The following is a 57671-nucleotide window of genomic DNA, read 5'->3' as shown; positions in this document are numbered from 1 at the left end:
ATAAATATAATTACATTGTTTTCTCTCGCCAAACACATAGCGCTTCGGGTTTTTATTTGAGAGTAAGCGAAGGAGTTGTTTCGGTTTAGAGTCTATTTTGTGTTCAACATAATTGCCCATACCATCTTCAATCATTGAGTACGATGCCGATAGTAGTCTAAATAATCTAGACATTTTGTTATTGTCATTATATAGAAATAGGGTGTTGATTGTGCTATCAACATTCAAATTACCATCGTATTTTTTAAATAACATTATGAGGTAAGATTTTAAATTATCAGGTATGGACCAACCACGTAATGCACAGAATAAGAGGTATTTTCCTTTAAAACCACTTTCCTTCATATACATTACTAGCTGCTTTCTACTAACCAGGACTAGCTCAATATTATCTGGCAATTGTTCGCAACTTAAGCTTTTAGGGTCAACGTGTTGATAATCATAGAAAAAAATTATCATTGAAGATGTGGCACTACCTTGTGATTTATACAGACTAAAAAGTAGATGTCTTACGGTAGAGCAAATATATAGGTCCTTATTTTTCATCTTCCTCCCCTAACTTTACTAGACATAGCTGAACTCAAAATAATACTAGTCCAGACTAGATAAAAAATTGTTCCGGAATTGTGATTGAAAAAAGCTTGCGTGAGGCAATAACCAACCATAAGTATAACGCTTACTATTCCAAGTAGACTAAAGTTCTTAGCATTTTCACAAGACGATGAGCTGTTCAATATCTTAAAGAAAAGGAACAAGGGTACTAAAAATATAGCTATTAAAGCACTTAGTCCTATTATCCCTGTAACCGAAGCTGCCTCTAGAAATTGATTATGCTCATGGTAAGTCATTCGAGATACTTGCTTATCTATAATGCCAGCATCACCTAATGATTTTCTTTTTTCGAGTCTTCCATCAGTGCCAGCACCCACTAATGGGTTTTCTAAAAAAGTGATTGATGCACTTTTCCATAAGTTGAGTCGAATCCCCACTGAGGTAAAGGCATTGGTGCTTGAGTTGTACTGGCTGTAATCACTGATAGCTTCATTGACTCGAGAGGTAACAGTATCATTAGTACTAAGAGTAGCAACTGCAAGTGATATTGAAAAAAGAGTTAATAGGATAACTTTGATACGGAACAAGTTGAACTTGTAGTGGATAATTACAAGCGTAGCAACAGGAACGAGTAACCAAGAGCCTCTACTTTCAGATTGCAAACTGGCCCAAGATGCCAAGGCGAATGCAATCAAAGACATGATGGAGAATAGATAGTTCTTCTTTTTGATTTCCAATAACGCTATAGCTAGACTAGACATAGCAAATGTGGTGACCATGCCACCCGTCTGAATCTGCATGTAACCTTCAAACCAAAGGTTAGGAATACGCCCATCAAATGCTCTTAGTTCGGGATAATTTTGTAAAAAGTATAGGGCAACTACCGCTGAACAAATTGAGGCTATATTTATCCCGACAGCGAGGCTCCTCCATGATGGTGGGTAGCGCAGTAGTGCAATAAAAATAGGAATAGTGAGCAGCGCTCTACTCGGCTTGTCTATAAAGCTCCACTTCTCACCATGGATAAGCTTTAATACGACAAAAGAGATGAAATAATAGCAAAGTGTATATAAAAAAAGCTTTTCCTCAGAGCTTAATTGAGGTTTATTCTTATTAATAAATAAGCTAGCAATACAAGCGAGCAGTAAGAGAATACTTGAGTAGTTGTATCCCGAGCCATAAGCAATGCATATAACAGGAAAGCAAGCAGCAAAAAAGGGTACTGTTTTTGTCTTAGAAAAATGAGTAGAGGACATTGAATTGTGGTTAATTACTATAAGGGTTTACATTACTTTCAGGACGAGTCTTAAGCAGCCTTAAGATCCACATATATTGCTCTGGGTTTTTGCTCACGTAATTTTCAATACATTGGTTCATCATACGTGCGTCCTCTTCTTCGCTTCCTGTTGGGAAGGGTAGAGCAGGGTAGAAGTCCAGGGCGTATTGGCCTGTACTGCTATCGTATTGAGCAAACAAGGGCACAATTTTAGCTTTACTTAGTTTTGATAGGCGACCAAGGCCTGAAATAGTTGCTTTTTGAGTCGCGAAAAAGTCAACGAAGACACTGTGCTCACGGCCAAGATCTTCATCAGGGAGGTAGTAACCCAGGTACCCATCACGTACCGACTTGATGAAAGGTTTGATACCACCGCTGCGATCATAAACACGACCGCCGTATTGCACGCGCTGTCGGTGCATTAGCCAGTCACTGAGTTTGTTTTTTTGTGCTTTCGCCATCGCAGATACAGGTAAATTGCGTGAAGCTAATAATACCGCTGGGATATCGATAGCCCATGTGTGTGGCACCAGCAAGATCACATTCTCGCCACTGTCTGTAATATCGGTTAGGTTGCTCAGGCCGTTTATCGCAGTGTTATTCTCTAGCCAAGTTTTACTCTTGAGTGTCAGTGAAGCAAATCCCATCAAAAATGAGATGGAAGTAACGTATGACTGATAGAGAGTTTCTTCGCGCTCTTCGATAGATTGCTCAGGGAAACACATCTCAAGGTTAACTCGAGCCCGGCGGTTAGCCTTATTCTTAATTTTTACAGCTTGCTTAGCCATAAACTTAGCTAATGCTAAACGAATGCTGTTAGGTAAGAAGCAGACTAAAGACGATAACAAAACAGCAATCCAAGTTCCCCAGTATTTAGGTGCTAGAAAACCCCATTCAAACTCAGGGTTGTAAGCTTTTGGATCAAAATCATTGCGTTGTGTGGTCATTCATTCACTACATTATTTAAATCAGAGAGTTAACTTAATATCGGTCACTCTGGGAATGATTATATTCGTTAGACATTCCCAATAATACACGCTAAAAGTAGGGTGTATTATTGGTCCTAATCTGAAATATACCGTTAAGCGTTTACGATCTTCATGTACTCAGCAACGCCATCGGCTACTGCTTTAAACTCGATATCGCAACCTGTACCGCGAAGCTTCGTTAGGTCTGCTTGAGTGAATTCCTGGTAAGCGCCTTTTAAATGCTCAGGGAAAGGAATCGTTTCGATTTCGCCTTTACCATGGTGCTTGATAACTGCCTTGGCGACTTCTTCAAACGACTCAGCATTGCCAGTACCTAGATTAAAGAGGCCAGATACCCCATTCTCTAAGAACCACAAGTTTACAGCCGCGACATCACCCACATACACAAAATCACGCTTAAAGGTTTCGCTACCTGCGAACAATTTCGGGTTTTCACCGGCATTCATTTGGTTGTTTAGGTGGAAAGCGACAGAGGCCATGCTGCCTTTGTGTTGCTCGCGTGGACCATAAACATTGAAGTAACGGAACCCTACGATTTGCGAAAGCGTTTCGTTGTGTGCTGCTGCATCCGCGGTTAAGCGACGAACGTAGTTATCAAATTGTTGTTTTGAATAGCCGTAGACATTCAATGCACCTTCGTACTCTCGTTCTTCAATGAAAGTGTCGGTCTCACCGTAAGTTGCAGCTGAAGAGGCATACAAGAAAGGAATTTCACGTTCAACACAGTAATGAAGTAGCTCTTTTGAGTATTCATAGTTGTTGAGCATCATGTATTTGCCATCCCACTCAGTGGTAGCAGAGCATGCTCCTTCATGGAAAACAGCTTCAATATGACCAAAATCATCACCGGCCATGACTTGAGTTAGGAAGTCATCACGATCCATGTAATCCGTGATGTCTAGGTCTACAAGGTTCTTAAATTTCTTACCATCTTTTAAGTTGTCGACGACTAGAATATCGTTGTGGCCCGCTTCATTAAGCGCCTTAACAATATTGCTGCCAATCATGCCAGCACCACCCGTTACGATAATCATAATTTTCTAACTCTTTTGAATACAAAACTGTCACGAGTATAGCAAGGAATGGATAAAGCGGGCTAGTGGAATAATTCCCCAACCAGAGTATGATACGGCAAGCTAAGTTATAAATTATGTTGAGTTAATTACTCAAAACTATAGGTATTATCATGAAGATTGCAGTAGCCGGTACAGGGTATGTGGGTCTGTCAAACGCTATGCTTTTGGCACAACATCATGAAGTCATTGCGGTAGATATCATCGATGAAAAAGTGGCAATGCTAAACAATAAGCAGTCACCGATTGTAGACAATGAGATTGAGCACTTTCTATCAAATAAGACGCTGAACTTCATGGCAACAACGGATAAAGCCGCTTACAAAAATGCTGAATTTGTCATCATTGCTACACCTACCGATTATGACCCTAAAAACAATTATTTTGATACCAGCTCTGTAGAATCTGTCATCAAAGACGTCATGGAGATCAATCCTGATGCGGTGATGGTTATTAAATCAACGGTGCCGGTTGGCTATACCGAGCGTATTAAGCAAGAGCTGAACTGCGAAAACGTCATGTTCTCACCGGAGTTTTTGCGTGAAGGCAAGGCCCTGTACGATAATCTACACCCATCACGTATTATCGTTGGTGAATGTTCTGAACGCGCTAAAGTGTTTGCGAATCTTCTTGTGGAAGGTGCGGAAAAAGAAAACATCGACGTACTGTTTACTCACTCAACGGAAGCAGAAGCAGTAAAGTTATTCTCAAATACTTATCTAGCGATGCGAGTTTCTTATTTCAATGAGCTTGATTCTTACGCGGAAGCGCATGGCTTGGATTCTCGTCAGATCATAGAAGGTGTTGGCTTAGACCCTCGTATCGGCAATCATTACAACAACCCTTCATTTGGTTACGGTGGTTACTGCTTACCAAAAGACACCAAGCAACTATTAGCAAACTATCAAGATGTACCAAACAACATTGTGGGTGCGATTGTTGATGCAAACCGTACCCGAAAAGACTTCATTGCGGATTCAATTATTAAGCGCTCGCCTAAAATTGTCGGTATTTATCGTTTGATCATGAAGGCGGGCTCTGACAATTTCCGTGCTTCTTCCATCCAAGGGATCATGAAGCGTTTAAAAGCCAAAGGCATCGAAGTCGTCGTGTTTGAACCGGTATTGAAAGAAGAGCACTTCTTTAACTCGAAAGTCTATTCTGATCTTGCTGAGTTCAAAGCGGTGTCCGATGTGATTGTTTCTAATCGAATGGTAGAAGAGATCGCAGACGTTGCAGATAAAGTGTACACACGAGATCTGTTTGGCAGTGATTGATTCGGCTCTATTTTAGCTAATGCTAATTAGACCAGATGTTAACAGCTCGATCTATCCGTTTAGTGGCGATATACTGAACCCCTAAACGGATAGGGATACTAATAACTAATGAAAACACGTGACAAGATTGTTTACGCTGCTCTAGAGCTTTTTAATGAGCACGGTGAGCGTAGTATTACGACCAATCATATTGCTGAGCATATCGAGATTAGCCCTGGTAACCTCTACTACCATTTCCGCAACAAGCAAGAAATTGTCCGTGACATCTTTACTCTCTATTCGACAGAGTTACTTGAAAGGTTCACACCGATTCAAGGCCAACAAGAAAGCCTGACGTTACTAAAGACTTACTTAGATTCTATCTTCACACTGATGTGGAAGTACCGATTCTTCTATGCGAATCTGCCTGAAATATTGTCACGTGATGAAAAACTCCACCTTGATTACATGGCCGTACAAGAAAAGCTGCAAACGAATCTTGTCGATATCATGCGAGCCTTCGTTGAGTTGAACCTGCTCAAAGCAACGGATACGGAAATGAAATCGATGGTCACTTCTCTTCACTTGATCGCATCGGGTTGGTTGGCGTATCAGTCTGCGATGTCTCCAAAAGCCCAAATTACAGAGCAAGTGGTACATCAAGGGATGCTACAGATGATAGCGACTGTGAAGCCTATTGCGACTGCCCAAGGTTTTGAGCAGCTGACACTGTTGGAAGATGGTGTAAGGGCGTTGAACTCTAAGTAGAAAGATACAAGTAAGCGGTATACGGGATTCGAAGAAAGATACTCGCATCCCGTATCTGCTCTTTATCGAACTAACCAACTCTTCGGGTTTTGGGCTTGGCTGTTTCTGCGAATCTCAAAGTACAGTGAAGGGCGCGTTTGGCCGCCAGTGTCACCAGCAAGCGCAATCGCTTCGCCAGCTTTAACCTTGTCACCTTCTTTCTTTAAAAGTGCTTGGTTAAAGCCGTAGAGCGTCATATCACCTTTACCGTGGTCAAGTAGCACCACTAATCCATAGCCACGCAGATACTCTGCAAATACCACCGTGCCAGAGTAAACCGATTTTACCTGCTGACCGTACTTGGCGTTTATCACCATGCCTTTCCAGTTAATTTGCCCCGTTTGGCGTGAGCCGTAGTTATGCAGAACTTTGTTTTTGATTGGCCAAGGCAGTTTGCCTTTACGTTTGGCTAACCCATCCATAGGGATTGCATTACGTCTCTCGCGAGCAGCTTTTTCCGCTTTCGCTATTTCAGCTTTTAGGCGAGTTTCATTTCGCTGAAGCTCTGCCAAGTAATTTTTATCACCCGAGATGTTTTTCTTGATGCTGCCAACGGTTTTCTTACGCTGAGTTTGAGTCTTAGATAGCTTGTCGCGCTTGGTGGTTTGCTGTTTTAGCAGTGTTGCTATCTGTTCTTGCTCAAGTTGACGCTGTTTGTGGCTTTCTTCTAATTCAAGTTGCGTCTGTTCAATCGTTTTGATTGTTGCGGAGCGCGCTTTGGCAAGGTGTTGGTAATAGTGACTGATGCGATCTTCTTCCACGCCAGTGTTGAGGATGTGAGAAGACGCTTTAGCTCGACTTGTCATGTAGTAAGTCTGAATCAGTTGTTCTAACTTGTCGGTATGGATTTTTTTCTGAGCCGTAAGCGCTTTAATCTTGGTGTCTAAGTTGGCAAGATTTGCATTGGCCGTATTGAGTTGCTTTTTACTGTCTAGAATCGCCTTTTCAAGCGACACAATCGACAGCTCTTGTTTCTTGAGGTTTGCCTGTAGGCTATCGAGTTTTTTTTGCTGTGAGGAAAGGTTTTTTTGTTGGCGAGATATTTCGCTCGATACGCCTTTCAGTTCCCCCTGAGAGGCGGCAAATGACGATGTAGATAACAGAGCAACACAAAGGCTGGTAGATATCAGAAGAGTCCGGCTAATGGCTCGAATTTGTTTCATCATTATCGTCATTTAATTGTATTCATCTGCTCTTGATTTTTCGAATTTCGCTGAATCGAATCCCGAATCTGCTCTTAAATCCCATCACCATGGATGAAGTTCTGAGAACGCCCGTTGAACCCTTGATCCATATCTAAAGAGGGTTTGTCTGTTTTCGGTTTACCGACAATTTTTGCAGGAACCCCAGCGACTGTCGTATGAGGTGGAACTGCCTGAAGAACCACAGAGCAAGAACCAATTTTCGCGCCTTCACCCACTTCAATGTTGCCGAGTATTTTAGCGCCGGCACCAATCATTACGCCTTCGCGGATTTTAGGGTGACGATCGCCACCTTCTTTACCTGTACCACCAAGGGTCACGTCTTGAAGAATCGATACATCATTTTCAACGACGGCTGTTTCACCAATTACAATGCCTGTCGCGTGGTCGAGCATGATCGCTTTACCGATACGAGCTGCAGGGTGAATATCCACTTGGCAAGCAACAGAGATTTGGTTTTGTAGGTAAGTGGCAAGTGCGATACGGCCTTGTTTCCACAGCCAGTTAGCTACTCGGTAACCTTGCAGAGCGTGGTAGCCTTTCAGATAAAGCAGAGGCATCGAGTACATCTCGACCGCAGGATCTCGATTTACCGTTGCGCAGATATCACAAGCGGCAGCATCAATAATCGATTGATCTTGCTTGAATGCTTGTTCAACCACTTCACGTACTGCCATTGCTGGCATTGAAGCCGTCTTTAGCTTGTTTGCTAGGATGTAGCTAAGGGCTGCACCTAAACTTTCATGGTTGATGATCGTGGCATGATAAAAACTCGCAAGCATAGGTTCTTGCTCCGACTGCTGTCGAGCTTCCTTCACAATGCATTGCCAAACTTTTTGTTGTTCACAGTGTTTCATTTTACCATCCATTCCTTTAAACCAGATACGTGTAGCGAGATGAGAGATGCGAAGAGCGACAAGAACAGATTAGAGTAGCGAGGTGCGAGTAACGAAAAGCAGCCTTTTTTAAGCGCTCAATCTGCTTTTACTCTTTTCGCATCTCGTTTACTCGAATCTCGTATCTGCTCTTCTATCTTTCTGACTTCTTGTCTCGTGCAAGTAGATCTTGTGCTGCCAAGTGTGCATCTTTCCCTTGATACAACACTTGATAAATTTGTTCAACAATTGGCATCTCAACGCCCATGCGTTCTGATAATAACCAAACTTCTTTGGTGTTGCGGTAACCTTCAACGACTTGGCCAATTTCTTCTTGTGCAGTATCCACATCTTTGCCTGCGCCAAGTGCCAAACCAAAGCGACGGTTGCGTGATTGGTTATCAGTACAGGTGAGTACTAGGTCGCCTAATCCAGCCATGCCCATGAAGGTTTCTGGTTGCGCACCAAGAGCTGCACCTAAGCGGCTCATCTCAGCTAAACCGCGAGTGATAAGTGCGGTACGTGCATTAGCACCAAAGCCAATACCATCCGACATGCCTGCGCCAATTGCGATAACATTCTTCACTGCGCCGCCAAGTTGCATACCAATGAAATCTGAGTTTGCGTATACGCGGAATGTTTTGCCGCAATGAATCTTCTCTTGTAGTTCTTCTAGGAAAACTTCATCAGGTGAAGCGACAGAGATAGCCGTTGGCATACCCATCGCTAACTCTTTGGCGAAGGTTGGTCCTGATAGAACGGCCAGTGAATAACCATCACCAAGCACATCGTGCGCGACATCTTTAAGCAGGCGGCCTGTTTCTGGCTCTAAGCCTTTGGTTGCCCAACAGATGCGAGAGTTCTCTGTTAAGTGAGGCTTAAGGCTATTTAAAACGATACCAAACACGTGGCTTGGAACGACAACCAAAAGATCTCGGCTTGAAGTCACGGCTTTTTCTATATCTGACTCAATAATTAAGCTGTCTGGGAAAGCGATATTGGGTAGAAACTCATTGTTCGCACGCTCTGATTCAAGGCGATTCATATGAACAGGATCATGTCCCCAAAGAACAACATTGGCACCGTTACGCGCTAGAGAGATCGCTAAAGATGTCCCATAAGAACCTGCGCCTATCACTGTCATCGCAATGTCTTTACCGTAAGCGCTATCTTTACCGTAAGCGGCTTTCGCGTGAGTCGGGCGAGTTGTTTCTGTCATGCTTCCACCTAAAAATAATGAGGGAAATCGAAGAGTTCTTGAGATGTTTTCTAAATTATGAAGAAAAAGCTCTCTATCAAAATACAGTGTAAATAAAAAATGCACATCGCAGAAGCTGCGATGTGCATTTAAAAGCTAAGCTTCTTATAACATAAGCTATTTAAGCGTTCGTTAGAGTTAAGTTCTACTGTGAGACTTAAGCCTGTTCGCCTTCAGCTTGTTGCGCTTGGCTTTGTAGGTAGTTCATGAACAAAGCATCAAAGTTTACTGGTGCAAGGTTCAGTTGTGGGAACGTACCTTTAACGACTAGGCTAGAAATCGTTTCACGAGCGTATGGGAATAGGATGTTCGGGCAGAATGCACCTAGGCAATGAGCCAGTTGGCCAGCTTCCATTTCGCTTGCTGAGAAGATGCCACCTTGTTGAACTTCACAAAGGAATGCAGTGTCTTCAGCGTTCTTAACCGTAACCGTTAGACGTAGGATGACTTCGTACACGCCTTCGCCAAGCTCACGGCTTTGAGTGTCTAGGTCCAGTTTTACATCTGGGTTCCACTCTTTTTGAAACATGTCTGGAGAGTTTGGCGCTTCGAAAGATACGTCTTTTAGGAAGATACGTTGGATTGCGAAGTTTTGTTGTGCGTCTTGTTGTGCTGCTTCAGCCATTTTCTTGTCCTTAAAAATTTTAAATTAGACTCTGTTCATTATATTTATCGAACAAAGCCTTAAAGTCATATTCGTGTAATCAGGTCAGCTTACTGCTTGTCGTTAACGGCTGTTGTCTTTAAAGGCTTTTCACCTTTAACGACTTCTTGCCTTTAACCTATTTCTTACCTTTAACCAAAGGTAAGTTAGCTTCGCTCCAAGCCACTAAGCCGCTTTTCAGTACGCTTACGTTTTCGAAACCTGCTTTAACCAGTAGGTTAGCGCTTTCTTGAGCAGTTTGACCTGTCTTGCATACTACGATGATTGGGTCTGCTTTGTGGCTTTCAAGGCTACCAAAGCTATTTGCTTTGATGTCTGACGGCAAAATGTGAACTGCGTCCGTAATATGGCCCTTTTTGAACTCATCTTTAGTACGAATATCAACCACAACACCGTTTTCACGGTTAATCATGTGTGTGGTTTGCGCTGCCGTAATCTCTTTGTAGGCTGCGTTTGATGTTTTGATAACGTTCGCAATGATGGCAACAACCAAGCCGATCCATACGATGGCTAAAATCATATTCTCTTGAACAAATGGAACTAACTCTTGCATATCTTGAACTCTTATTCGTTATTGGGCGAAAAACTATAGGGTAGGAGTATAGCGAGATTTAGGGTTCGGTGTATAGGGCGATTGACAAGACTTACAAGCTGAAATTAATTCACATTGGTTGCTTATTGAGATCAATGTCAGAGGGGGAAGAAGCAGCAAAAAATTTTGCTTCCTAAAGTTACATTAGGGATAATGTTTGGAATTATAAGCCTTCATTTTTATGCGTAGTGTGATTTCGCCCCAACATCAAAGGGCGGTAGCATGCTTTTTTCTGAGATGGCTATCAGTTTAAAGTGTTTGGAGTTAATTAAATGTTTGATGCTGCTAAAGAAAAATGTTTTTTTGAAATGGATAATACCATTCAAAATTTTGCTTGGGGTAGTAAGTCTTCGTTCAATCAGTTATTTGATATCGATAATTTTAATAATGAGCCGCAAGCAGAAATGTGGATGGGCGCTCACCCAAATGGATGCTCGAAAGTTAAAAGTGGCGATTCTACAGTATTATTGTCTCGCTTGATTGAATCTCATAAAGAGGAATTCTTATCTGCGCAGATAAGCGAGAGATTTGGAGAGTTGCCATATTTATTTAAAATTCTTGCGGCTGAAAATGCCCTGTCTGTTCAAGTTCATCCAAGCAAAGAGGAAGCTGAGCTTGGTTTCCAGAAAGAAGAGCAAGCTGAGGTTCCTCTTTCTGCTCCTTACCGAAATTATAGAGATTCAAATCATAAGCCTGAACTTGTATATGCGCTAACTCCTTATTTGGCTATGAATGGTTTTCGAGCAGTTCCTGAGATCATTTCACTATTTTCAAATGTTGGAATCCCACAGTTAAGTGAGATGCTTGAACTCCTAAATGCTAATCCTTCTTCTGAGGGGCTTCGTGAATTTTTTGTAGGTATCCTCTCGTTGGAAGGAGAAAACAAAGTTGAAGCAGTCGACTCGTTAATCTCTAAAGTTAAAGATAATGTAACCCAAGAACTGTCTTCACTAATTTTAACCCTGTCAGAACAGTATCCCGGTGATATTGGGTTGTTTACCCCATTAATGCTTAATGTCATTACTTTAGAGCCTGGAGAGGCAATGTATTTAGATGCCAGAACGCCTCATGCTTATCTAAAGGGAACTGCATTAGAAGTTATGGCCAATTCTGATAATGTACTTAGAGCAGGTTTAACACCTAAACATATTGATGTTCAAGAGCTTGCTAGTTGTACTCTTTTTGAAGAGAAGCCATTTGATACGCTAAAGTTAGCACCTTCAGTTAATAACGGTGTTTTAACTTACCCAATTCCAGTTCCTGATTTCAGGTTCTCGGTTTATAAAAAACCAAATAATGAGCGTATTAAACCTGAAAGTGCCGAAATTTTGCTGCCGTTGGACGCTGAATTGACGTTAACTCATGACTCTGGTGAGGTTGTGACGTTGAAAAAAGGAAAGTCAGTTTTCATACCAGCTTATGTCGATGAGTATCGTATATCTTCGAAAGGAAATGTAGCTAAAGCTCACTGTTAACCCTGCGTATAACAACCAAATGTTAAGTGGTTTGGCGCTGGTTTGAAACTATTTATTCTTGTCCCCTTGCTTTACTACAAAATAGGGGGGACCAAAGTATTGATTATAAATTAAAGAAGAAAAATTATGTTTATACCTGTCATTATGGCTGGGGGTTCTGGCTCTCGTTTATGGCCCCTGTCGCGTTCAGCGTTCCCAAAGCAATTTTTAGCGCTAGATAATCACAATTCATTAACGATGTTGCAGTCCACCTTAGATCGAATTAGTGGTATGTCGGCTTCTGAAGCAATCATTATTTCTAATGAAGACCATCGTTTTGTGGTTGCTGAGCAGCTTCGTACTTTTGGTCAGGAAGCTCGTATTATATTGGAACCTGCAGGGCGAAATACTGCTCCGGCTATTGCATTGGCTGCAATGCAAGCGATAGCGCATGGCGATGATCCTGTGATGCTAGTTTTAGCCGCTGACCATATAGTGCAAGATACGGAAGCGTTCCAAGACTCAATTCGTAAAGCTCAAGTTGTCGCTGATGCTGGTAAGTTAGCAACCTTCGGTATAGTACCAACTGCACCAGAAACGGGTTATGGCTATATTAAGCGAGGCTCTCAAGAAGGCGATTCGGCTTACGTTGTAGAGCAATTTGTTGAAAAGCCTCAATTGGAAGTCGCGGAGCAATATGTAGCAAGTGGAGAGTACTACTGGAATAGCGGATGCTTTATGTTCAAAGCGAGTGTCTTTCTAGAAGAGCTTAAGAAATACTCACCAGAAATTCATGAGTGTTGTTCAAAAGCAACGAATGGCACAACAGAAGATATGGACTTCATTCGCGTCGATAAGAGCGAGTTCTTAAAGTGCCCAGATGATTCTGTTGATTATGCTGTAATGGAACGCACCGATAAGACTGTAGTTGTTCCTATGGATGCAGGCTGGAGTGACGTTGGCTCATGGTCAGCGTTATGGGAAGTTTCAGAGAAGGATAGCTCTGGAAACGTGATTCATGGAGATGCGATAACAGAGGACACTGAAGGGTGTTATATTTACGCTCCGAATAAGCTGGTAGCTTCGGTTGGAGTAAAAGACATCGTTGTCGTTGAAACTAAAGATGCAGTCTTGGTCGCACACAAAGATAATGTTCAACAAGTGAAGAAAATTGTTGAGCATTTAAAGGCTGAAAATCGGGCTGAATTCAGAGAGCATAGAGAGGTTTATCGTCCTTGGGGTAAATCTGATGCAATTGATGGCGGTGAGCGCTACAAGGTAAATCGTATTACCGTACAGCCAGGTAAAAAACAATCACTCCAAATGCACTATCATCGAGCTGAGCACTGGGTCGTAGTTTCAGGTACCGCCAAAGTAAGTAGCAATGGCAAAGAGCAAATTATCTCTGAAAATCAATCACTCTACATTCCAGTTGGTGTAAGCCATATGGTTGAAAATCCCGGTAAAATACCACTCGAGCTTATAGAAATACAATCAGGTTCATACCTAAACGAAGACGACGTAGTACGTTTAGAGGAAAGTAAATAATGACAAAGTTAACATGCTTCAAAGCTTATGATATTCGCGGTCAACTAGGCTCCGAACTCGATAATGATATCGCGTACCGAATTGGACGAGCTTACGGTCAGTTTTTAAAAAGTGAAAGTGCTGATGAGAAAACCATTGTTGTTGGCGGAGATGTTCGTCTAACAAGTGAAGAACTGAAACTCTCTTTAGCTAACGGTTTGATGGATGCGGGTGTTCACGTTTTGGATATTGGCTTATCTGGCACGGAAGAAATCTATTTTGCTACTTTTCATTTAGGCGTTGATGGCGGTGTAGAGGTTACAGCGAGTCATAATCCGATGGACTACAATGGTATGAAGCTTGTTCGTGAAGGAGCAAGACCAATTAGCGGTGATACCGGGTTACGAGATATTCAAACGTTAGCAGAAAACAATGATTTTATTGACGTTGATGTTAAAGGTACCTACAAGCAAATTAATGTTTTGAAAGAGTACACAGATCATTTGATGGGCTACATTACGCCAGCGAATATTAAACCGATGAAATTGGTGATCAACTCTGGTAATGGCGCTGCAGGCCACGTGATTGATGCTCTTGAAGAGCGTTTTCAAGCTATGAATATACCATTGGAGCTTATCAAAGTTCACCATGAGGAAAACGGCAACTTTCCTAACGGAATCCCAAATCCACTATTGCCAGAATGTCGTGCAGATACTGCAAATGCGGTAAAAGAACATAAGGCTGATATGGGGATTGCCTTTGATGGTGATTTTGATCGCTGCTTTTTGTTTGATGAAAATGGCGATTTTATCGAAGGTTACTACATTGTCGGCTTACTAGCGGAAGCCTTTTTGCAAAAAGAAAAAGGCGCGAAAATCATTCATGACCCACGCTTATCTTGGAACACGATTGACGTAGTTACTAAAGCCGGCGGTATTCCTGTTATGTCGAAAACAGGTCACGCTTTTATCAAAGAGCGTATGCGTAAAGAGGATGCCATTTATGGCGGCGAGATGAGTGCACATCACTATTTTCGTGATTTTGCCTACTGTGATTCAGGTATGATTCCTTGGTTGCTAGTAACTGAGTTATTGTCAGTTAAAAGCATGAAGTTATCCGAAACGGTTTCAGAACGTATTAGTGCATACCCTTCATCTGGTGAAATTAACTCTAAGCTACAAAATCCAAAAGAATCAATTTCTAAGGTTTTAGATATGTACAAGTCTGAAGCCTTAGTTTTTGATGAGACGGATGGAATTAGTTTAGAGTTCGCTGATTGGCGCTTTAATTTACGTTCTTCAAATACTGAGCCTGTTGTTAGGTTGAATGTGGAGTCTCGCGCAGACATTGCGTTGATGGAAGAGAGAACTAAAGCCATTCTTTCTATTTTGTGTGGCAAGTAAAGTGTCACAATACACATCTAAGAGGTGTAATCCTCTTAGATGAAATCTGCAGAATTATAAGGTAATAACTAGATGAAAAGAGTGCTACTCCCTTTGTGGGTGTACCGATACTTTATACTGTCGTCAATTCGTACTGAATTTCGTTCGCGCTTTGCGCGAAGCAAACTTGGTGGATTGTGGATGGTTCTTAATCCCCTCGCAATGGTACTTGTTTATGCGTTGATCTTATCGCAAATCATGACAGCCAAATTACCAGAAGTCTCTACGCAATATGCGTATCCAATTTATATTCTTTCTGGTGTTATAGGTTGGACGCTATTCTCAGAAGTATTAAGCCGCTGCCTTACGGTTTTTATCGATAATGGTAATTTATTGAAAAAGATGTCTTTCCCAAAGTTAGCTCTCCCTCTTATCGTAATAGGCAGTGGGTTAGTTAACTTTATCTTAATGTTTATTACCATGTTTGTGGTATTTGGCTTTTTGGGTCACCTTCCTTTTCATGCACTTCACTGGGTACCTTTGCTTGTTTTTATCACTTTGGGCTTAGCCGCAGGTATCGGGCTGTTTTTTGGTGTATTGAACGTATTTATGCGTGATGTAGGGCAGATCCTAAATGTCATATTGCAATTTTGGTTCTGGCTAACGCCTATTGTCTATATGTTAACGATTGTGCCAGAAAAGAATCATTGGATAATGATGTTAAACCCAATGACAGGGTTAACTATGGGCTATCACAATGTACTGCTGTACGACAAAGCACCAGACCTTGGTTTGCTTGTGTATCCGAGTGCATTTGCTGGCGTCAGCTTGATTCTAGCTATGGTGATGTTCAAAAAGGCAAGTGAAGAAATGGCGGATGTGTTATGAGCAGTGTTTTAGACGTTAAAAATGTTGGTAAGTCATTTAAAGAATATCGCTCGGAACTTCAAAGGATCTCATCATGGTTTGGTCTAAACCCAAAGCCTGTTGAAGAGCATATCATTCTTAAAAATATTAATTTCTCACTTGCCCCAGGTGAGGCAGTCGGAATTGTCGGCCAGAACGGTGCTGGCAAAAGCACTTTATTAAAAATGATTACGGGTACACTTAAACCTTCCTCAGGCAGCATCCATGTTGCAGGGCGTATATCTGCTATTTTAGAGCTAGGGATGGGTTTTCACCCCGATTTAACGGGTCGACAAAATGTTTACCATTCCGCTGGTTTAATGGGATATAGCCAAGAGCAAATTGATGCAGTAATCGATGAACTTGAAGCCTTTGCAGAAATTGGAGAGTACTTTGACCAACCCGTTCGCACTTACTCTAGTGGTATGCAAATGCGTGTTGCTTTTGGAGTTGTCACAGCACATAGGCCTGAGATTCTCATTGTTGATGAAGCGCTTTCCGTAGGAGACTCATACTTTCAACATAAGAGTCTAAACCGTATACGAGAATTTCAAAAGCAAGGTACGACCCTACTTTTCGTATCACATGATCGAGGCGCCATTCAAGCAATATGTGACAGAGCAATCCTGATTGAAAAAGGTGTTGTAATAAGAGATGGTAACCCCGAAGAGGTTATGGACTTGTACAACGCGTTGATCGCTGATAAAGAGAACAATAAGGTTGAGCAAAGCACTAATGACGATGGTAAGGTGCAAACTATTTCGGGAACAAAAGAGGCTACTGTTACTAAAATAGGAATATATGACAAGGAAGGACAGGAAGTCGAATATATTGGAGTCGGTGAACCCTTAGAGTTAAAGATAGAGGTAAAAATACATAAGCAGATCGAGGCATTAGTTTTAGGGTATGGTGTAAAAAATCGCCTCGGTCAAGTTATGTATGGAACCAACACGTGGCATACAAAGCAAGTACTGAAAAATCCTGAAGTAGGTACCGAACTTGAATTTATAGTCTCTTTCCCAGCAAACTTTGGACCTGGTAGTTACTCCATTCAAACCGCTCTAACGGATACAGATACACATTTAACCAAAAACTATGAATGGTGTGATTTAGCTGCTGTTTTTAATGTGGTGAATATAAATAAGTTCGTCTTTGAAGGATGTGTGTGGAACGAACCGCTTATAAAGGTTAACACTAAATGAAATTAATATCTTACTCACAGAATGCTGAAGACATTATGCTATGGAGAGCTCTTAGGGATATTGAAAATGGGTTCTACATTGACGTTGGTGCAAACCATCCTTCACATGATTCAGTTACTAAACTATTTTATGACCGTGGTTGGACTGGAGTAAATGTTGAACCAGAGGAAGAGTGCTTTAATTCACTTATGAAAGAGAGAACTCGTGACTTAAATTTGAATCGAGCAATCACATCATCAGGTGATAAAGTTGAGTTTTATATAAGTAGTGTTAGAGGTTGGTCTACAACGGACAAAGACAGTCTAAATAACTTAGAGCAAAAGGATGCTTTTACTAGAAAACAAGTGGTTAATGCTATTTCTCTAGATGAATTAATGTCTCAACTAGAAGTTGAAGACGTTCATTTTATGAAAGTTGATGTAGAGGGTGCTGAATATGATGTGTTGCAAAGCTACTCTTTCGAAAATAAGCGGCCATGGATTATTTTGATAGAGGCAACAAAGCCTACAACGCAAATAGACACTTCAAATATTTGGGAGTGGCTGTTAATTGAAAATAATTATTCTTGTGTCTATTTTGATGGCCTAAATAAGTATTATGTAGCAAAAGAACACGATATTATATCTGATAAATTTAAAGTTCCTGTTAACTTGTTTGATGACTATATTCGCTCTGATCACTATAGTGTAATTATGGATAATAAAAAAATGCTTGAAAAGCTTAATCGAATGGAAGTTGACCAGATTAAAATGGATACTGATAAAAATAATATAAAGATGCTAGAACAAGAGCTTTATATGGTATCTACTAGTCTGGATAAATTACATACAAAGCATGATAAATTAGAAGCGGACTTACTAGCTATTAATTCTAATTTAGAGCGAATCCATTCAAAACGGGATTTGCTTCAATGGTTTCTATTCGGTTTGAATGCAGTAAGAGCTAAACTTTTTGCACTGTGTAAGTTTATCTTTAGTTCGATTAAGTCACCAGTTTTTGCTAAAACTCTGTTAAAGACTAAAGTAACCAGTTATGCCAATCAGTTTGTGTCTTTTGCAAGGCGTGAAGTGGAAAAAAGGCAGAAGCAAAGGCATTACTTGTATACAAAACTCCCATTTGTATACAAAATATCTAGTAAGGTTTATTTCTTTCTCCGTAAAGTCTATAGGAAATATATTAAACACCCTAGTATCAATACCACAGCTACGGTTATGTCACCTAGAGCACAAAAGATCTATAATGATTTAGTTATATCGGGGAAGAAGTAGAATGAAAGTTGTTATTGATATGCAAGGCGCTCAAAGCATTGCCTCTAAAAACAGAGGTGTGGGCAGAACTTGTTTCGGTTTAGTGGATGCGTTATTAAAAACAACCAGTGACAAGCATGAGTATTATCTTGCCTGTAACGGAGTGTTTCCAGAAGGGTTTCACGAAGTAAGGGAACACTTTAAACAGTATATACCTGAATCAAACATAAAGTGCTGGCAACAACCTGATTGTGACATATCTGGCTTAACAGGCTCTAAACCAATGTCAGAAGCTGTACAATATATTCGAGAATGGTATATTAATCAGTTGCAAGCAGATGTTGTTTGGTCTGTGAATTTACAAGAAGGGTGGATAGATAGCGGAGTAACTAGTGTTAAAAAAATTGATTCCGGGGCAGTGTATTGTAATCATGTTCACGATGTTATTCCCTTACTCTATCCAAATGAGTTATTGAATGACACTATTCAACCTTGGTATGATGAGAAAATAAACTTCGCAACAAAGTCTGATTATATATTTACCGTTTCAGATTATTCAAGAACTAAAATATCAGAGCTGCTTGGTTTTGAATTGAGTAATATTGAAGTAATATATAATGATGCAAATAAAAAGGTTTTTCATACCGAGCAATCAGAAACGTCCCAAAAAGAGATGTTGAGCCTATTTGGTGTCACCAATGATAGTTATATATTATTCGTTGGTGGAGGGGACAAGCATAAAAATATAGATGTACTTCTCAAAGCTTATGCTAGCTTATCTATATCGCTAAGGAAACAATATCCACTTGTGATAGCAGGCTCTCAGTTTGTAAATCACGAAAGTATACGAAATGAACTCTTTGCTCATGCTGACGAGCTTAAGATAGCAAGGGAATCTATTATTACGCTTGGTGAGGTTTCTGATGCAGAACTTAGGGGTCTATATCAGGGATGTGCCTTGTATGTTTTCCCATCTATATCTGAGGGTTTTGGAATTCCTCCCTTAGAGGCTATGGCTTGTGGTGCTGCGGTTGTTACATCTAACGCAGCAAGCTTACCTGAAGTGATGGGGGATGATGAGTTCCAGTTTGATCCATATGACCATCATGAACTAGCTACGTTGATTACTAAAACGTTAACAGATAATAAGTTTAAAGCTCGTTTGAAATCACATGGTAAAAATAGAGTAAAAGAGTTCTCTTGGGAACAAAGTGCTCATAAAGTGTTAGAGTTTTTCCAAAAAATTGAAAATGATGCAGAACAGCGAAATCTTATTAGTAATACAAAGAACTACGAGCTTCTGTGTAAAGGCGTTTCTAGCGTAGAAGGGCTTAGTGAAGAACAATTGATGCTAATTGCACAGTGCATCAGCGATAATGTTATTAATGAATCGAAGAAAGTATTTTTGGACATCAGTTCACTTGTACATTTCGATCATGCTACCGGTATACAAAGAGTTGTAAGAGCTATTTGTGATGTTCTTATAGATTCAAATGTCAAAAATGTTTCATTTGAGCCTGTTTTTTCATTTGCAGGAAATGACAACTTTTATTATCCAAACGTCGAAGATGGTAAGTTCAGTGTCCCTAGTCATGATCATTTGGACTCTCAGATAGTGGATTTCAGTGATGGAGATGTATTGATATTTCTGGATTTACATCCTTCGAACGGATTCACTAAACGTGAACTGATAAAAAGACTCAAAATACGAAGCGTACGCAGTTATTTTGTAGTCTATGATTTGTTACCAATTTATTACCCAGATTACTTTGTTCCTGAATTGGTGTTGGAGTTCGAACAATGGCTAACAACAGTTGCTTGTTCTGATGGAGCGTTGTGTATTTCTGAGGATGTTGCCAACAAGTTCCAAGCTTGGGCTGAAGGTGAAAAGTTATCTTTACCGAATGATTTCGAATGCAAGTATTTCCATTTGGGAGCCAACCTAGATGACTCAGCTCCGAGCAAAGGAATACCTGTTTATGCAGACGACCTTACAAAAGCCTGTGAAAACAGAAAAAGCTTCCTAATGGTAGGGACAGTGGAACCTAGAAAGGGTCATGCATTATCATTGGACGCATTTGAGCGTTTGTGGGAAAAGGGTGAGGATGTCGTTCTAATCATTGTTGGTAAACCAGGGTGGCGCAATGAAGCTACAATCAACAGATTAAGAAATCATGAAGAGCTGAACAGTCGTTTGTTCTGGCTTGATGGGATCAGTGATGAGTTTCTTGATATTGTTTATCGCCAAGCTGACTGTTTGATTGCAGCCAGTGAGGGTGAAGGGTTTGGGCTTCCGCTAATAGAAGCTGCGCAGTACAAAACACCTATGATAATTCGTGACATACCGGTGTTTAGAGAAGTTGCTGGAGAGCATGCTTATTACTTTAGTGAGGTCAATGATCCAGCTTATTTGGTAAATGCAATTGTTAGTTGGTGCAAATTATATGAAAATAATCAACACCCCAAATCAGATGATATGCCCTGGTTGACATGGAAGGAGAGTTCATTACAGCTTCTGAATTGTATTGGTATAGAGTAAATATAAGTCTCTGATTTGACTTGGATATTGACTAGCTCAATAGATTGAGCTGGTTATGTTTGTATTATTAATGGTTAGGTGGAAAATGAAAACAGCAGTAATTACAGGTATCACAGGCCAGGACGCCGCATACTTAGCAGAACTACTTTTAGATAAAGGTTACAAAGTATACGGTACATACCGTCGTACAAGTTCTGTGAACTTTTGGCGTATCGAAGAGTTAGGTATTGAGAATCATCCTAACCTAGAGCTTGTTGAATACGACCTAACGGATCTTTCTAGCAGTATTCGTTTACTACAAAATACTGGTGCGGATGAAGTGTATAACCTTGCAGCGCTTAGTTTTGTGGGCGTATCATTTGATCAGCCTCTTACTACTGCAGAAATTACAGGTATCGGTCCGGTTAATCTTTTAGAAGCTATTCGTATTGTTAATCCTAAGATCCGTTTTTACCAAGCATCGACTTCAGAAATGTTTGGTAAGGTACAAGAAATCCCTCAACGTGAATCTACGCCATTTTACCCACGTAGCCCATACGGTGTTGCAAAACTGTATGCTCATTGGATGGTGATTAACTACCGTGAGTCATACGACATTTTCGCTACTAGTGGCATTTTGTTTAACCATGAATCACCGTTGCGTGGTCAAGAATTCGTTACACGTAAAATCACTGATTCTGTAGCGAAAATCAAGCTAGGTAAGCTAGATGTGCTTGAGCTTGGTAACATGGATGCGAAGCGTGACTGGGGCTTTGCTAAAGACTATGTAGAAGGCATGTGGCGTATGCTTCAAGTAGACAAGCCTGATACTTATGTGCTTGCTACAAACCGCACTGAAACAGTTCGTGATTTTGTTACGATGGCATTCAAAGCTGCTGACATTGAACTAGAGTGGAATGGTTCTGAAGAGAACGAAACAGCAACAGATAAAGCGACTGGTAAAGTGGTTATGAGAATTAACCCTAAATTTTACCGTCCTGCAGAAGTTGAACTGTTGATCGGTAACCCAGAAAAAGCGAAGAAAGAGCTTGGTTGGGAACCTACAACGACACTTGAAGAATTGTGTGCAATGATGGTTGAAGCTGACCTTCGTCGTAATGAGCAAGGTTTCTCATTCTAGTATTTAACGTTTTTTGTAAAATGGCAGCAGTTTTCTGTTGCCATTTTTTTTGAGATTAAATTATGAAAAAAGTATTGTTAACTGGCGCTGATGGCTTCACTGGCAAGTATGTTGAAAATGAACTGCTCTCAAGAGGCTACTCAGTGGTTGGGCTCGTTTACCGCGAAGCTAAAGATGGTCAGGTTGCTTGTGATCTAACTGATCGTAACGCTGTGTTGGAGTGCCTCAAAGAAATAAAGCCGGACTACATTATCCATCTTGCGGCGCTGTCTTTTGTGGGGCATTCTGACCAAAAAGCATTTTATGATGTTAATGTTTTTGGTGCTTTGAATTTGCTAGAAGCCGCAAAAGAACTTGGGCTAGAATTAAAGAAAGTGCTACTTGCAAGCAGTGCAAACATATACGGCAACCCCGAGAATGTACAGCGTATTTCGGAAACCGTTTTACCTTCGCCGGTTAATCATTATGCAATGAGCAAACTTGCGATGGAGCATATGGCGAAGTTATGGTTCAGCCAGTACCCAATCATCATTACTAGACCATTCAACTACACTGGCCCTGGTCAAGCTGGGCAGTTTTTGATCCCGAAAATTGTGTCTCACTTTCAGAAAAAGGCTTCTGAAATTGAGTTAGGTAATACCGATGTGTCTAGAGATTTTAGCGATGTCCGTGATATAGCATTAGCCTATGCGAACCTTTTGGAATCTGATGCTCAATCTGAAATCGTGAACTTGTGTTCTGGTCAAGTGACTTCACTACAATCGATTATCTCGATGATGGAAGATATTGCTGGTTACAGTATCAAGGTTCGAGTTAATCCAGACTTCGTACGCGAGAATGAGATTAAAGTATTGGGTGGTGATAATGCTAAGCTTACATCATTAACAGGCAAGGCTCCCTCGATCATGATCGAGAAAACTCTGGCTGACATGTATCATGCAAAATAAGTTGTTGATCAACGTATCACCAATTAGAGAGCCATTGACGGGTATAGGCTACTATACCCTTAATATCCTTAGTGAATTACTCTCGTGTGATGTGGATGTTATTGGTATAAAGAATGGTAAGTTGTTAACCCCAGAAGAACTGGTTGAACTTGCCTCTCAATTTCAAAATCCGACGCCTAATGATAAGTCTCCAAACAACAAGAAACGATTGGTCGTGGAATTTTTAAGAGCGATTCCAGGTGTTTATCAACTTAAGAACTATTTGTTGTCTTTGCGAGCACAAAAGCGATTAAAAGGTTTGGCAAATCAAGGGTATGTCTATTTTGAACCAAGCTTCATACCCTTTGATTACGAAGGAGTAACAATTACTACTGTCCATGATTTGTCGTTCCTGTCTCATCCTAGTTTCCATCCTGCAACAAGAGTTTCATACCTAACGAATAAAATGCAGGGCTCAATTGCTAAATCTGATCATATAGTTGTGGATTCTGATTTTATTTTGAAAGAGCTTCATGACTTCTTTCCTGATAGCAAAGATAAGAGCTCCACGCTGTATTTGGGCGTAGCCGATGGTTTTAGGCCTTATGCAAAAGACGAGTGTGATGAGTTACTTCGTTCACTGAAGATAAAACATAATCACTTTGTTCTAAGCGTAGCGACGTTAGAGCCCAGGAAAAACTTAAGTAAGCTGATTGATGCTTATAAGCTGTTACCCATTTCGATTCGTAATCAGTACCCTTTAGTCTTGGTTGGAGATCAAGGTTGGAAAAATACAGAGCTTATGAATAATGCGAAAGATTTGGTTGAGCGTGGTCAAATAATTTTTACAGGTTACGTAGCTGATGGTGACTTAAAGCGTTTGTATGCATCGACCGCTGCTTTTGTTTACCCGTCATTATATGAAGGCTTTGGATTACCTGTTATTGAAGCGATGGCTTCCGGGGCTCCGGTGATTACGTCTGATATTGGCGCGACAGCTGAGGTGGCTGCAAGTGGAGCTATTCTTGTCGACCCTTGTGATGAAGTTGCTATTTCTGATGCGCTTGTAAAGCTTATTCAGCATCCTATAGATAAAGTGAAGCTGGCAGAGAGCGGTATTAACAGAGCTTCAAAATTTAAATGGTCAAATACGGTTGAGCAACTCCTTGAGATAGCGTCTGTTACCTCAAGAAGTCCATAACTTACTTCCTTGTCAGTTTATGCGATGCAATGAGTTGGTTATATAGCGCTATGTAACTATCCGCATAGCGTTTCGCTGTAAATTCATTTTCAAAACGTTGGCGTGCTTTTTGTCCGAGCCTTTGGCATAGCTGCTCATCATTGTCCAACGCCTGCATAGCCTCTGAAAATGCTGAACCATCTGCAGGTAGAACTGTGAGCCCTGTTTCTCCATTTGCATTCACATAAGAAGAGCCGGTTCCTATATCGGCACTTACAATAGGCTTACCAAACATCTGCGCTTCTACTAATGAAATCCCGAATGCTTCAGAGCGTAAGTGGGAGGGAAAGACAAAGGCTTTTGACAAAGAGTGAAGTGCGACTTTATCTTCTTCAGAAATGAATCCAACGAGTTTCACGTTCGTGAGTGAGTGCTCTTTGATATACGTTTCTAGATTACCCCTTTCTGGACCATCACCAGCAATCACAATAGGTAATCCATTTAATTTAGCCGCCTTAAGAAGGTATTGCAGTCCTTTATAGTATCGAAGTACACCTACAAACAAGAAAAAACCTCTACCAACGCGGTTCTCCCACTTTTGCAGTGCGTTTTCATTTACAGTTGGATAAGTAGATTCATCTATTGCAAGAGGAATAACATCGACTTTATTCGCATATTTGATCAGGTTTTCGCTTGTCTGCGCATATTGAGGTGAACTGGCAATGATTCGGTCAACTTTAGTCAGGAAATGTTGCTCAAGGGGCTGGTAAATTTTCTTTAGTAACTTTTGTTTAACTATGTCGGACTGATAGCTTACTAAACATGGTTTTTTAGGTGCGACGAGGCTGAGCAAATCACCAGTAGGCCAAGGGTATTGATAATGGATTATATCGTGTTGCTTACTTAACTCTCTAAAACGGCGAATTAGACTAAATGAAAACCCGTTAGACGAGATCTCGAAATCTTTCTTGACAACAATGATTTGACTACCTTCAAAGTCATACTCTTTATTCTCTGAGCCTAAAGTTAGGATTGTATTTTTGATACCTTGCTCACTGCTACCTTTACAAATATAACGAATTGCTTGCTCTAAGCCTCCTTTTGTTTCTGGGTAACAAGTGCGGTAAACATGTAGTACTTTCATTAGTTTTTTAATCCATCAACTTAAATTAGGTTTATATCCAGTTGGGGCTTTTAGCAATATTTGCATAATACATTCTTCGTCAAAGTTATGACAACAACCATCGAGTTGTTCCAAAAGTGGCTGCATTTCACTCCAACTTAGCATCTGCTCTTTGGCCGTCATTATTTTTTGATGGCCGCTGCCTTCCACATTATCCCCAATTAAAAGCTCTTCATAGAGCTTTTCTCCTGGGCGTAATCCTGTGAACTTTATAGAAATATCGCCCTCTTGAGGTGATCCTTCTATATTTTCTTGCATACCCATGAGGTGAATCATGCGTTTAGCTAAGTCTAAAATCTTGACTGGTTCACCCATATCGAGGACGAACACTTGACCATTGTTACCCATTGCTCCTGCTTGTATAACAAGTTGAGCAGCTTCGGGGATCAGCATGAAATAACGAATGATATCAGGGTGCGTCACAGTAACAGGGCCGCCAGCTTTGATTTGCTTCTTAAAAAGTGGCACTACCGACCCGGAAGAGCCTAACACATTGCCAAACCTGACCATGGTAAAGACAGTATCTGTCCCTTTATCTGCAAGCGCTTGAAGAACGAGTTCAGCCATCCGTTTACTTGCACCCATTACATTCGTTGGTCTTACGGCTTTGTCAGTTGAAATTAGCGTGAAGTTTTTCACACCGCACTTTATAGCGGCTTGTGCGCAGGATAGTGTCCCAAAAACATTATTACGAATCCCTTCAACAACATTATCCTCGACTAGGGGGACATGCTTGTATGCGGCAGCATGATACAGGGTCTCAATTTCATATGTATTAATGAGTTTTTCAAGACGGTTCTGTCTTTGGACTGAACCTAGAGCGGCAATGATCTGAGTTTGGCTCTTTAAGTTTTTCTTTGTAGAAAGTAGTTCTTGTTCAATTTTGTATAGGTTGTACTCATTGAGTTCGAATAGAACTAATGTTTTAGGTTGCTGCGCCAAGATTTGACGACATAACTCTGAACCAATGGAACCACCGGCACCGGTTACCATGACACACTTGTTATGAATATTCTTTGCCAGCAATTCACTGTCAGGTGTGATAGGCGCTCTACCCAATAGATCAGCTACGTCGAGATCTTTGATCTCTGTCGCAGTCGCTTTACCTGCAGCTATGTCCTCTACCGATGGGACAGACTGAATCGCAATAGGCCAATCAGATAATTTTTCTACGAGTCTTAATCGTTTACCTTTATTAATATTATTAATTGCTAGTAATAGCTTTACTGGCTGATAAAGAGATTGAAGATGCTCAAATTCGCTTGGGTGATGGACTTTTAGCCCAAATAAGATATTGCCCCTTTTGCTCGGATCGTCGTCTAATAATATAACCGGGTTATATTCATCGCCGTGTATTAGAGCATATGCAAGTTCGCGACCTGTAGCCCCGGCACCGTAGATAAATACATTGGGTTTTTTGCGTTTGATCATCTGATCATAGACAGAGCGGATCATTATTCTTGGCCCACCTAAGGTCAGAATCGCTAACCCAGCGTAAATAAATGGAACGCTTCTTGGGATAAAAGTATGAAAAAAGAATCCGCTCATAACTAAGGTTAGAGATGAGATAAATACAGCAAGGAAGATGTTACCGACGGCAGGAAACATCATATAGCGTAGTACTGCTCGGTACATGCCAAGTTTGGCGAAGGTGAATACCGTGACTGAAATTGTCAAAAGTAATGTGACCCACTCGTCTAGCCCTAGCTCAAATGTATATGTACCTAGCCTTAAAGCAATAGCAAGATAAATAGACATTGCTATTGCAAAGATGTCGTAACCAATACTAATTAAGCGTTTATTTTTCCGCTTGGTGTTGAGAATTGCTCGTATTGGCTTGATCATTGTTGTCCCTGAGATATTGATATTTGTTTAGCAATCGCTGCACAATGTTTTTATTCAAGATATTTTAATGCTGTTGAGTGCGGTAAGCTAGATGTTATTGATGGTTCTGTGGTGCTCAGGAGCATTGCTATTAATTTCGCTCATTATTTGTTCTATTGAGGCCGTTTTGTTATGAATATTTTAGTCACAGGTAGTACTGGTTTTGTCGGCTCTAGAGTTGTTGAGTTGGCCAAAAAGCGAGACTGGGCAGTCATTCCGGTTGTGCGTAAGCAAATAGAGCCACTAACTAATAGCTTGGTTATCCCTTCCATTGATGCTTCTACCGATTGGTCTGGTGCATTCGAAGGTGTGGATTGTGTTGTTCATTGTGCTGCTCGAGTGCATCAAATGAATGAGAGTGAGCAAGGTGCTTTAACTGCCTATCGAGATATCAACACCCTTGGCACTTTGAACCTAGCGAAGCAAGCCGCTGTAGCGGGCGTAAAAAGGTTTGTATTTGTCAGCTCTATTAAAGTTAACGGTGAATTCAGTGAGCCAAATTTACCCTTTGAACCGAATTTAAAGAATACTCCGCAAGACCCTTATGGTTTGAGCAAGTATGAAGCTGAAGTTGAGTTGGCTAAGCTTTCAAAAGAGACAGGGCTAGAAGTGGTTATCATTAGGCCTCCATTAGTTTATGGGCCTGGCGTCAAAGCAAATTTCTTATCTATGATGCGTTTGATTGATAAAGGCATTCCGTTACCGTTTGGTGCTATAAAGAACCAGAGAAGCTTGGTTTATTTGGATAATTTGTCCGATTTGATACTAACTTGTTGCGAGCACCCTTCAGCTCCGGGCTATACCTTCTTAGCGTCTGATGATCAGGATGTATCGACAACTCAATTGATGCAAACCATCGCTCATGCTATTGGGAAATCACCGCGATTAATTCCAATCCCAATGTCTTGGATACAAGCTGGATCGTCAGTTTTAAATAGACAGCACATAGCGCAAAGAATATGCGGCAACCTCCAAGTGGATATAGGTTTGACGAAAGAGATATTGGGATGGAACCCCCCTGTAAGTTTTGAACAAGGGATCAAAAGAACCGTAGAAGCTTACTTGAAGTCGCATTGATGCGTTTTAGGTAGTTTATGGCTTTCTTGTCCATAAATTTTTCAGGTATCCTTTATTGATTAGTGGTGCTTATAGTGCCCCCACGTTTTCAATCCGAATTTGATAGGACACATATTTTGATTCGTTTGTTCGATTTTATTTTTGCTTTCTTTGGTTTGCTGTTCCTTTGGCCAGCATTTCTCATTATTTGTATCCTTGGTTACTTTGACACGGGGTCGCCTGTCTTTTTTCAAACCCGAGTAGGGCGCAACAAAAAACCATTTACCTTGGTCAAATTCAGAACCATGCCTGTCGAAACCAAATCTGTTGCGACCCATTTAGTTGGAGCGAGTTCAGTGACTAAGCTCGGTGGATTCCTGCGTAAGACCAAGCTTGATGAACTGCCTCAGTTATACAACGTACTTAAAGGTGAAATGAGTTTAGTTGGCCCAAGACCCTGTTTGTTCAACCAGCAAGAACTTATCGATGAGAGAGAATCAAGAGGCGTCCTTTCTGTTAGACCTGGTGTGACGGGATTGGCTCAAATCAATGATATCGACATGTCGACACCGGAAAAACTCGCGGAGTGGGATCAACGCATGATTCACACGTTGAATACTAAATTGTACTTCCAATACATAATTCAAACAGTATTAGGTAAAGGTTCGGGCGACAGGGTTTAGTTAGATATGGTTTACGCTCTCTTATGATCATTGGTACTGGCTTCTGCGTTATACAAACATAGCTTTGTTGACCTCCACAGTCTCTAAGGCCATTTTTATGTGACGCTATTTCCTAAATAACACTTTATAAGGTATTGCTTATGATTTATCCATTTACTTGATTGTGGTTATTATCTATCATGATCAATCAGTTGTTTAAGCTGAGCAACTGTTTGAGGGTGTGAAAATCATCTTCTACATATAAACGTTTATATTAATGGAAATCATTATGAAAAAGATGGCTCTAGCAGCTGCATTAGCAGTTAGCTTCTCAGGTGCTGCATTTGCAGCTGAAACTACAGCAGCAGCGGGTACTGGTTCAGGTACTGGTACAGCAGCTGGCGCGGGTGCATCTGCAGCAGCAGCTGGCACAGCAACAACAGTTGCAGTAGCGACAGCAGCAGTAGCGGCAGCAGCAGCAGTAGCGGTTGCTTCTAACGAAAGCGGTGCAACAACGACAACAACGACTCGATAATTTTTGAGTAGGCGTTTAAAACCATTTTATGTGAAAGCATAAAGTGGTTTTTTTATATCTAATTGATTAATTTTCCATATTGGACATCAGCAACCAGATTGCTAGGAAGCAGAACTCGTCATGCTTAAACCTCTAATCATATCTCTTGGTCTTTTTCTTGCTGGTTGTTCTCAGCAGTTTCAAGACGTTAATTCTACTTTTGATGAAGCCTTTTTTGGAAGCTCCGATGTTGAGCTGTCGAAGGAATACATTCAAACCTTACCGTATTCCAGCATTTATGCAGAAGTGAATGACCAAGGTAAAATCTTTATGGTCTTAGCGTACGTCGGTGAAAACCCTCACACGGGCGCAGAGCAGTTAAAGTGGATGTCTTCTGACAAAGCGATGATCGTCACTGAAAATGGACGTATCGTACAAACACTATTGCTTCCTTATGAAAACCTCTCTGGTTTGGCATTCCAACCGTTGGATGCTTTCTCTTCTGCAAACAGCTCGTCACCAGATTCTTCTTCTGCGTTTGATGTGTCCGCTAACCCCGGTGCCCAAAAGTGGCAAGCGGTTTACGACTGGCAGCCCAACTATCGATTCGGCTATAAAGCGAACATCACCCGAACGTATGCGGGAAATGACACGGTCGAAACACCGTTAGCGTCTATTGACACTAAGAAGTTCCAAGAAAAAATCAACTTCCCAATGTTAGAGCAAGAGATCACCAACGAATATTGGGTCGACAGCGAAGGCAAAGTGGTCAAAACCATACAGTATTTAGGCCCTGATATGACAAGGCTTGAGTTAACCGTCCTTAAGCATTATCAAAGCAATTAACGAACAGGGTAATGAACTAAAATGATGAATTATATGAGTCACGCATCAAAAATGACGGGACGTCGGCTGCCATTGGTGAAAGCTCTATTAACGATGAGAGCTCTGTTGACGTTGAGCGCGCTGTTCTCTCTGTGCACTGTTAGCTACGCTTCTGCGGCATCTAACGTTGTTACGCCTTCGGTTAAAACAACAATTGAGCTTCCTCTTCAAGGTGTGACGCTTGAGTATCAAACTAACGTTCGACTGCTTCGTGTATTAGACGACGCAAACGCGAATGCGAGCTCTAACGCTAACGGTACTATTGGTTACTTCCCCCTTTCGGCTCAACTGTTTGATATAACCAATACTGAAGCGACTGCAGTTACTGGATTTAAAGAAGCTAACCAAGCTATCGAAGCCAAAAAGCGCAATGTACTGAACCAGCTTGAAGCTTTCGCAGTAGAAGAGCCAGAAGCAAACTTAGTGCGCCAACAGTTAGCCTCTTTCCAATATCTCAATCGAGTTTTTATTGAGCTAGACCGTAATGCCGTTATCTCTCAATCAGATAAAAACCCACTGCTTGTTTCAAGTTCTCATACTAACAAGCCGTCAGACAGTCAAACTCAAGCCTTTTCTCTGTACTTACCACAACGACCAACGTCAATTCAGTTGATGGGGGCAATGAAAGAGTCGGTAACAATGAATCTGATTGAGCATGGCACGTTGAATGATTACCTCGATGCATTACCGAATGGCTTTATTGGTGAATCTGCAGATAAAAGTGTGGCTTATGTTGTTCAGCCAGATGGCGTGGTACAAACCATTCAATACGCATACTGGAACGAACAGCCGGTTTACTTAGCACCAGGTGCCATCGTATTTATGGCGTTCTACTCTTTGCCATCGGAATACTCAACGTTGAACCAAGATATTGTCGATTTGCTACGTCATAAGGTTGGCCTGTAATGCTGAAACAGAAATCATTCCCTCTATCGGCAGTGTGTGCATCGGTTACCTGTGCTTTATTAATGACCAACAGTGCTTCCGTTTTTGCCGAAACAACCATAGATTCCTCTTCGATTCGAGCAGAAAAATCATCATTCGACGACACTGAATACAGAACATCGCAAATGAACTTTGGTGGTGTTGGCTTAATGCAAATGCCAACAGGCCGAATGGCACCAGAAGGTGAGTTCAACTTTAGCGCCTCGTTTAATAACGAATACTACTTTTATAACGTCAGCCTACAGGTGATGCCTTGGCTTGAAACCACCATTCGTTATACACAAGTACAAGATCTCTTTTATAGCGGTGGTGGCAATCAAGATTGCTCTCAAAACTCATTCAGTGGCTGTACTAAATACACAGATAAAGGCATCGACTTTAAACTGCGTTTAATCGAAGAAGGGTACTACTTACCAGAAGTGTCAGTAGGCGTGCGTGACTTCGGTGGTACTGGCTTGTTCGATGGCGAATTTGTCGCGGCAACCAAACGCTTTGGCCCTGTTGATTTTACCTTGGGCATGGCTTGGGGATACATGGGCACCAGTGGCAATTTCACTAACCCATTGTGTAAAGCCAGTGACAAGTATTGTGAACGCCCGTCTGATTATAAAGGCAATGGCGGCAGTGTTGACTTTGAACGCTGGTTTAAAGGCGATGCGGCAATTTATGGCGGCTTTGAATATCAAACCCCTTATAAGCCGTTAACTTTGAAGCTTGAATACGATGGCAACGATTATTCTCAAGACTTCCCTGTAGTACGTGGTGGTGTCGACATGACACAACACACGCCATGGAACGTGGGCGCGGTCTACCGTTTCACCGATTGGGGCTCAGCGAAAGTGAGCTATGAGCGAGGCGATACTTTAACCCTTGGCTTCGATCTTTCTACCAACTTCAATGAAATGTATTCGGTGTGGCGAGATACCGAAACAGCAGAATTGCGCCCAAGTGGTGTCGATACGGTTGACGATATTGATATGGCGGCCCTTGCAGAAGAACTTGAAACGATCGCGGGCTATGAACAAGCGCAAATCTTGGTCGACGATAATAGTATTGTGGTAAAGGGTACTCAGGTTAAATACCGAGACAGAGATATCGCCCTTGAGCGTGGTGCGACCGTGATTGCCAACGCGGTGCCGAGTTACATCGATACTTATAAAATCATCGAAAATGATAAATCGATGGAACTCACTGAGACAACGGTAGATGCACAAGCGTTCAAAGCGGCGGCTAATAACAGTTATCTCAATGCTCAAACCAGTGATGCAACCGATACTCACGAGTTAGAGCGTAAGAAATCCGTTATTTATCATGATGGGCGTGAGCGATTCGATGTGTCGATTTCACCAAACCTAGCTCAATCGTTCGGTTCGGCTGAAAACTTCTATTTATACAGTTTGGGTTTATACACCAACGCTTCGTTCTGGGCGTTAAACAATGTTGAACTGTCGGGCTCTTTGTACGTTAACTTAGTCGATAACTACGACAAGTTTAACTATACCGTCCCATCAGACGGCACTGACCAAACGCCAAGAGTAAGAACCTTATTCCGCTCTTACGTTGACGATCCGGTTCGCTTAGATCGCTTACAACTGACGTGGTTTGAAGACTATGGCAGCGGTATCTACACCCAAGCTTACGGCGGTTACCTAGAGAGCATGTTCGCGGGTGTGGGTGGCGAAATCCTGTATCGTCCATTCAACCAAAACTGGGCGATTGGCGCAGACATGACAGCAATAAGCCAGCGCGATCCAGAAAGCTGGTTTGGCACGTTTGATGAAGAGATCCAAGTCAACCCAGATGACAGCAGCCGAACGTACAAAGTGATCGATAAAGGCACTACTGGCTTTATCACTGGTTATTACACCCCACAATGGGATTTCTTGAGCGATACCTTACTCAAAGTGGGGGTCGGTAAATTTCTTGCGGGTGATGTCGGGACTCGTGTCGACTTCTCTAAGCAGTTCAAGAGCGGCGTGATTGCTGGTGCGTTTGTCAGCTTAACCGACATGACAACCGAAGAATACGGTGAAGGCAGCTACACCAAAGGCTTCTATGTATCGATTCCGTTCGATCTTGTTACTGTGAAACCAAGCTCAAGCCGCGCAGGTTTTACATGGTTACCGATCACGCGTGACGGCGGCCAAGTGCTGAACAAGCAATACAACTTGTTCGATCAAACCGATGCTCGCTCACCTTGGTTCCAAAGGCCGAGTAGCGTTAAGTAGATCGAAAGCAGATGCGGGTGACGAGTAAGCGGGATACGAAGAGCGGGGAAAGAGCAGTCTCGAATAATCGAATAACGAATAGCTTAAGATATCGTGATATTCATTGGGTCTAGCTTTTGGTTCTCCCCCTTGAACGCCGTTCGTTTTTGATCGGTGATGTTCATCAAAGGGGGAGTTAGAGGGGGATATTAATCTATGTGTTACCAACCCCTCCCAGCCTCCCCTTATGTTGGTATTTTCTGCCAAGCAACAGTTGTGATAAAGGGGAGGAGCTAAAAGCATCCCGACACGGCTTTAGGCTCTTCGTTTACTCGTATCTCGCTACTCTCATCTGCTCTTTAGCTCTTCGCCACTCGTTCACTCGAATCCCGTATCTGCTCTTTAACCATTCAACTAGGTTGATAATAAACACAAATTGTGGATAATGCATACGCAATAAAATAACCGTGTGAAAGTCCGATCTTTGGCTCGGTTTATGACAAAAAACCTCTATCTCAATTCCAGATAGATAGAGGCAGATTAACTACGCAGTGTGATGTCGCGGAATATCAAAGGGCGGTAGCGTTCCTATCTTTGATATTAAGTGGGAGCGATATCACAGTAATAGCCCTCCTTAACTCTATTAAATACTGCGTAGCTGATAAAATTGTTTGTTCTAACTTCTTAGGGTGTCCTTTGGGATATCACGACACATTCCGTTTCTATGACTTGGTTAACATGAAGATTAATAAAAATCGTCTCCTTTTAGCGCTCCTTCCTGCATTGCTTGCAGGGTGTACTACTCCAGGAACTCACCTTTCTACTGGCAACAAGAATGTGATTCAGCCTTCAGAGGAACAGCAAGAATCTGATATCTCTGATGTGGTTAACCTTTACCCACTGACAGCTCAATCAGTATCGACTTACCAAACGGGTACATTGTCGGTGTCACAAGCCAACCCTGAACTCGACGTAGACATCGCAAAGTATGAATACAAAGTCGGTGTGGGCGATATCTTAAATATTACGATCTGGGATCACCCTGAACTGACGATTCCTGCGGGTTCTTACCGTAGTAGTACTGAAGCGGGTAACTGGGTCCATGCAGACGGCACCATCTTCTACCCGTACATTGGTACAGTAGAAGTTGCAGGAAAAACGGTTCGTGAAATTCGTTCTGATATAGCGGAACGTTTGGCGAAATACATCGAAAGCCCTCAAGTTGATGTAAACGTAGCGGCTTTCCGATCTAAGAAAACCTACATTACCGGTGAGGTTTCAAACCCTGGCCAACAAGCGATTACTAATATCCCCTTAACGTTATTGGATGCCGTGAACCGTTCTGGCGGTTTGTCTGAAGATGCTGATTGGCGTAATGTTTCATTAACCCGCAATGGCGTGGAAGAGAACCTTTCACTTTACGGTTTGATGCAACGTGGTGACTTAACTCAAAACCGCTTACTGCAAGCCGGTGATATTGTTCACGTACCGCGTAATGACAACCAGAAAGTGTTCGTGATGGGTGAAGTGAACGATCCTCAACTACTTAAGATTGATCGCGTTGGGATGAGCCTAACGGAAGCACTGAGCAACGTAGGCGGCATCAACCAGTTAACGGCAGATGCAACCGGCGTGTTCGTGATTCGTACTTCGGATGATAAATCAGAACGCATGGCCGATATCTACCAACTGAATATGGAAGATGCCTCTGCATTGGTGATTGGCACCGAGTTTGATCTGAAACCTTACGACATTGTTTATGTTACCGCTGCGCCAATCAGCCGCTGGAACCGTGTTATTGGTCAGCTTGTACCGACCATTTCTGGCTTTAACGAGCTAACCGAAGGCATGTTGCGCGTTCGTAATTGGTAATAAGCCCTGGTTTGTAATAAACCCTAATTAATCATCAGGTTGCATTGTGCGTGTAACCTGATTTTTACATCTAAAAGTAAACCCAGCTTATAAGCCCAATACAATTAGAGACCATTATGTTTAATAAAATTTTAGTCGTATGCGTGGGCAACATTTGTCGTTCCCCGACTGGAGAGCGAGTTTTACAAAACTTGCTGCCCAACAAAGAAGTGGCCTCTGCCGGTATCGCTGCTGAGAAAAGCCGTTTAATTGGCAAGCCTGCAGACGACACTGCCATTTTAATCGCCGCTGAAAATGGGGTTGATGTTGAAAACCATCAGTCTCAGCAAGTTACGCCACAGCTTTGTGCTCAGTATGACTTGATCTTGGTGATGGAGAAGGGCCATTTAGAAGCGCTTACTCAAATATCGCCGGAGGCTCGCGGAAAAACGATGCTGTTTGGTCAGTGGATTGGCCAGAAAGACATTCCTGACCCTTATCGTCAAAGTCGTGAGGCGTTTGAACACGCTTATAAGCTGATTGACGAAGCGGCGCAAGCTTGGGCAAAAAAACTGTAGGTTTAAATGCAATAGATTTTAGATGCAGTAGGTTTTAAATAGACAGCTTTTTAAATGTCATGCTCTAAATGTAGGCATGGCAAAGCCACCAACGGAATAATATAAAAGAGAAGTACGCGGAGCGTATATATCGTCTCTTAAATAGCAATACTTTAGGAAGTAGCAAACAAATGACAACACAACCCTCTCAGCAATCGCATACAGATAACTCTGATGAGATAGATTTAGGAAAACTGCTTGGCATCTTATTAGATGCTAAATGGCTAATCATGCTCACCACATTCGTTTTTGCTGTGTTTGGTATTGCGTTTGCTTTGCTTTCGACGCCGATATACAAAGCGGATGCCCTGATCCAAATTGAAGAGAAAAGCTCTGGTGGCATCTCTTCTATGGTTGGTGATATGGGTGAATTGTTCTCTCAAGAATCTTCAGCTACAACCGAAGTCGAGATCATCAAATCTCGTATGATCTTGGGTGAAACGGTGGATAAGTTTAACCTCACGACGGTGACCTCACCTAACTATGCACCTATCGTTGGTAAGGGCTTTGCGCGCTTGACCGGCGACATCAACCACATTGCGGTTAGCCGTTTCAACATGCCAAGCTATGCGAGCGGTTACGCACACACCATTCAAATTCTCGATGTCGAGCAGGGCACTTACCAACTGGTTCGTGACGATGGGCGCGTTATCTTGCAAGGCAAGGTGGGTGAGCTAGCCACAGCCGACGACTACAGCTTGTTTGTGGCAGGTTTCGAATCTCATAACGATTTTGAATTCTCTATTAGTCAACGTAGCCGACTAGAAGCGATCGAATGGTTGAAAGCTTCTTTGTCTTTGTCTGAGCAAGGTAAGCAAACCGGTATTTTGAAGCTAAGCTTTGAAGGTGAAAACAAGCAACAGATCTCTGAAATCCTTAATCATATTAGCCAGATCTACTTCTTACAAAACGTGAAGCGTAATTCAGCAGAAGCAGAGAAGAGCCTACAGTTCTTAGAAAGCCACCTTCCGGGCATTAAATCTGAGCTAACGGGCTATGAAGACGTACTAAATAATTACCGCCAAAAGAACGAATCGATCGACTTGGGCTTAGAAGCACAATCAACCCTGAAGGTAATGGTAGAGCTTGAAGCGCAATTGAATGAACTGACGTTTAAAGAGAGTGAAATCAGCCAACGCTTTACTAAAGATCACCCGGCATATAAAGCTCTGCTTGATAAGCGTAAAACGCTGATGGGTGAGAAAGAGCGCTTAAACAAGCAAGTACAAAAGTTGCCGAAAACACAACGTGAAGTACTGCGTATGACACGTGATGTTGAAGTAAACCAACAGATCTACATCCAGCTATTAAACAAGGTTCAAGAGCTGAGCATCATTAAAGCGGGTACGGTCGGTAACGTTCGTATCTTAGATGACGCGCAAGCTTATGCTCGTGCCGTTAAACCGAAGAAGCCATTGATTGTTGTGTTAGCAACGCTGCTGGGTGGCATGCTAAGTGTCGCGTTTGTGTTAGTAAAAGCAGCGTTCCACCGTGGTGTGGAAAGCCCAGACCAAATTGAACAAATCGGCCTTCCGGTTTACGCAGCGGTACCAAAATCTGATTTACAGATTGAACTAACCAACCGCTTTAAATCGAAGAAACAGCAGACCAAGGGGACTCAAGCACTACTTGCTGAATCGAACCCTGCCGATCTTTCGGTTGAAGCACTGCGTGGCCTTCGTACCAGCTTGCACTTCGCGATGCTAGAAGCGAAAAACAACGTTCTGATGATTTCAGGCCCTGCGCCAGGCATTGGTAAATCATTCATCTCGACCAACTTTGCCGCAGTAGCTGCTAAAACAGGCCAAAAGGTATTGTTGATTGATGCCGATATGCGAAAAGGTTACCTACAACAAAGCTTTGGTGTGAACTGGGATAACGGCCTTTCTGATGTGCTGAGCGGCAAGCAAGAGTTCGCTCAATCAGTGAAAACCACACCGGTAGAGAACCTAGATATTATTACTCGCGGCCAAGTACCACCGAACCCATCAGAGCTGCTGATGCACCCACGCTTTGCAGAACTAATGGAATGGGCATCGAAAGAGTATGATTTGGTGATTGTTGATACCCCGCCCGTACTTGCGGTAACCGACCCAAGCATTGTCGGCGCCTTCGCTGGCACCACATTAATGGTCGCGCGTTACGGTCAAAACACCATTAAAGAGATCGATGTAGCTCGCAACCGCTTCGAACAATCGGGCATCGAAGTGAAAGGCGTTATCTTCAACGCCATCGAGAAGAAAGCATCAAGTTCATATGGCTACGGTTATTACAACTATGCGTATTCGAGCGACAAGAAATAAAGTTAAAGAGCAGTAACGAGATGCGAGTAACCGGGTAAACGAAGAGCTAAAGACAGTAACGGGATGCGAGTGGCGAGATACGAAAAGCGCCACTCGAATCCGTTTTTCATCTCTTGTTACTCGTTTACCCGCTCCGCTGCTCGAATCTGCTCTTTTAGCTCTTCGAATCCCGTCTACCCGCCACTCGAATCTATTCTTTATCCAATCTTCAAATTATTCGAAGACTTAGCTTTTGGTTCTCCCCCTTGAACATCGGACTATTGTGAGTGATGGTGTTAATAGAAGGGGGAGTTAGAGGGGGGTGCTAGCGATGCCTAATCAACCCCTCCCAGCCTCCCCTTATATTGATATTTTCTGCCAAGTAACAGTCGTGATAAAGGGGAGGAGCTAAAAGCACCACTATCATATTCTTGTCCTCGCTCTTCACCTCTGCTCTTAATCTCCTCGCATCTGCTCTTTAGCTTTTCGCATCCCGTTTACTCGCTACCCGCATCTATTTTTTAATCACCCCACCCGTTAAATACAATCCAATTGCCGCTAACACCGGATAACCAAACGCTTCATTGGTCATTTCCCCTAATGGCTTCCAATCGTAACCGTGCATGCAGCCAAGAATCACCATCACATGCAGTGCCACATAAGGAATGGTGAACAACAACACAATGTAGCGCTGTACCAACTTAAAAGGTTCATACGCTTTAAGCAGTGCCAGCTTGTGCTTCGCTTTTTCTTCATCAGTAAAAAACATCGCATCTCCTGTGTTGGTGAGTGCATCTAACCCCTTGCTAATCGAAGACTGGCTCCCGAATATTCTTCCGAACAATGTCATACTGCTCCTTGGTTTATTGATTGGCTTTGACCGCATGTATAGCCTTTGACTGTATAACCTTACGGTTCGACAACCTCAGCGAGACCTCTGCTCCGCCATTTATCCGTTGAATTAGATTCCCTATCACGTTCGTCCCTCACTGTAGGGAATGACGACTACTTTTATTAAGTTAATAATCTCACGACTCCGTCATTCCGCCATTCTGTTGCTTTAGATGCGAGGAACGAAGTATCTGGAATCCGCTTTTAGTCTCTTCGCATCTCGCTTACTCGAATCCCGCAACTGCTCTCAAATTATTCGAAGACTTAGCTTTTGGTCCTCCCCCTTGAACACCGGACTATTGTGAGTGATGGTGTTAATAGAAGGGGGAGTTAGAGGGGGTTGCTAGCTAATGCCTAACCAACCCCTCCCAGCCTCCCCTTATATTGATATTTTCTGCCAAGTAACAGTCGTGATAAAGGGGAGGAGCTAAAAGCACAACAACCATCTTCTTCTCCTCGCTCTTAATCTCTTCGCTACTCGTTTACCCGTCACTCGCATCCCGCAACTGCTCTTCAAATTATTCTAAGACTTAGCTTTTGGTCCTCCCCCTTGAACACCGGACTATTGTGAGTGGTGATGTTAATAAAAGGGGGAGTTAGAGGGGGTTGCTAGCTAATGCCTAACCAACCCCTCCCAGCCTCCCCTTATATTGATATTTTCTGCCAAGTAACAGTCGTGATAAAGGGGAGGAGCTAAAAGCACCACTCTCACTTTATTTTCCTCACTTTTCGAATCCCGCATCTGCTCTTAAGCTTTTATCTTCAAAACAGGACACGCTTTATTCACGCCCCAATCTTTATGCCCCTTAACATTCTCATCTGAAATCAAGAACTGCTCTTGCAGTGCAGCCATCAATCCAAACAGCGCCTTACGCTGCGCAAGCGTGAAATTATCTTCTGGTTGCAGCTCGGCATTACAACCGCCAACCAAACAAACCCCAATATTGCCCTTGTTGTGTCCTTTCACATGCGCGCCGGTTTGCGACAGCGGCCTGCCGAGTTCGACATCCCCATTGCGACGAATAACAAAGTGATACCCCACATCGCGCCAGCCTTTCTTTTTATGCCATCGACGAATCTCGGCTACGTCTACATCTTGCTGTGGTGGCGTGGCGCTGCAATGCACCGTAATAAATGAGAATGCCGGGCAATGAGGCAAACGGAGTAAAACCGAAACCAGGCTGAAGGAATAGGGCGCGAGTGAAAAACAAGGCTCTAACGAAGGACTTCGCTCTTCCGAGTCAGCCAGTTTTTGTGAATCAGCAGACGCTTCTAACGGCTGATTTGGAACTCGATCAGTTGCTGGTGGAGTGTTTGACAAAATAAATCCTCGTGTTGTTGTAAATAGGCGATTAAAGACGTTGATAGCGATTCATTTAAATCAGGGTGCAATGCGATGTGTTGTCGCAGACTGGTGGCTACGGTTTTTTCATAGCCGGGGTGGTGGCTGACATAACGTAAATACATCACGTAATAACCCAGAGGCTGCTTACGCCGTGCTCGGCTGATCATCCAACAAATATCGTCATAGCTGGGGGTGTCACCGCATTCATCCTCATTAAAATAACAACCTTCTAAATGGCTTTCTTTATAACCGTTAACTTCATAGCTCAGTACTTGGCCAAACCCATCACTATCACTAAAAAATAACGGCTGACGTGATTGAGTGAGGGAGTTAGCACGGCACTCAATGCTCGCCATACCGGGTTGATACGCTGAAATAAAAAGAGAAACTATCGCCTTCATTAAGCACCTTATTGCTGCATGGGGAGGGCAATGTACTTCAACATTCTTGATTGGGGTTGGCGGGAATAACACGAAAACAGAGGAATACAGAAAAATGAGAGGTGCTTCGAAAAGCCATTGCTTAATAAGGTTGATGTTGCATATCTATCCGAGGCGATTAACCAAACATCTTTTCTTACAACTTATCTCATGGGCCTTTCGCCCCTAAAGCGCCAAAAAGTGTTGTTAATACTTCTGTATATCAATGGATTTCTATACGAATGACTAATTAACAAGGAGCGTTAACCATGTGTGTTTCTCTAATTCTTTCTTTCATCCCATTAAAAACTGGCTCGCCCATCAGCAAGTTGGTGTTATTAAAATTGGCCGATAACGCCGATGCGCGCGGCGTGTGTTTTCCTTCCCTCAATTACTTGGCGCAATATTGCGAAGTGTCGGTAAGAACCGTGAAACGACACGTTAACGAGCTCGAAAAACAAGGTTTTGTGAAGCGGATAAAGCGCTTTGATGATTCAGGACGCCAGCGCAGCAACATATATCAGCTGCGCCTTCCCAGCGACAGCCACATTCAGCAGACCGATCTAGCCCAAGCGAATCAAGAGAACACGAATGTAGAACAAACAGGTTTACCGTCAGCTTCGTCGGAATACCCCCAGAAGACAGAACATGCGCAGAAAACCGACCATTCAGACACTCCCCTGGGTGACTCAAGATCCACCACGGAGAGTGATCACCTGGCACACATAATCTTTCATAAAGAACATAAAACAGACATTCCTTGTAAAACAGCCCCTGATCTTGAAACAGCCTTGTCCCTTGAAAAAGAGCCAACGATATCTCAAGCCACCACTACTCCAATAAGCCAACAGAATGAAGTCGTGATTCACCTGCTCACCAAAGAGGGCAGCGCGCCGATTTATCATGAGTTCACCACCATATTAGAGCGCACCTACCCAAAGTTAGATGTGCTGCAAGAACTGCATGCCATGCAAGCCTGGCTGTACATCAACCCCGATAAGCGCAAACCCTTTGAGCACATTGGTCACTTTGTGAATGGCTGGCTAAGAAGAAGCGCCCAAGCCAAAGCGAAGCGAGACTCATCGCCAGTCTTTAAGCGGGCTAGAGCGGCTAAGCAAACAAAAGCGGCTAAACCAGCAAGGGCTTCTGCTTCTACATCGACCAAGGAAGCTAAAACCCAACCGGCAGCCAAGCCCATGGTTCACAAACAACCCACGCCCGTCTCTCAGGCCCTAGCGGATTACCAAGCCAAAAGCACCACCAATCCGTTCGAAGCACGTATCAAGGCCCTCGTTCAATCCAAATCGCCCTGCACGGATTCTAAAAAGTGACCATTCGATTATTCACAGACGAAGCGCTTGTTCACACAGCCAAAGCTATTAAAAAAATAGCTTAGAAAACCAAGATCTTAGGAAACCAAAAGGCTAGGGCAGACCAAGCGCGAATACAGACAAAAAACGTCAAGAAACAAAAGTAGAATTAGGGAGAGGGCAAATGGACGATATCAGCCTAAAAAAACTGACAACGGAAGAAAAAGTCACCATTTTAGAAAAAGAGATAGCGCGAGTGGAAGGGCGCATTGGCGAGTTCTTGAAACTGCTGGTTAGCTACTACCCACAAGGGCTAACACGCACCGAGATTAAAGCGTTATTGGCGGTAAACAATAACCCGAGCTTCGTCTCGCTGTATAGAAACGGCAATATTTTCATTGATATAGAAAAACGCTACTGTGACGTAGCACAAGAAAACCGATACCACATAGGGACTCAGTACCTACAAGACGTACAATGCTCCCGCTGGGTCAATGCTTTGTGAAGCCTTGTCAGAATTAGGTAAATTGCAAACTGGTCAATATGCACTTGATTTGCTAGACTACTCAGCAAATTAAAACCGTATGAAAAACGCATAAAGCGAACAAATTGTCACTATTGCCTTTAGGAGCCAAACCTAAGGGCGGTAGCGTACCCAAATGCGACTGGCTAGCAAGTTTAAAAGTGCGGTAAGCCGAAAGGTTGAAAGCTGCTTTGGCGGCCTATTGGGGCGGTTTTAAGAAAGTTAGCAAAATCTAGGTTTTACAAGGGATTGTCGAAATCAGACTGTCTCAAAATGAATAAAAAGTGTCTCAGGGGCTTAAAATGGACTGAGACATTTTCGTGAGAGTAAACCTCAAAAATTCTATATACATTCACGTTCGTGAGTTGTTCTAAACAGTATACTACAAGAGAAAACTATGAAGATCCTTGTCACTGGTGGTGCTGGCTTTATCGGCTCTGCAGTCATTCGTCATATCATCAAGAATACATCTGACAGCGTTGTCAACGTTGATAAACTCACTTACGCAGGTAACTTAGAATCTCTTATCGAAGTGGATTCGTCTGAACGCTATGCCTTTGAGCAAGTGGATATTTGCAATCGTTCAGATCTTGACCGAGTGTTCGCTGAGCACAAACCAGATGCAGTGATGCACCTAGCGGCTGAGTCGCACGTTGACCGTTCAATCACTGGCCCAGCGGCGTTTATCGAAACCAATATTGTTGGCACTTATACTTTGTTAGAAGCCACACGCGAATATTGGAATACGCTTGAAGAAGGTGCAAAGTCAGATTTTCGTTTTCATCATATCTCTACAGATGAAGTGTACGGTGACCTTCCGCATCCTGATGAGGTTCCAGAAGGCACAGCGCTGCCAATGTTTTTAGAAACAACCTCGTATGAGCCATCAAGCCCATACTCGGCGTCAAAAGCATCGAGCGATCACCTTGTTCGTGCATGGTTACGTACTTACGGCTTGCCTACTATTGTAACCAACTGCTCCAATAACTACGGCCCATATCACTTCCCTGAAAAACTGATCCCATTGGTTATCCTCAACGCGCTAGAAGGTAAAGATCTACCCATTTACGGTAAAGGCGACCAAATCCGTGACTGGCTGTTTGTAGAAGACCATGCGCGAGCACTCTACAAAGTAGTGACCGAAGGTAAAGTAGGCGAGACCTACAACATCGGTGGTCACAACGAAAAGAAAAACCTCGAAGTCGTGAAGACGATTTGTGACATTCTAGATACGTTAGTACCAAAGGGTTCTGCGTATGCAGAACAAATCACGTACGTTCAAGATCGTCCTGGTCATGACCGTCGTTATGCCATTGACTCATCTAAGATGCAACGTGAATTGGGTTGGACGCCAGAGGAGACGTTCGAAACGGGTCTTCGTAAGACAGTTCAATGGTACCTAGACAATGCCAAGTGGTGTCAAAATGTGCAAGATGGTAGTTACCAACGTGAGCGCCTAGGTGTAGTAGCAGGAGATATGAAGTAATGAAAGGTATCGTATTAGCTGGTGGCTCTGGTACTCGTCTATACCCACTTACACGTGGTGTTTCGAAACAACTCTTGCCGATTTATGACAAGCCAATGGTGTTCTATCCAATATCGACATTAATGCTTGCTGGTATTAAAGATATTTTGATCATCACGACACCTGAAGATAACGCTGGCTTTCAGCGTTTGCTTGGAGATGGCTCTGATTTCGGTATTAATCTTGAGTATGCGATTCAGCCCAGCCCAGATGGCTTAGCACAAGCGTTTATTATCGGTGAAGAGTTCATTGGTGATGACAGCGTGTGTTTAGTGTTGGGTGATAACATCTTCTATGGTCAATCTTTTTCGAAAACACTACAAAGTGCTGCTTCAAGAGAATTTGGCGCGACTGTATTTGGTTACCAAGTGAAAGACCCAGAACGTTTTGGTGTCGTTGAATTTGACGATGAAATGAAGGCAATTTCAATTGAAGAAAAGCCGGAAGCACCAAAGTCCAACTATGCAGTAACAGGTTTGTATTTCTACGACAATCGTGTGGTTGAAATGGCCAAGCAAGTGAAGCCATCTCATCGTGGTGAGCTAGAAGTTACCACACTGAATGAAATGTATCTCAATGATGGGTCACTAAACGTGGAATTGTTAGGTCGTGGTTTTGCGTGGTTAGATACAGGGACTCACGAAAGCCTGCATGAAGCCTCGTCTTTCGTACAAACGATTGAGAATGTTCAAGGCTTAAAAGTCGCGTGTCTAGAAGAAATTGCATGGCGCAACGGTTGGTTGAGTGATGAGCAAGTATTGACGCTGGCTAAGCCGATGATGAAAAACGAATACGGGCAGTATTTGACGCGTCTAGTGACTGAAACTCAGAAAAAGGCAGTGAGCTAATGCGTATCTTAATTACGGGGTGCCATGGTCAAGTGGGTTCAAGTCTAACCGAGCAGTTAGCGAGCCATGAGAATACTGAAGTGTTAGCGCTTGATAGAGAGCATCTTGATATCACCAGTCAAGATGCTGTCAATGCAGCGGTTGCTGAGTTTAAGCCAAGCATCATTATTAATGCGGCGGCACATACAGCGGTTGATAAGGCAGAAGAGGAAGTCGACCTTTCTTACGCGATAAACCGTGATGGTCCAAAATACCTTGCCCAAGCAGCACAAAGTGTTGGTGCTGCCATTTTGCATATCTCGACCGATTATGTCTTTGAAGGCAATAATGCAGGCGAGTATGTGGAAACGGATACTACCAATCCGCAAGGGGTTTACGGCCAAAGTAAGCTTGCCGGTGAAATAGCTGTCGCTGAGGCGTGCGACAAACACATTATCCTTCGTACTGCATGGGTGTTTGGTGAAAGTGGAAACAATTTCGTGAAAACGATGCTGCGTTTAGGTGAGAACAGAGACGCATTGAGTATTGTTGGTGACCAGTTTGGTGGGCCGACTTATGCGGGTGATATCGCCAATACATTGATCCAAATATCGAAGCGAATTAATCAAGGTGATGCTGTTGAGTACGGTGTTTATCATTACTCGGGTTTGCCTCACGTCAGTTGGTTCGACTTTGCTGATGCCATTTTTGATATTGCGGTTGAACAAGGCGTTCTTGAGAAAAAACCGAGATTAACAAGTATTACCACTGACCAATACCCAACCCCTGCAAAGCGTCCAAGCAATTCTCGTTTAAGTACTGAAAAAATCACGCTAGGTTTGTCGGTTAAAGCGAGCGATTGGAAGGCCGCGTTAAACAATATTCAAGCGTATACGGAATAATAAAATGGAAGTAATCGATACTCGTATTCCAGATGTAAAAATCATAGAGCCAAGTGTATTTGGTGATGAACGTGGTTTCTTTATGGAAACCTGGAATCAAAAGAAATTTGAAGAGTTAGTGACAGGTAAGCCTACTCAATTTGTACAAGATAATCACTCTAAATCGAAGAAAGGTATCTTACGCGGCCTGCATTACCAAACTGAAAACACCCAAGGCAAGTTAGTTCGTGTCGTTTCTGGTGAAGTGTTTGATGTGGCAGTTGATATTCGCAAAGATTCCCCAACTTTTGGGCAGTGGGTAGGAGAGTACTTATCTGCTGAAAACAAACGTCAATTGTGGGTGCCAGAAGGGTTTGCGCATGGTTTTTATGTAACTAGTGAAGAGGCTGAGTTCGTTTATAAATGTACGGATTATTACAACCCATCTGCAGAGTACTCCATACATTGGAACGATGAGTCACTAGCAATAAAATGGCCAATTAAAGAACAGCCAGAACTCTCAGTTAAAGATATTAATGCTCTCAGATTTATAGATATTAAGGCTTTGAAATGATTAAAAAAAAGAAAAGAGTTCTGACAGTTTTTGGTACACGTCCTGAAGCAATCAAGATGGCACCATTGGTTCATTCTTTAGCAAACGATGAACGTTTTGAAGCGAAAGTTTGTGTAACCGCGCAACATCGCGAAATGTTAGATCAAGTGTTAGAACTATTTGAAATAGAACCTGACTATGATCTTAACTTAATGAAGGCTGGGCAAACATTAAGTGATGTAACAGCAGGAATATTACTTAACCTAAAGCCTATATTACAAGAGTTTAAACCTGATGTCGTTTTAGTTCATGGTGATACAGCAACGACGTTCGCAGCAAGTCTGGCTGCTTATTATGAGCAAATCTCAGTAGGGCATGTTGAAGCTGGCCTGCGTACAGGAAATATCTATTCACCTTGGCCAGAAGAAGGTAACCGCCGGCTTACTGGTGCGTTAACTAAATACCACTTTGCGCCAACCGAAACATCCAAAGCTAACTTATTGAAAGAAAACTTTGATGAGGGTGCAATTACAGTAACTGGTAATACGGTAATCGATGCACTGTTAATGATTAAAGACAGAATTGACATTGATACTGTTTTAAATGAAACATTGGCTGCGCAGTTTTCATTTCTAGATGAAAGCAAAAAACTAATCCTAGTTACAGGGCACCGACGTGAGAGTTTTGGTTGTGGTTTTGAGCGGATCTGTGAGTCACTAGCCATCACTGCAAAAGCGCACCCTGAAACACAAATATTATATCCAATGCACCTAAATCCGAATGTGCGTGAACCAGTTAATCGTATTTTATCAGGTATTGGTAATATTCATCTTATCGAACCACAACAGTATTTACCGTTTATTTATTTAATGAATAGAGCAAATATTATTTTAACTGATTCCGGTGGAATTCAAGAAGAAGCACCATCACTCGGAAAGCCTGTATTGGTAATGCGTGATACAACTGAACGGCCCGAAGCAATACAAGCTGGTACAGTAAAATTGGTTGGTACTGACGTTGAAACTATAACCTCAAGTATTACTGAACTATTAACCGATAGAAAAATTTATAAAGAGATGAGCTTTGCCCATAACCCATATGGAGATGGAGAAGCTTGCAAGAAAATTTTAATAGAACTAGCTAAATAATATATTGGAAAAAAAATGTCATTTGAAACAATTTCTGTTATCGGCTTAGGTTATATTGGATTACCTACAGCAGCTATGTTTGCTTCGAGAAAATTGAAAGTAATTGGTGTTGATGTAAATCAACATGCAGTCGACACAATTAATCGTGGTGAAATTCATATTGTTGAACCAGATTTAGATATGTTGGTAAGTGCAGCTGTTCAACAAGGTTATTTAAAAGCGGTGACACAACCAGAACCTGCGGATGCTTTTTTAATTGCGGTCCCAACACCATTTAAATCTTGTCAAGAAGGGGACGTTCCGGAACCTGATTTAAAGTACATACAAGCGGCTTCTGAAGCGTTAGCACCAGTTTTGAAAAAAGGTGATTTGGTTATTCTTGAGTCGACGTCACCAGTTGGTGCAACAGAGCAAATGGCTGAGTGGCTTGCGGAATATCGTGTAGATTTATCTTTCCCACAGCAAGTCGGCGAAAGTGCGGATATTAATGTGGCCCATTGCCCTGAGCGAGTTTTGCCAGGAAAGGTAGTCACGGAACTTGTTCAAAACGACCGTGTTATCGGTGGTATAACTAAGCGGTGCTCAGAGCGTTCAGTAGAACTTTATAAAACATTTGTTATGGGAGAGTGTGTAGTTACAAACGCTCGCACTGCAGAAATGGCGAAGCTAACAGAAAACTCATCTCGTGATGTGCAAATAGCCTTTGCGAATGAACTTTCTATTATTTGTGATGAGTTAGATATAAATGTATGGGAGCTTATAGAACTTTCAAATCGACATCCCCGTGTCAATATATTACAACCTGGGCCAGGTGTTGGCGGGCACTGCATTGCTGTTGACCCATGGTTTATTGTTTCTAAAACCCCCGAAAAAGCAAAGCTTATTCATACGGCTCGTAATGTAAATGATCACAAACCTAACTGGGTGATAAATAAAGTTAAATTAGCCGTTACCGAATTTTTGAATACCAACCCAACTAAAACTGAAAAAGACGTAACTATTGCTTGTTACGGGCTAGCATTTAAACCTGATATCGATGATTTACGAGAAAGTCCAGCCTTAGATATAACTAAGTCAATTGCAGATTTTCATGTAGGGCGAGTCTTAGCTATTGAACCAAATATTAAGTCAATTAGCTATGATAACATTGAATTGGTTACAATTGATGAGTCGCTTGATAAAACAGATATTCATGTAATGTTAGTAGATCATAAGCAGTTCAAGAAGATAAAATTGACTGATAATTATGTGATTGACACAAAGGGAATTTGGTGAGTTTGATAATTTTATGAAAAGTAGATTTATTAGAAAGATAAAAGAGGTTGTTGATACAATACTTAATTTAGATGTGGTATTGCACTATCGAATAGTTTCTGATCGTTTGCAAGATGACGCTCTAAAATTGAATAGTTCTATAATAGAACCCATAAAACCCGGACAGAATGAACTAATCGTTTCTTTAACAACATACAGTAAAAGAATACATGATGTACATCTTGTAATTGAGACTATTGCTCAACAAACACTAAAACCCAACAGAATTATACTTTGGTTGGATAAAGATGAGTTTACTTTAGATTCTTTGCCATTGGTTTTACGTAGACAAATCGATAGAGGGTTAGAGATTAGATTCTGCAAGAACACGAAATCATATAAAAAGTTAATACCAACTTTGGAGATTTTCCCAAACTCAGATATATTGACTATTGATGATGACATCCTTTATCCGTACGACATGATAGAGTTGATGATTAAAGAGAAGTTACAATATGGTCAGTGTGTAATTGCTAATATGGTGCATGAAATAACGTATGATAAGTCAGGAATATCACCATATGAAAATTGGATATTTGACTCTGAATATATGACTAGTAGTCATAGAGTTTTCCCTGTTGGTGCCGGTGGGGTTTTATATCCTGCAGGTGTTTTACATCGAGAATGTTTAGACGTCAGTCAGTTTTCCGAATTGGCCCCTAATGCTGATGATGTCTGGTTTAAGGCGATGACTATGTTAAATGGCTATAAATCAAAAAAAGTAAGTGATACAAGAGCGTTTAAAGATAGGTTCCTCGTTATTAAGGCTAATCAAGATATTGGTTTATTTAATTCTAACTTAATTGAGTCAGAGAATGACTTGCAAATAGCTAATGTGTTTAAGCGTTACAAATTATTAAAAATAACTGACTAGGTTACTGATGATCAATGAAAGGTCACTAAAAGATAAGGCAATAAGTGGGGTGAAATGGACAAGTGTTTCATCCATTATCCTTGCCTTTTTACAACTAATTCAAGTGTCCATATTAGCTAGATATCTGTCACCATCCGATTTTGGCCTAATGGCAATTGTTACTGTAATAGTAGGTTTTTGTTCAATGTTTATGGATATGGGGATATCCAGTGCCATAATACATAAGCAAGATATTACACATAGGCAATTATCTAGTTTATATTGGCTTAATGTATTTTCTGGGGTTGCTTTATTTATATTTATTTACTTATCATCAGAAATTATTGCTTATTACTATAACGAACCAGATTTGGTAACGTTAATTAAACTTCTGTCTATTACTTTTTTTATTTCTTCGGTTGGAAATCAATATCGAGTGCTAAATCAAAAAGAATTGAATTTTAACTTTTTAGCAAAGGTCGAAGTAGCAGCTGTATTAATTTCTTTTTTTGTAGCCGTTGTCTGTGCTATGTGTGGTTACGGTGTTTATTCATTAGTTTATGCTACGCTAGTAAATGTGACTATCTCCAATGGTCTCTTTGTATTGTTTGGTTATAGCTCATATAAGCCATTATTGATATATAAACATAGTGATGTAAAGGAGTTAATTAAGTTTGGAGCTTTTCAAATGGGAGAGAGAAGTATTAACTACTTTAACTCTCAGTTTGATATTATTTTGATTGGGAAATTATTGGGTACAGAAGCGCTGGGAATTTATAGTGTAGCAAAAACATTCGTAATGAAGCCAGCTCAAATAATAAATCCAATATTAACAAAAGTGACATTCCCAGTGATGTCTAAGTTACAAAATGATATTAAAAAGTTAAAGTTTGTATATATCAATATGATTTATTATTTGTGCTTAGTTAATTTTCCTATTTACACTGCAATCGCTGTCTTAGCAGAACCTATCGTATTATCTGTTTTTGGTAAAGAATGGTTAGAATCAGTAAAGATATTACAGGTGCTATCTATATACTTCATGCTTCGTTCAATATTGAATCCTGTTGGAGCTTTACAGCTTGCAAGAGGTCGAGCTGACCTTGGGTTTTATTGGAACTTGGCTCTCGCTACTATTGTCCCTTGTACCATTTACTTTGGCAGCTTTTATGGGCTAATTGGTGTATCCGTTGCCCTATTGTCGTTGCAGATATTTATCAATTTTCCGGCTTGGTATTTTATGGTTTACCCGTTATGTGATATCAGTTTTAAATTGTATTTCTTAAATATTTTAAAGCCAATTATAATAACTTTTTGTACACTGGGCATTTCAATTGTTGTAGCCAACGGTTTTGTTGACTATGATGAAAAGTTTTTGTTTGCTGTTGTTTTTTCTACAAACTTCATAGTGTGGTATTCTCTTTTTCTTTACAGATTTGATGATAACTTACATGGGGTTTTACTGAATTTTTGGTATAGGTTTAAGTCTAAGTAGATTTTAATTTGTTAAATAATAGATATTGAAAATATCTGGTAATAATTTATGTTTAATAAAGAAGAAAGGGTATATATTTAGCTATGGATAGTCTGATATATGTATTACAATCTATAGTGTTATTCCCAATTGCTTATTTCTTTGTCGGATTTTTAGTCAAAAAAATAAGTTTTAAATTTTTAGAAAAAAGAGAACATCGTCTAGGATGTATTGACGGGTTGAGAGGGTACTTAGCAATATTTGTATTTATCACGCATGGTCAACTTACTTGGCATTATAATATAACAGGTGACTGGGGTGGTAATCCACTCATAAAAAGTAATTTCGGTTTCATAGGTGTATCCCTCTTCTTTATGATTACTGGATATTTATTTATATCCAAAATTGTGGTTAGAAAAGGTAAGGTGGATTGGCTTTATCTATTTGAATCAAGAATATTTAGAATCTACCCGTTATATATTTTTGTTTTATTTTTAGTGTCAGTTATAGTTTTTTCAAGTGATCCAAATATTAATAGTTCCTTTGGTAGCTTATTTTATGACTACTTTAAATGGTTGGTCTTCTACGGTGGGAATATAAATGAATATAAAAACACCACAGTAATAGTAGCTGGAGTAATATGGACTTTAAAGTACGAATGGATGTTTTATCTCGCTTTACCATTGATTGCAAAGGTTATCTTTAAATTTAAAACCCTTGGTGTGTTGGCTCTTTTAGTTCTTTCACTAGTAGGTTACTTTTTTCCATTCACAATAATCACTGCCATTTCGTCAGAGTACCTTATCTTATTTTTTATAGGGGGAGGGGTAGTTTACCTAAATACTACTAACATAATTAATAAAATAGATTTCGATAGTTTTTCATGCTCGGCATTTACATTATTATTTTTTTTGTTTTCAGTATTAACATCAAAATCATATCCAACATTATCTTTGATTTCTCTAGTTTTGGTATTTATAACCATTTGTAATGGGACATCTATATTTGGTCTGTTATCAACAAAATCATCTATACTATTAGGGGAAATTAGTTATAGTATATATTTGATTCATGGTGTAATCCTGTATACGTTTTTCACAATATTTAATATTATAGATTTGGGTGAATATGGTTTTATTGCGTTTAACCTGATACTTCTTCCTTTAATGACAATGCTGGTAATTATAATATCCTCTCTGACTTTTCTTTATATTGAAAAGCCCGGAATAGATCTTGGAAAAAAAAGATATTTGGTAAGTTCCCTAATTATGTTGAAAAATATAACTTCTCTCCATAAAAATTATTTGAGGTCTAAATGAAGAAAGTAATCATATTAACATATGACATGATACCCTACTCACATTCATTTGGTGGTTGCCAAAGAATGTTTTTTCTAGCCGATTTTTTATTCACTGAAGGTCAAGATGTAACAGTTATAGCATCTAAGAAAATAGATAATGGTAATTTTGGTAAGTCAATAAAATTTAAAACTAAATACTATGGTGATGAGGTGATAAGCAACTTATCAGATATAGTAACGAATAATAATACATTTACTAAGGTAAAGTCTTTAATACGGGTTTTTGCTGAAAAGGTTGTTAATTTTTATTTTAATGAACCTTCAAACGTAATGGCATTTAAAGCAAATGTTTGGTTAAATAAATATAAAAAGGATATTCTTGATGAAATAAGTCTGGGGGTAGATACGGTTATTATTTCAGGTCCACCTTTTGTACTTTTTTCATTTGTTAAAGAAGTGAAAAAGACTTATCCGAATGTTAATGTGATTATTGACTATCGCGACCCATGGGGGTTGTGGAATTTTAAAAAATCATATGCATATATTAGAGAAAAGCAGACTTTGACAAGCGCGGATAAAATTGTTGTAGTAACACCTTTAGCTAAAGAAGAAACCATAAATCACTTTAAGATTATCGATAAAAATAAGGTAGATGTTATTTATAATGGTTACTCTGATTCTGTTTGGAAAGACGTTATGAAAATAAATAGTCCCAAACAAGAGGGGAAATTAAAAATTGCATTTGTTGGTGCAATTGATTTCTCCGAGTATTCATATCGTGATACTTCAAAGCTGCTCAGGGTCTATACGAGTTACTCTGACCTCGTAGAACTCTCTTTTATTGGTGTGGAGAAAACGCCTGCGACATTAAAAATAATGGATACATTTCCAGAGATTAATTTCATTACGAAAGTAACACAAGAGGAGTCTATTGATTACATGTTAAGAAGTGACATTTTACTGACTCTCCACACCGCTAATGATGACTCTGGTAAATTTCTCATTCAAGGTAAAATATTTGATTATATGAAAGCAAAAAAACCAATTTGGTCAATTGGTGCACTATCGGATTTTTCTAATCTATTCATATTAGAAAACAATCTTGGTTTGGTTAGTGAAAATACAGTTGAGAGCATTAACGAATCTCTGGATATATTTTTAGAACTAAAATCTGCCAACAAAATTTATTCTAGTTATCAAGTGGATGAGGATTTTGTTATGAAATTTTCAAGAGAAAATCAAAACATGAAATACTTAGATTTATTGTAGTGATTATATGAATTTTAACAAAACAGTAAATATCATTGTATTGAACTTTAATAATTCGGGAGATACCGTTGAGTGTTTAGAAAGTATATTAGAATCTAACCAAAATAATTTCCGAATAATTGTTGTTGATAATGCATCCACTGACAACTCATATGAAGTTTTACTTAATTGGTTTGAGTTGCACACAACCAAAAAAACTTTAGGGGAATCAAGTTTTGATACTTTTTCAGATGGAGATACCCCTCCAAATGAAGGCTTCCTTAAACGGCTAGTTTTGATTAAATCTCTGAATAATAATGGTTATGGAGCTGGTAACAACATAGCAATTCGTATTTTAAAAGGTTCAGTCGATAGTGAGTATATTTGGATATTAAATAATGACACAGCGATTCTTCCAGATACTATGGAACAACTATTAATTAGTATGAATGACCTTGAAAAAGTTAATAATGTGGGATTTATAGGAAGTCATATCTTATATTATGATGAAAAAGAATTAAGCCAAAGTGCAGGGTATTTAAATAAAATACTTTGGAAAAGAAAGGGGCTTGTTGAAGGTCATGAATTATCAAAACAGGGCACCTACGAGGTTGATGACTTAAGTGGTTGTTCTTTGTTTTTTTCCATGAATATGGTCGAGTCAATTGGCCTAATTCCTGAAGAGTATTTTTTGTATTTTGAAGAAACTGATTGGATATACAATGCTAAGCTACAAGGATTTAAACATTTTGTAAACTCACATTCAAAGTTATATCATAAAGAGGCGCGCTCTACAGGTGGCGTGAGCTCCCCTTTTGTTCTGTACTATATGACTCGGAATAAACTCAACTTTATTCGGAAAAACTTCCATAGTTACTTTTTACCTTACTCTATATTTTTCAGCTTTAAAATACTGCTCAAGGCAGGATTTTTTAGTTTTCAAAATACAAAAATGTCTCAAGCGGTTTTCAAGGGATTATTTCATGGTCTTATTAATGTAAAAGGTAAATAGCAGTGTTTTTCTATAGTTGCTTTGTTTTTCTAGTTTCAGGTCTATTTTTTACTTCGTATCTGACAAAATCAAATATTTTTTCATTGTTCGCTCTTTTTTTGATCGTAATGCTCAGTGCGACTCGATTAGAAATTGGATATGATTATTTTAATTATGTTGGTTTTTATTCTGTGCACCTTCCTGAGTCTTTAGAGCCTTTATTTAAACTATCAATCAATCTAATGAATAGTTTTGATTTGCATTATAGAGAATTTTTTTTTATTTATTCGATTGTTACCATCTTCGTATTATATATAGCGATTGCTAAATACACCCCATATCGAAAGTCTGCATTATTAATTTTTATTCTTATACCTGGATTGTATTTAAACTCTTTTTCAATTATTAGGCAAAGTATCGCTGCATCTTTTGTTTTTTTTGCAATATATTACCTGATTTATGAGAAGAAATATGTAAAGTTTTGGGTTTTGTCATTAATCGCGATCTGTTTTCATTACCCTGTTGTTTTAGTGGTTCTACTAGTTTCTTTGTTTAAGAGCCTATTAAATAAGGAAGGTAGCTTTAAGTTCTATTGTTTTATTGTGATGACAAGCTTGGTTATATATAAAGCTGGTGTAGCCTCTTTTGTTTTAAGTATGATTGGGGGGAAATACTCATTATATGCTTCATTTGTTCAACCGGTAAGTGTTCTCAAGTTGTTGGTTTTGAATTTTTATATTTTGATTTTGTTGTGTTTTAAAAAGCAGTTTATCAAAGATGAGAGAGATGTTTTTGTTGTTAATCTTCTTGTCATTGGGGTTTTGATCGTGAATATTTTTGCTGACTTTACTCCCGTATCAAGATTAGGTTATTATTTACTTATTTTCCAAATAATAATAGTACCTAAACTTATTTATTCTTTTCCATCTTCTAACCTACGTCAAACAAGTTTAAAAACATTGGTAATTGCAATTACAATGTTTTATTACTTTTCGATGTTTACAAACTCTTTATATGTTGACTCTCGTCAGGATATCTACCCTAAACTTACACCGTATAATAGTTGGTTGCTTAGTGAATAAATATAAATATACTATTATTATCCCTTCTTTTAATTCCTCTGAAACAATCATTAACTGTTTAGAAAGCTGTCTTTCTCAATCATTTGAGAATTATGAGATAGTTATAGTAGATGATTGTAGTACGGATAATTCTTGCTCTTTGATTGAGGCGTATATAGCTAAAAATAACCTACATTTAAAAATTAAGCTGATAAAATTATGTGAGAATAATGGTCCTGCCAACGCGAGAAATATTGGTGTCGAGGTGTCTAATTCCGATTATATAGCTTTATTAGATTCTGATGATTCATTTTATAAAGAAAAATTATTAATTATAGACCGAATTTTAACCGAAGATTCTTCAATCGACCTAATTGGTCATGCTTATTCTGTTAATGAAATTATTGATAATGATGGTTCAAGTAAAGTTCAAGAAATTAATTTAATATCTTTGTTGTTTAGGAATTTTGCTGTCACCCCTTCAGTTGTTTTTAGAAAAGATATAGCTACTAGATTCGATGCGTCCTTACGTTATACAGAAGACCATGATTTTTTTCTTCGGGTGAAGTCTGATGGGTATGTTATTAAATATTTAGATCTTCCTCTTGTAAGGTTAAATCGCCCCGTATTAAGTTCTGGCGGTCTTAGTTCAAATAAGTTACAGATGAGGAGAGGAGAAATGAAAATGCTTACTAAATTTTGTACGAGCAGGATTAAATATTTACCTTTGCTTCCTTTTTTATTATTATTTTCACTACTCAAGCATGTTGTTAATTTTGTAAAAGCAGTAGTCGCGTAGTTTTAGGTTGTCTCATTAATAAATTGGTTTGAATTATGTCTGTATATATATCAGTGGTTTCACATGGTCATGGCGATTTGATAGAACAATTATCGTGCTTAAAAAAATTAGCGGAAAAATTTATTGTCGTTGTTAAAATTAATTTAGAAGAAAAAAATCTACCTACCTACTTGGAACAAAATAACATTCATTATGTTGATGGTAATTATGGTTTGGGCTTTGGCCATAATAACAATATAGTGTTTTCTTATTGCTGGGAAAATCTAGATATGAAAGAAGATGATTTCTTTATTGTATTCAACCCTGACGTTCTGTCGAGTACAGAAAGCATAGAAGAACTAATTGAATCAATGCGAAAAGAAAAGTCAGGTATTGCCGCTGTTAATTTGTTCAGAGATAGTGATTATTCTATACCCGATAACTCAATTCGTATTTTCCCTAGTCTAACTCAGTTCATTAAATCATTTTTGGGGCTGGGTAATACTGCAATTATAGATAAAAGTAAAATTAAACAGAAAGTTAATATTGATTGGGCTGCTGGTTCTTTCTTAGCATTTACTGCTTCTCATTATGCACGTTTAAAAGGGTTTGATGAAGGGTATTTTATGTATTGCGAAGATATCGATATTTGTTACCGAAGTAAGGTGTTGGGTGTGCCTGTGATTTTTTACCCGCAGATAAAAATGTTACATCTGGCTGAACATGCAAACAGGTCCATTTTCTCCAAACATTTCTATTGGCACGTTAATAGTGTTATTCGATTTTTGTTGTCTAAAAAAGGTTTTGCTCGTGCTAGTAGTTCCCTCTAATTTAGTGCGCTTTAGCTTTAATAGCTGCTATTTTAATTATATGCTTTTTTGATTAGTATGGTTAATTCTAATTAGCATCAAAAAATACAAAAATAAAGGACACCCATGTATTTCACAGCTTTCAAATCGCCGACTAGCCTTACTTTATCTGTTTAGATTTTATTTACTGGTGTTCAGGGTCAGGGCAAGATCATGAAAAACCCATATGGAATAAGGGGTAGCGTGAAGTGATGTTTCCACTAATTTGTACACTGAAGTCACAACAAATTCAATACATTCAAGATCGA

General features: G+C 40.5%; 51 protein-coding genes (1 of these 51 running past the window's edge). 37 read left to right on the top strand and 14 right to left on the bottom strand.

The window, feature by feature from the left end:
* From AB4384_RS06750 to rfaD, 4 genes are all read right to left on the bottom strand, one after another.
* Positions 1-546: the 5' portion of a hypothetical protein gene (locus tag AB4384_RS06750; protein ID WP_372125254.1), read on the bottom strand. 555 nt of this gene lie to the left of the window's left edge; the window shows 546 of its 1101 coding nt (coding positions 1-546); its start codon is at positions 544-546; its stop codon lies beyond the left edge, outside the window.
* On the bottom strand, positions 543-1808 hold the full coding sequence (locus AB4384_RS06745) for an O-antigen ligase family protein (protein WP_372129176.1): 1266 nt from the start codon (positions 1806-1808) through the stop codon (positions 543-545). Before AB4384_RS06745 ends, AB4384_RS06750 begins: the two co-directional genes overlap by 4 nt.
* 10 nt (positions 1809-1818) lie before the next feature.
* On the bottom strand, positions 1819-2775 hold the full coding sequence (gene lpxM / locus AB4384_RS06740; protein WP_372129174.1) for a lauroyl-Kdo(2)-lipid IV(A) myristoyltransferase: 957 nt from the start codon (positions 2773-2775) through the stop codon (positions 1819-1821).
* 134 nt (positions 2776-2909) lie between these two features.
* A complete protein-coding gene (gene rfaD, locus AB4384_RS06735; RefSeq protein WP_010433822.1) occupies positions 2910-3851 on the bottom strand; it encodes an ADP-glyceromanno-heptose 6-epimerase in 942 nt (313 codons plus the stop codon).
* A 152-nt stretch (positions 3852-4003) separates the two neighbouring features.
* Here rfaD and AB4384_RS06730 point away from each other — a divergent pair, with 152 nt between their 5' ends.
* Positions 4004-5167 carry a nucleotide sugar dehydrogenase gene (locus AB4384_RS06730; RefSeq protein WP_017071086.1) on the top strand — a complete coding sequence of 388 codons (1164 nt, stop codon included), beginning with the start codon at positions 4004-4006 and terminating at the stop codon, positions 5165-5167.
* Between the two features lie 108 nt (positions 5168-5275).
* Positions 5276-5914: a TetR/AcrR family transcriptional regulator gene (locus AB4384_RS06725; protein ID WP_017063104.1), complete on the top strand. Its 639-nt coding sequence runs from the start codon at positions 5276-5278 to the stop codon at positions 5912-5914.
* A 62-nt stretch (positions 5915-5976) separates the two neighbouring features.
* Here the strand turns inward: AB4384_RS06725 and AB4384_RS06720 are convergent, their stop codons facing one another.
* From AB4384_RS06720 to AB4384_RS06700, 5 genes are all read right to left on the bottom strand, one after another.
* Entirely contained in the window at positions 5977-7128 is a 1152-nt protein-coding gene (locus tag AB4384_RS06720) for a murein hydrolase activator EnvC (RefSeq protein ID WP_372129173.1), read from the bottom strand.
* A gap of 62 nt (positions 7129-7190) precedes the next feature.
* The gene (gene cysE / locus AB4384_RS06715; RefSeq protein WP_009847961.1) at positions 7191-8012 is read right to left on the bottom strand and encodes a serine O-acetyltransferase; all 822 of its coding nucleotides are present in this window, start codon (positions 8010-8012) and stop codon (positions 7191-7193) included.
* Between the two features lie 172 nt (positions 8013-8184).
* The gene (gene gpsA / locus AB4384_RS06710) at positions 8185-9249 is read right to left on the bottom strand and encodes an NAD(P)H-dependent glycerol-3-phosphate dehydrogenase (RefSeq protein ID WP_372129172.1); all 1065 of its coding nucleotides are present in this window, start codon (positions 9247-9249) and stop codon (positions 8185-8187) included.
* A 196-nt stretch (positions 9250-9445) separates the two neighbouring features.
* Entirely contained in the window at positions 9446-9913 is a 468-nt protein-coding gene (secB, locus tag AB4384_RS06705) for a protein-export chaperone SecB (protein ID WP_050648496.1), read from the bottom strand.
* 157 nt (positions 9914-10070) lie between these two features.
* Complete coding sequence (locus AB4384_RS06700) at positions 10071-10505, bottom strand: rhodanese-like domain-containing protein (RefSeq protein ID WP_016786319.1); 435 nt, start codon at positions 10503-10505, stop codon at positions 10071-10073.
* Between the two features lie 311 nt (positions 10506-10816).
* Here AB4384_RS06700 and manA point away from each other — a divergent pair, with 311 nt between their 5' ends.
* The 10 genes from manA to AB4384_RS06650 all read left to right on the top strand — a co-directional run bounded on the left by manA (position 10817) and on the right by AB4384_RS06650 (position 24048).
* Complete coding sequence (gene manA / locus AB4384_RS06695) at positions 10817-12019, top strand: mannose-6-phosphate isomerase, class I (RefSeq protein WP_371713990.1); 1203 nt, start codon at positions 10817-10819, stop codon at positions 12017-12019.
* 126 nt (positions 12020-12145) lie between these two features.
* Positions 12146-13546 (top strand): mannose-1-phosphate guanylyltransferase/mannose-6-phosphate isomerase, encoded by a 1401-nt coding sequence (locus AB4384_RS06690; RefSeq protein ID WP_371713989.1) that lies wholly within the window; start codon positions 12146-12148, stop codon positions 13544-13546.
* Positions 13546-14928 (top strand): phosphomannomutase CpsG, encoded by a 1383-nt coding sequence (gene cpsG / locus AB4384_RS06685; protein WP_372129169.1) that lies wholly within the window; start codon positions 13546-13548, stop codon positions 14926-14928. The genes AB4384_RS06690 and cpsG overlap by 1 nt, the downstream gene beginning before the upstream one ends.
* 72 nt (positions 14929-15000) lie before the next feature.
* Positions 15001-15795 carry an ABC transporter permease gene (locus tag AB4384_RS06680; RefSeq protein ID WP_372129167.1) on the top strand — a complete coding sequence of 265 codons (795 nt, stop codon included), beginning with the start codon at positions 15001-15003 and terminating at the stop codon, positions 15793-15795.
* Positions 15792-17015 carry an ABC transporter ATP-binding protein gene (locus AB4384_RS06675; RefSeq protein ID WP_372129165.1) on the top strand — a complete coding sequence of 408 codons (1224 nt, stop codon included), beginning with the start codon at positions 15792-15794 and terminating at the stop codon, positions 17013-17015. The genes AB4384_RS06680 and AB4384_RS06675 overlap by 4 nt, the downstream gene beginning before the upstream one ends.
* Positions 17012-18283, top strand: coding sequence for an FkbM family methyltransferase (locus AB4384_RS06670; protein ID WP_372129162.1), 1272 nt, complete (start codon positions 17012-17014; stop codon positions 18281-18283). The genes AB4384_RS06675 and AB4384_RS06670 overlap by 4 nt, the downstream gene beginning before the upstream one ends.
* A 1-nt stretch (position 18284) precedes the next feature.
* Complete coding sequence (locus tag AB4384_RS06665) at positions 18285-20801, top strand: glycosyltransferase family 4 protein (RefSeq protein WP_372129159.1); 2517 nt, start codon at positions 18285-18287, stop codon at positions 20799-20801.
* Between the two features lie 85 nt (positions 20802-20886).
* Positions 20887-21921 (top strand): GDP-mannose 4,6-dehydratase, encoded by a 1035-nt coding sequence (gene gmd, locus AB4384_RS06660; protein ID WP_017097102.1) that lies wholly within the window; start codon positions 20887-20889, stop codon positions 21919-21921.
* A 62-nt stretch (positions 21922-21983) separates the two neighbouring features.
* Positions 21984-22868 carry a GDP-mannose 4,6-dehydratase gene (locus AB4384_RS06655; RefSeq protein ID WP_372129158.1) on the top strand — a complete coding sequence of 295 codons (885 nt, stop codon included), beginning with the start codon at positions 21984-21986 and terminating at the stop codon, positions 22866-22868.
* Positions 22858-24048: a glycosyltransferase family 4 protein gene (locus tag AB4384_RS06650; protein WP_372129157.1), complete on the top strand. Its 1191-nt coding sequence runs from the start codon at positions 22858-22860 to the stop codon at positions 24046-24048. The genes AB4384_RS06655 and AB4384_RS06650 overlap by 11 nt, the downstream gene beginning before the upstream one ends.
* A 1-nt stretch (position 24049) precedes the next feature.
* On the opposite strand, the gene AB4384_RS06645 is transcribed toward AB4384_RS06650, so the two are convergent.
* Together AB4384_RS06645 and AB4384_RS06640 are read right to left on the bottom strand one after the other, a co-directional pair.
* Positions 24050-25171: a glycosyltransferase family 4 protein gene (locus AB4384_RS06645; protein WP_372129155.1), complete on the bottom strand. Its 1122-nt coding sequence runs from the start codon at positions 25169-25171 to the stop codon at positions 24050-24052.
* A 15-nt stretch (positions 25172-25186) separates the two neighbouring features.
* Positions 25187-27055, bottom strand: a complete 1869-nt coding sequence (locus tag AB4384_RS06640) for a polysaccharide biosynthesis protein (protein WP_372129152.1) — start codon at positions 27053-27055, stop codon at positions 25187-25189.
* 171 nt (positions 27056-27226) lie between these two features.
* On the opposite strand from AB4384_RS06640, the gene AB4384_RS06635 reads away from it, so the two are divergent.
* From AB4384_RS06635 to AB4384_RS06595, 9 genes are all read left to right on the top strand, one after another.
* The gene (locus tag AB4384_RS06635) at positions 27227-28171 is read left to right on the top strand and encodes a UDP-glucose 4-epimerase family protein (RefSeq protein ID WP_372129150.1); all 945 of its coding nucleotides are present in this window, start codon (positions 27227-27229) and stop codon (positions 28169-28171) included.
* Between the two features lie 113 nt (positions 28172-28284).
* The gene (locus tag AB4384_RS06630) at positions 28285-28833 is read left to right on the top strand and encodes a sugar transferase (RefSeq protein ID WP_372129213.1); all 549 of its coding nucleotides are present in this window, start codon (positions 28285-28287) and stop codon (positions 28831-28833) included.
* 268 nt (positions 28834-29101) lie between these two features.
* The gene (locus tag AB4384_RS06625) at positions 29102-29347 is read left to right on the top strand and encodes a hypothetical protein (RefSeq protein ID WP_016784037.1); all 246 of its coding nucleotides are present in this window, start codon (positions 29102-29104) and stop codon (positions 29345-29347) included.
* 120 nt (positions 29348-29467) lie between these two features.
* A complete protein-coding gene (locus AB4384_RS06620) occupies positions 29468-30172 on the top strand; it encodes a YjbF family lipoprotein (protein WP_372129147.1) in 705 nt (234 codons plus the stop codon).
* 21 nt (positions 30173-30193) lie between these two features.
* Complete coding sequence (locus tag AB4384_RS06615; protein WP_372129145.1) at positions 30194-31117, top strand: capsule biosynthesis GfcC family protein; 924 nt, start codon at positions 30194-30196, stop codon at positions 31115-31117.
* Positions 31117-33384, top strand: a complete 2268-nt coding sequence (locus AB4384_RS06610) for a YjbH domain-containing protein (protein WP_136975806.1) — start codon at positions 31117-31119, stop codon at positions 33382-33384. Before AB4384_RS06615 ends, AB4384_RS06610 begins: the two co-directional genes overlap by 1 nt.
* 717 nt (positions 33385-34101) lie before the next feature.
* On the top strand, positions 34102-35235 hold the full coding sequence (locus AB4384_RS06605) for a polysaccharide export protein (RefSeq protein ID WP_372129144.1): 1134 nt from the start codon (positions 34102-34104) through the stop codon (positions 35233-35235).
* Positions 35236-35351: 116 nt separating this feature from the next.
* On the top strand, positions 35352-35792 hold the full coding sequence (locus AB4384_RS06600) for a low molecular weight protein-tyrosine-phosphatase (protein ID WP_017069276.1): 441 nt from the start codon (positions 35352-35354) through the stop codon (positions 35790-35792).
* A gap of 170 nt (positions 35793-35962) precedes the next feature.
* The gene (locus AB4384_RS06595; protein ID WP_372129142.1) at positions 35963-38134 is read left to right on the top strand and encodes a polysaccharide biosynthesis tyrosine autokinase; all 2172 of its coding nucleotides are present in this window, start codon (positions 35963-35965) and stop codon (positions 38132-38134) included.
* Positions 38135-38627: 493 nt separating this feature from the next.
* On the opposite strand, the gene AB4384_RS06590 is transcribed toward AB4384_RS06595, so the two are convergent.
* The 3 genes from AB4384_RS06590 to AB4384_RS06580 form a co-directional block, all read right to left on the bottom strand.
* Complete coding sequence (locus AB4384_RS06590; protein ID WP_029224976.1) at positions 38628-38963, bottom strand: hypothetical protein; 336 nt, start codon at positions 38961-38963, stop codon at positions 38628-38630.
* 789 nt (positions 38964-39752) lie between these two features.
* Entirely contained in the window at positions 39753-40325 is a 573-nt protein-coding gene (locus tag AB4384_RS06585) for an N-acetylmuramoyl-L-alanine amidase (RefSeq protein ID WP_372129141.1), read from the bottom strand.
* Positions 40277-40750: a hypothetical protein gene (locus AB4384_RS06580; protein WP_372090256.1), complete on the bottom strand. Its 474-nt coding sequence runs from the start codon at positions 40748-40750 to the stop codon at positions 40277-40279. The genes AB4384_RS06585 and AB4384_RS06580 overlap by 49 nt, the downstream gene beginning before the upstream one ends.
* Before the next feature lie 287 nt (positions 40751-41037).
* Here AB4384_RS06580 and AB4384_RS06575 point away from each other — a divergent pair, with 287 nt between their 5' ends.
* The 16 genes from AB4384_RS06575 to AB4384_RS06500 all read left to right on the top strand — a co-directional run bounded on the left by AB4384_RS06575 (position 41038) and on the right by AB4384_RS06500 (position 57384).
* Positions 41038-42099, top strand: a complete 1062-nt coding sequence (locus AB4384_RS06575) for a helix-turn-helix domain-containing protein (protein ID WP_372129139.1) — start codon at positions 41038-41040, stop codon at positions 42097-42099.
* A 163-nt stretch (positions 42100-42262) separates the two neighbouring features.
* Positions 42263-42583, top strand: a complete 321-nt coding sequence (locus tag AB4384_RS06570) for a hypothetical protein (RefSeq protein ID WP_372129138.1) — start codon at positions 42263-42265, stop codon at positions 42581-42583.
* A gap of 415 nt (positions 42584-42998) precedes the next feature.
* On the top strand, positions 42999-44087 hold the full coding sequence (gene rfbB / locus AB4384_RS06565; protein ID WP_372129137.1) for a dTDP-glucose 4,6-dehydratase: 1089 nt from the start codon (positions 42999-43001) through the stop codon (positions 44085-44087).
* Positions 44087-44974 carry a glucose-1-phosphate thymidylyltransferase RfbA gene (gene rfbA / locus AB4384_RS06560; protein WP_372129135.1) on the top strand — a complete coding sequence of 296 codons (888 nt, stop codon included), beginning with the start codon at positions 44087-44089 and terminating at the stop codon, positions 44972-44974. The genes rfbB and rfbA overlap by 1 nt, the downstream gene beginning before the upstream one ends.
* Positions 44974-45855, top strand: a complete 882-nt coding sequence (rfbD, locus tag AB4384_RS06555; RefSeq protein ID WP_372129133.1) for a dTDP-4-dehydrorhamnose reductase — start codon at positions 44974-44976, stop codon at positions 45853-45855. The genes rfbA and rfbD overlap by 1 nt, the downstream gene beginning before the upstream one ends.
* A gap of 4 nt (positions 45856-45859) precedes the next feature.
* Entirely contained in the window at positions 45860-46408 is a 549-nt protein-coding gene (gene rfbC / locus AB4384_RS06550; protein WP_372129131.1) for a dTDP-4-dehydrorhamnose 3,5-epimerase, read from the top strand.
* Entirely contained in the window at positions 46405-47535 is a 1131-nt protein-coding gene (gene wecB / locus AB4384_RS06545; protein WP_372129129.1) for a non-hydrolyzing UDP-N-acetylglucosamine 2-epimerase, read from the top strand. Before rfbC ends, wecB begins: the two co-directional genes overlap by 4 nt.
* Positions 47536-47550: 15 nt before the next feature.
* The gene (gene wecC / locus AB4384_RS06540) at positions 47551-48810 is read left to right on the top strand and encodes a UDP-N-acetyl-D-mannosamine dehydrogenase (protein ID WP_372129126.1); all 1260 of its coding nucleotides are present in this window, start codon (positions 47551-47553) and stop codon (positions 48808-48810) included.
* Positions 48811-48823: 13 nt separating this feature from the next.
* Positions 48824-49723, top strand: coding sequence for a glycosyl transferase (locus AB4384_RS06535; protein WP_372129124.1), 900 nt, complete (start codon positions 48824-48826; stop codon positions 49721-49723).
* 7 nt (positions 49724-49730) lie between these two features.
* Positions 49731-51197 carry an MOP flippase family protein gene (locus AB4384_RS06530; RefSeq protein WP_372129123.1) on the top strand — a complete coding sequence of 489 codons (1467 nt, stop codon included), beginning with the start codon at positions 49731-49733 and terminating at the stop codon, positions 51195-51197.
* A gap of 83 nt (positions 51198-51280) precedes the next feature.
* The gene (locus AB4384_RS06525) at positions 51281-52495 is read left to right on the top strand and encodes an acyltransferase family protein (protein ID WP_372129122.1); all 1215 of its coding nucleotides are present in this window, start codon (positions 51281-51283) and stop codon (positions 52493-52495) included.
* Positions 52492-53745 (top strand): glycosyltransferase, encoded by a 1254-nt coding sequence (locus tag AB4384_RS06520; RefSeq protein WP_372129121.1) that lies wholly within the window; start codon positions 52492-52494, stop codon positions 53743-53745. Before AB4384_RS06525 ends, AB4384_RS06520 begins: the two co-directional genes overlap by 4 nt.
* A 7-nt stretch (positions 53746-53752) precedes the next feature.
* Positions 53753-54736, top strand: coding sequence for a glycosyltransferase family 2 protein (locus AB4384_RS06515; RefSeq protein WP_372129120.1), 984 nt, complete (start codon positions 53753-53755; stop codon positions 54734-54736).
* Between the two features lie 2 nt (positions 54737-54738).
* Complete coding sequence (locus AB4384_RS06510) at positions 54739-55797, top strand: EpsG family protein (protein WP_372129119.1); 1059 nt, start codon at positions 54739-54741, stop codon at positions 55795-55797.
* The gene (locus AB4384_RS06505) at positions 55790-56575 is read left to right on the top strand and encodes a glycosyltransferase family 2 protein (RefSeq protein ID WP_372129117.1); all 786 of its coding nucleotides are present in this window, start codon (positions 55790-55792) and stop codon (positions 56573-56575) included. The genes AB4384_RS06510 and AB4384_RS06505 overlap by 8 nt, the downstream gene beginning before the upstream one ends.
* A 35-nt stretch (positions 56576-56610) precedes the next feature.
* Positions 56611-57384 (top strand): glycosyltransferase family 2 protein, encoded by a 774-nt coding sequence (locus AB4384_RS06500; protein WP_372129115.1) that lies wholly within the window; start codon positions 56611-56613, stop codon positions 57382-57384.
* Positions 57385-57671 lie beyond the last annotated feature (287 nt).

The sequence above is a fragment of the Vibrio sp. 10N.261.51.A4 genome, from assembly GCF_041471945.1.
Taxonomy (GTDB): Bacteria; Pseudomonadota; Gammaproteobacteria; order Enterobacterales; family Vibrionaceae; genus Vibrio; species Vibrio crassostreae_C.
Note: the sequence above shows the minus strand (reverse complement) of the source record. Positions and strands in the feature narration are given on the sequence as shown.

What these genes read in the sequence shown, in the direction of transcription:
- AB4384_RS06745 (WP_372129176.1), bottom strand. Translation starts at nt 1,808, where the DNA reads ATGTCCTCTACTCATTTTTCTAAGACAAAAACAGTACCCTTTTTTGCT.
- AB4384_RS06650 (WP_372129157.1), top strand. Translation starts at nt 22,858, where the DNA reads ATGCAAAATAAGTTGTTGATCAACGTATCACCAATTAGAGAGCCATTG.
- AB4384_RS06580 (WP_372090256.1), bottom strand. Translation starts at nt 40,750, where the DNA reads ATGAAGGCGATAGTTTCTCTTTTTATTTCAGCGTATCAACCCGGTATG.
- rfbD (WP_372129133.1), top strand. Translation starts at nt 44,974, where the DNA reads ATGCGTATCTTAATTACGGGGTGCCATGGTCAAGTGGGTTCAAGTCTA.
- AB4384_RS06645 (WP_372129155.1), bottom strand. Translation starts at nt 25,171, where the DNA reads ATGAAAGTACTACATGTTTACCGCACTTGTTACCCAGAAACAAAAGGA.
- AB4384_RS06520 (WP_372129121.1), top strand. Translation starts at nt 52,492, where the DNA reads ATGAAGAAAGTAATCATATTAACATATGACATGATACCCTACTCACAT.
- secB (WP_050648496.1), bottom strand. Translation starts at nt 9,913, where the DNA reads ATGGCTGAAGCAGCACAACAAGACGCACAACAAAACTTCGCAATCCAA.
- AB4384_RS06675 (WP_372129165.1), top strand. Translation starts at nt 15,792, where the DNA reads ATGAGCAGTGTTTTAGACGTTAAAAATGTTGGTAAGTCATTTAAAGAA.
- rfbC (WP_372129131.1), top strand. Translation starts at nt 45,860, where the DNA reads ATGGAAGTAATCGATACTCGTATTCCAGATGTAAAAATCATAGAGCCA.
- AB4384_RS06595 (WP_372129142.1), top strand. Translation starts at nt 35,963, where the DNA reads ATGACAACACAACCCTCTCAGCAATCGCATACAGATAACTCTGATGAG.
- lpxM (WP_372129174.1), bottom strand. Translation starts at nt 2,775, where the DNA reads ATGACCACACAACGCAATGATTTTGATCCAAAAGCTTACAACCCTGAG.
- AB4384_RS06615 (WP_372129145.1), top strand. Translation starts at nt 30,194, where the DNA reads ATGATGAATTATATGAGTCACGCATCAAAAATGACGGGACGTCGGCTG.
- cysE (WP_009847961.1), bottom strand. Translation starts at nt 8,012, where the DNA reads ATGAAACACTGTGAACAACAAAAAGTTTGGCAATGCATTGTGAAGGAA.
- AB4384_RS06620 (WP_372129147.1), top strand. Translation starts at nt 29,468, where the DNA reads ATGCTTAAACCTCTAATCATATCTCTTGGTCTTTTTCTTGCTGGTTGT.
- AB4384_RS06590 (WP_029224976.1), bottom strand. Translation starts at nt 38,963, where the DNA reads ATGACATTGTTCGGAAGAATATTCGGGAGCCAGTCTTCGATTAGCAAG.
- AB4384_RS06725 (WP_017063104.1), top strand. Translation starts at nt 5,276, where the DNA reads ATGAAAACACGTGACAAGATTGTTTACGCTGCTCTAGAGCTTTTTAAT.
- AB4384_RS06500 (WP_372129115.1), top strand. Translation starts at nt 56,611, where the DNA reads ATGTCTGTATATATATCAGTGGTTTCACATGGTCATGGCGATTTGATA.
- AB4384_RS06730 (WP_017071086.1), top strand. Translation starts at nt 4,004, where the DNA reads ATGAAGATTGCAGTAGCCGGTACAGGGTATGTGGGTCTGTCAAACGCT.
- AB4384_RS06600 (WP_017069276.1), top strand. Translation starts at nt 35,352, where the DNA reads ATGTTTAATAAAATTTTAGTCGTATGCGTGGGCAACATTTGTCGTTCC.
- AB4384_RS06700 (WP_016786319.1), bottom strand. Translation starts at nt 10,505, where the DNA reads ATGCAAGAGTTAGTTCCATTTGTTCAAGAGAATATGATTTTAGCCATC.
- AB4384_RS06635 (WP_372129150.1), top strand. Translation starts at nt 27,227, where the DNA reads ATGAATATTTTAGTCACAGGTAGTACTGGTTTTGTCGGCTCTAGAGTT.
- cpsG (WP_372129169.1), top strand. Translation starts at nt 13,546, where the DNA reads ATGACAAAGTTAACATGCTTCAAAGCTTATGATATTCGCGGTCAACTA.
- AB4384_RS06640 (WP_372129152.1), bottom strand. Translation starts at nt 27,055, where the DNA reads ATGATCAAGCCAATACGAGCAATTCTCAACACCAAGCGGAAAAATAAA.
- AB4384_RS06680 (WP_372129167.1), top strand. Translation starts at nt 15,001, where the DNA reads ATGAAAAGAGTGCTACTCCCTTTGTGGGTGTACCGATACTTTATACTG.
- AB4384_RS06525 (WP_372129122.1), top strand. Translation starts at nt 51,281, where the DNA reads ATGGATAGTCTGATATATGTATTACAATCTATAGTGTTATTCCCAATT.
- AB4384_RS06610 (WP_136975806.1), top strand. Translation starts at nt 31,117, where the DNA reads ATGCTGAAACAGAAATCATTCCCTCTATCGGCAGTGTGTGCATCGGTT.
- rfaD (WP_010433822.1), bottom strand. Translation starts at nt 3,851, where the DNA reads ATGATTATCGTAACGGGTGGTGCTGGCATGATTGGCAGCAATATTGTT.
- AB4384_RS06665 (WP_372129159.1), top strand. Translation starts at nt 18,285, where the DNA reads ATGAAAGTTGTTATTGATATGCAAGGCGCTCAAAGCATTGCCTCTAAA.
- AB4384_RS06535 (WP_372129124.1), top strand. Translation starts at nt 48,824, where the DNA reads ATGAAAAGTAGATTTATTAGAAAGATAAAAGAGGTTGTTGATACAATA.
- rfbB (WP_372129137.1), top strand. Translation starts at nt 42,999, where the DNA reads ATGAAGATCCTTGTCACTGGTGGTGCTGGCTTTATCGGCTCTGCAGTC.
- AB4384_RS06575 (WP_372129139.1), top strand. Translation starts at nt 41,038, where the DNA reads ATGTGTGTTTCTCTAATTCTTTCTTTCATCCCATTAAAAACTGGCTCG.
- wecB (WP_372129129.1), top strand. Translation starts at nt 46,405, where the DNA reads ATGATTAAAAAAAAGAAAAGAGTTCTGACAGTTTTTGGTACACGTCCT.
- AB4384_RS06690 (WP_371713989.1), top strand. Translation starts at nt 12,146, where the DNA reads ATGTTTATACCTGTCATTATGGCTGGGGGTTCTGGCTCTCGTTTATGG.
- AB4384_RS06625 (WP_016784037.1), top strand. Translation starts at nt 29,102, where the DNA reads ATGAAAAAGATGGCTCTAGCAGCTGCATTAGCAGTTAGCTTCTCAGGT.
- gmd (WP_017097102.1), top strand. Translation starts at nt 20,887, where the DNA reads ATGAAAACAGCAGTAATTACAGGTATCACAGGCCAGGACGCCGCATAC.
- AB4384_RS06570 (WP_372129138.1), top strand. Translation starts at nt 42,263, where the DNA reads ATGGACGATATCAGCCTAAAAAAACTGACAACGGAAGAAAAAGTCACC.
- gpsA (WP_372129172.1), bottom strand. Translation starts at nt 9,249, where the DNA reads ATGACAGAAACAACTCGCCCGACTCACGCGAAAGCCGCTTACGGTAAA.
- AB4384_RS06670 (WP_372129162.1), top strand. Translation starts at nt 17,012, where the DNA reads ATGAAATTAATATCTTACTCACAGAATGCTGAAGACATTATGCTATGG.
- manA (WP_371713990.1), top strand. Translation starts at nt 10,817, where the DNA reads ATGTTTGATGCTGCTAAAGAAAAATGTTTTTTTGAAATGGATAATACC.
- AB4384_RS06720 (WP_372129173.1), bottom strand. Translation starts at nt 7,128, where the DNA reads ATGACGATAATGATGAAACAAATTCGAGCCATTAGCCGGACTCTTCTG.
- AB4384_RS06605 (WP_372129144.1), top strand. Translation starts at nt 34,102, where the DNA reads ATGAAGATTAATAAAAATCGTCTCCTTTTAGCGCTCCTTCCTGCATTG.
- AB4384_RS06655 (WP_372129158.1), top strand. Translation starts at nt 21,984, where the DNA reads ATGAAAAAAGTATTGTTAACTGGCGCTGATGGCTTCACTGGCAAGTAT.
- AB4384_RS06515 (WP_372129120.1), top strand. Translation starts at nt 53,753, where the DNA reads ATGAATTTTAACAAAACAGTAAATATCATTGTATTGAACTTTAATAAT.
- AB4384_RS06530 (WP_372129123.1), top strand. Translation starts at nt 49,731, where the DNA reads ATGATCAATGAAAGGTCACTAAAAGATAAGGCAATAAGTGGGGTGAAA.
- wecC (WP_372129126.1), top strand. Translation starts at nt 47,551, where the DNA reads ATGTCATTTGAAACAATTTCTGTTATCGGCTTAGGTTATATTGGATTA.
- rfbA (WP_372129135.1), top strand. Translation starts at nt 44,087, where the DNA reads ATGAAAGGTATCGTATTAGCTGGTGGCTCTGGTACTCGTCTATACCCA.